This is a genomic window from Streptomyces sp. NPDC005722 (genome assembly GCF_040630935.1).
Taxonomy (GTDB): domain Bacteria; phylum Actinomycetota; class Actinomycetes; order Streptomycetales; family Streptomycetaceae; genus Actinacidiphila.
The window spans coordinates 170,129-223,969 of the sequence record NZ_JBEXYN010000003.1; the positions used below are offsets into that span (position 1 = coordinate 170,129).

The 53,841-nt window shown below is 72.3% G+C and carries 60 protein-coding genes and 2 pseudogenes (2 of these 62 only partly in view); 34 read left to right on the top strand and 28 right to left on the bottom strand.

Going from position 1 to position 53,841, the window contains the following annotated elements; translation table 11 throughout:
- Positions 1-15, bottom strand: partial view of a thiamine pyrophosphate-requiring protein gene (locus ABZ479_RS04810; RefSeq protein WP_500459911.1) — the beginning only. It extends 1,794 nt beyond the left edge of the window; 15 of the gene's 1,809 nt are visible here — the first part of the coding sequence; its start codon is at positions 13-15; its stop codon lies beyond the left edge, outside the window.
- Positions 16-51: 36 nt separating this feature from the next.
- A complete protein-coding gene (locus ABZ479_RS04815) occupies positions 52-234 on the bottom strand; it encodes a hypothetical protein (RefSeq protein ID WP_500459913.1) in 183 nt (60 codons plus the stop codon).
- A gap of 188 nt (positions 235-422) precedes the next feature.
- Between ABZ479_RS04815 and ABZ479_RS04820 the strand changes: the two genes are divergently transcribed.
- Entirely contained in the window at positions 423-1,613 is a 1,191-nt protein-coding gene (locus tag ABZ479_RS04820) for a zinc-dependent alcohol dehydrogenase (protein WP_500459914.1), read from the top strand.
- Between the two features lie 91 nt (positions 1,614-1,704).
- On the opposite strand, the gene ABZ479_RS04825 is transcribed toward ABZ479_RS04820, so the two are convergent.
- Positions 1,705-2,163 carry a hypothetical protein gene (locus ABZ479_RS04825; protein WP_500459915.1) on the bottom strand — a complete coding sequence of 153 codons (459 nt, stop codon included), beginning with the start codon at positions 2,161-2,163 and terminating at the stop codon, positions 1,705-1,707.
- A 195-nt stretch (positions 2,164-2,358) separates the two neighbouring features.
- Here ABZ479_RS04825 and ABZ479_RS04830 point away from each other — a divergent pair, with 195 nt between their 5' ends.
- From ABZ479_RS04830 to ABZ479_RS04840, 3 genes are all read left to right on the top strand, one after another.
- Positions 2,359-3,342 carry a helix-turn-helix domain-containing protein gene (locus tag ABZ479_RS04830; RefSeq protein WP_500459916.1) on the top strand — a complete coding sequence of 328 codons (984 nt, stop codon included), beginning with the start codon at positions 2,359-2,361 and terminating at the stop codon, positions 3,340-3,342.
- Between the two features lie 252 nt (positions 3,343-3,594).
- Positions 3,595-3,744, top strand: a complete 150-nt coding sequence (locus tag ABZ479_RS04835) for a hypothetical protein (RefSeq protein ID WP_500459917.1) — start codon at positions 3,595-3,597, stop codon at positions 3,742-3,744.
- A 158-nt stretch (positions 3,745-3,902) separates the two neighbouring features.
- Complete coding sequence (locus tag ABZ479_RS04840; protein ID WP_500459918.1) at positions 3,903-4,649, top strand: phosphotransferase family protein; 747 nt, start codon at positions 3,903-3,905, stop codon at positions 4,647-4,649.
- Between the two features lie 26 nt (positions 4,650-4,675).
- Here the strand turns inward: ABZ479_RS04840 and ABZ479_RS04845 are convergent, their stop codons facing one another.
- Entirely contained in the window at positions 4,676-4,900 is a 225-nt protein-coding gene (locus ABZ479_RS04845; protein ID WP_500459920.1) for a CDGSH iron-sulfur domain-containing protein, read from the bottom strand.
- On the bottom strand, positions 4,881-5,537 hold the full coding sequence (locus ABZ479_RS04850; protein ID WP_500459922.1) for a HemK2/MTQ2 family protein methyltransferase: 657 nt from the start codon (positions 5,535-5,537) through the stop codon (positions 4,881-4,883). The genes ABZ479_RS04845 and ABZ479_RS04850 overlap by 20 nt, the downstream gene beginning before the upstream one ends.
- A gap of 176 nt (positions 5,538-5,713) precedes the next feature.
- Here ABZ479_RS04850 and ABZ479_RS04855 point away from each other — a divergent pair, with 176 nt between their 5' ends.
- The 6 genes from ABZ479_RS04855 to ABZ479_RS04880 all read left to right on the top strand — a co-directional run bounded on the left by ABZ479_RS04855 (position 5,714) and on the right by ABZ479_RS04880 (position 10,787).
- Complete coding sequence (locus ABZ479_RS04855; RefSeq protein WP_500459923.1) at positions 5,714-7,444, top strand: PP2C family protein-serine/threonine phosphatase; 1,731 nt, start codon at positions 5,714-5,716, stop codon at positions 7,442-7,444.
- A gap of 74 nt (positions 7,445-7,518) precedes the next feature.
- Positions 7,519-8,676 carry a PP2C family protein-serine/threonine phosphatase gene (locus ABZ479_RS04860; RefSeq protein ID WP_500459925.1) on the top strand — a complete coding sequence of 386 codons (1,158 nt, stop codon included), beginning with the start codon at positions 7,519-7,521 and terminating at the stop codon, positions 8,674-8,676.
- 86 nt (positions 8,677-8,762) lie between these two features.
- Positions 8,763-9,653 (top strand): Rieske (2Fe-2S) protein, encoded by an 891-nt coding sequence (locus ABZ479_RS04865; protein WP_500459927.1) that lies wholly within the window; start codon positions 8,763-8,765, stop codon positions 9,651-9,653.
- Between the two features lie 19 nt (positions 9,654-9,672).
- Complete coding sequence (locus tag ABZ479_RS04870) at positions 9,673-10,149, top strand: hypothetical protein (protein ID WP_500459929.1); 477 nt, start codon at positions 9,673-9,675, stop codon at positions 10,147-10,149.
- Positions 10,150-10,241: 92 nt separating this feature from the next.
- A complete protein-coding gene (locus ABZ479_RS04875) occupies positions 10,242-10,568 on the top strand; it encodes a plasmid stabilization protein (RefSeq protein WP_500459931.1) in 327 nt (108 codons plus the stop codon).
- 63 nt (positions 10,569-10,631) lie between these two features.
- Entirely contained in the window at positions 10,632-10,787 is a 156-nt protein-coding gene (locus tag ABZ479_RS04880; RefSeq protein ID WP_499600307.1) for a DUF6131 family protein, read from the top strand.
- Positions 10,788-10,980: 193 nt separating this feature from the next.
- Here ABZ479_RS04880 and ABZ479_RS04885 read toward each other — a convergent pair whose 3' ends face one another.
- Together ABZ479_RS04885 and ABZ479_RS04890 are read right to left on the bottom strand one after the other, a co-directional pair.
- Complete coding sequence (locus tag ABZ479_RS04885; protein ID WP_500459933.1) at positions 10,981-11,706, bottom strand: cation efflux transmembrane domain-containing protein; 726 nt, start codon at positions 11,704-11,706, stop codon at positions 10,981-10,983.
- A 2-nt stretch (positions 11,707-11,708) separates the two neighbouring features.
- On the bottom strand, positions 11,709-12,044 hold the full coding sequence (locus tag ABZ479_RS04890) for an ArsR/SmtB family transcription factor (RefSeq protein ID WP_500459935.1): 336 nt from the start codon (positions 12,042-12,044) through the stop codon (positions 11,709-11,711).
- A 387-nt stretch (positions 12,045-12,431) separates the two neighbouring features.
- On the opposite strand from ABZ479_RS04890, the gene ABZ479_RS04895 reads away from it, so the two are divergent.
- Positions 12,432-13,904 carry an MFS transporter gene (locus ABZ479_RS04895; protein ID WP_500459937.1) on the top strand — a complete coding sequence of 491 codons (1,473 nt, stop codon included), beginning with the start codon at positions 12,432-12,434 and terminating at the stop codon, positions 13,902-13,904.
- A gap of 288 nt (positions 13,905-14,192) precedes the next feature.
- Here ABZ479_RS04895 and ABZ479_RS04900 read toward each other — a convergent pair whose 3' ends face one another.
- Positions 14,193-14,798, bottom strand: coding sequence for a TetR/AcrR family transcriptional regulator (locus tag ABZ479_RS04900; RefSeq protein ID WP_500459939.1), 606 nt, complete (start codon positions 14,796-14,798; stop codon positions 14,193-14,195).
- 337 nt (positions 14,799-15,135) lie between these two features.
- Here ABZ479_RS04900 and ABZ479_RS04905 point away from each other — a divergent pair, with 337 nt between their 5' ends.
- The 3 genes from ABZ479_RS04905 to ABZ479_RS04915 all read left to right on the top strand — a co-directional run bounded on the left by ABZ479_RS04905 (position 15,136) and on the right by ABZ479_RS04915 (position 18,763).
- Positions 15,136-16,542 carry an amidase gene (locus ABZ479_RS04905; protein ID WP_500459941.1) on the top strand — a complete coding sequence of 469 codons (1,407 nt, stop codon included), beginning with the start codon at positions 15,136-15,138 and terminating at the stop codon, positions 16,540-16,542.
- Between the two features lie 140 nt (positions 16,543-16,682).
- Entirely contained in the window at positions 16,683-17,387 is a 705-nt protein-coding gene (locus ABZ479_RS04910; RefSeq protein WP_500459943.1) for a GNAT family N-acetyltransferase, read from the top strand.
- Positions 17,388-17,797: 410 nt separating this feature from the next.
- Positions 17,798-18,763 (top strand): LLM class F420-dependent oxidoreductase, encoded by a 966-nt coding sequence (locus tag ABZ479_RS04915; RefSeq protein WP_500459944.1) that lies wholly within the window; start codon positions 17,798-17,800, stop codon positions 18,761-18,763.
- Positions 18,764-18,944: 181 nt separating this feature from the next.
- Here ABZ479_RS04915 and ABZ479_RS04920 read toward each other — a convergent pair whose 3' ends face one another.
- The 4 genes from ABZ479_RS04920 to ABZ479_RS04935 form a co-directional block, all read right to left on the bottom strand.
- Positions 18,945-19,610: a response regulator transcription factor gene (locus ABZ479_RS04920; protein ID WP_500459945.1), complete on the bottom strand. Its 666-nt coding sequence runs from the start codon at positions 19,608-19,610 to the stop codon at positions 18,945-18,947.
- A complete protein-coding gene (locus ABZ479_RS04925) occupies positions 19,603-20,796 on the bottom strand; it encodes a sensor histidine kinase (protein ID WP_500459946.1) in 1,194 nt (397 codons plus the stop codon). Before ABZ479_RS04925 ends, ABZ479_RS04920 begins: the two co-directional genes overlap by 8 nt.
- 41 nt (positions 20,797-20,837) lie before the next feature.
- Positions 20,838-21,374 (bottom strand): hypothetical protein, encoded by a 537-nt coding sequence (locus ABZ479_RS04930; protein ID WP_500459948.1) that lies wholly within the window; start codon positions 21,372-21,374, stop codon positions 20,838-20,840.
- 215 nt (positions 21,375-21,589) lie between these two features.
- The gene (locus ABZ479_RS04935; RefSeq protein ID WP_500459950.1) at positions 21,590-22,060 is read right to left on the bottom strand and encodes a VOC family protein; all 471 of its coding nucleotides are present in this window, start codon (positions 22,058-22,060) and stop codon (positions 21,590-21,592) included.
- A gap of 297 nt (positions 22,061-22,357) precedes the next feature.
- Between ABZ479_RS04935 and ABZ479_RS04940 the strand changes: the two genes are divergently transcribed.
- The gene (locus ABZ479_RS04940) at positions 22,358-22,846 is read left to right on the top strand and encodes a transposase (RefSeq protein ID WP_500459951.1); all 489 of its coding nucleotides are present in this window, start codon (positions 22,358-22,360) and stop codon (positions 22,844-22,846) included.
- Positions 22,847-23,179: 333 nt separating this feature from the next.
- Complete coding sequence (locus tag ABZ479_RS04945) at positions 23,180-23,854, top strand: endonuclease (RefSeq protein ID WP_500459952.1); 675 nt, start codon at positions 23,180-23,182, stop codon at positions 23,852-23,854.
- 73 nt (positions 23,855-23,927) lie between these two features.
- Here the strand turns inward: ABZ479_RS04945 and ABZ479_RS04950 are convergent, their stop codons facing one another.
- Both ABZ479_RS04950 and ABZ479_RS04955 read right to left on the bottom strand, forming a co-directional pair.
- On the bottom strand, positions 23,928-24,266 hold the full coding sequence (locus ABZ479_RS04950; protein ID WP_500459953.1) for a DUF3040 domain-containing protein: 339 nt from the start codon (positions 24,264-24,266) through the stop codon (positions 23,928-23,930).
- A gap of 190 nt (positions 24,267-24,456) precedes the next feature.
- Positions 24,457-24,624 (bottom strand): hydrophobic protein, encoded by a 168-nt coding sequence (locus tag ABZ479_RS04955; protein ID WP_245939318.1) that lies wholly within the window; start codon positions 24,622-24,624, stop codon positions 24,457-24,459.
- Between the two features lie 109 nt (positions 24,625-24,733).
- On the opposite strand from ABZ479_RS04955, the gene ABZ479_RS04960 reads away from it, so the two are divergent.
- Complete coding sequence (locus tag ABZ479_RS04960; protein WP_500459954.1) at positions 24,734-25,873, top strand: winged helix DNA-binding domain-containing protein; 1,140 nt, start codon at positions 24,734-24,736, stop codon at positions 25,871-25,873.
- A gap of 211 nt (positions 25,874-26,084) precedes the next feature.
- Here the strand turns inward: ABZ479_RS04960 and ABZ479_RS04965 are convergent, their stop codons facing one another.
- The 4 genes from ABZ479_RS04965 to ABZ479_RS04980 form a co-directional block, all read right to left on the bottom strand.
- On the bottom strand, positions 26,085-26,558 hold the full coding sequence (locus tag ABZ479_RS04965) for a hypothetical protein (protein ID WP_500459956.1): 474 nt from the start codon (positions 26,556-26,558) through the stop codon (positions 26,085-26,087).
- Between the two features lie 53 nt (positions 26,559-26,611).
- Complete coding sequence (locus tag ABZ479_RS04970) at positions 26,612-27,169, bottom strand: hypothetical protein (RefSeq protein WP_500459957.1); 558 nt, start codon at positions 27,167-27,169, stop codon at positions 26,612-26,614.
- Positions 27,170-27,289: 120 nt separating this feature from the next.
- Entirely contained in the window at positions 27,290-27,766 is a 477-nt protein-coding gene (locus tag ABZ479_RS04975) for a MarR family winged helix-turn-helix transcriptional regulator (protein WP_500459958.1), read from the bottom strand.
- Between the two features lie 99 nt (positions 27,767-27,865).
- Complete coding sequence (locus ABZ479_RS04980; protein WP_416876589.1) at positions 27,866-28,027, bottom strand: hypothetical protein; 162 nt, start codon at positions 28,025-28,027, stop codon at positions 27,866-27,868.
- 520 nt (positions 28,028-28,547) lie between these two features.
- Between ABZ479_RS04980 and ABZ479_RS04985 the strand changes: the two genes are divergently transcribed.
- The 4 genes from ABZ479_RS04985 to ABZ479_RS05000 all read left to right on the top strand — a co-directional run bounded on the left by ABZ479_RS04985 (position 28,548) and on the right by ABZ479_RS05000 (position 31,208).
- Positions 28,548-28,814, top strand: a complete 267-nt coding sequence (locus ABZ479_RS04985) for a WhiB family transcriptional regulator (RefSeq protein WP_500459959.1) — start codon at positions 28,548-28,550, stop codon at positions 28,812-28,814.
- A 303-nt stretch (positions 28,815-29,117) separates the two neighbouring features.
- A complete protein-coding gene (locus tag ABZ479_RS04990; RefSeq protein WP_500459960.1) occupies positions 29,118-29,507 on the top strand; it encodes a hypothetical protein in 390 nt (129 codons plus the stop codon).
- A 41-nt stretch (positions 29,508-29,548) separates the two neighbouring features.
- The gene (locus ABZ479_RS04995) at positions 29,549-30,280 is read left to right on the top strand and encodes an SDR family oxidoreductase (protein WP_499610383.1); all 732 of its coding nucleotides are present in this window, start codon (positions 29,549-29,551) and stop codon (positions 30,278-30,280) included.
- Between the two features lie 52 nt (positions 30,281-30,332).
- Complete coding sequence (locus ABZ479_RS05000) at positions 30,333-31,208, top strand: RNA polymerase sigma-70 factor (protein WP_500459961.1); 876 nt, start codon at positions 30,333-30,335, stop codon at positions 31,206-31,208.
- Between the two features lie 87 nt (positions 31,209-31,295).
- Here ABZ479_RS05000 and ABZ479_RS05005 read toward each other — a convergent pair whose 3' ends face one another.
- Entirely contained in the window at positions 31,296-31,775 is a 480-nt protein-coding gene (locus ABZ479_RS05005; RefSeq protein ID WP_500459962.1) for a cupin domain-containing protein, read from the bottom strand.
- A gap of 187 nt (positions 31,776-31,962) precedes the next feature.
- Complete coding sequence (locus ABZ479_RS05010; RefSeq protein WP_500459963.1) at positions 31,963-32,427, bottom strand: hypothetical protein; 465 nt, start codon at positions 32,425-32,427, stop codon at positions 31,963-31,965.
- A gap of 331 nt (positions 32,428-32,758) precedes the next feature.
- On the opposite strand from ABZ479_RS05010, the gene ABZ479_RS05015 reads away from it, so the two are divergent.
- The 3 genes and pseudogenes from ABZ479_RS05015 to ABZ479_RS05025 all read left to right on the top strand — a co-directional run.
- Positions 32,759-34,114: an NAD(P)/FAD-dependent oxidoreductase gene (locus ABZ479_RS05015; protein WP_500459964.1), complete on the top strand. Its 1,356-nt coding sequence runs from the start codon at positions 32,759-32,761 to the stop codon at positions 34,112-34,114.
- Positions 34,111-34,545: a MarR family winged helix-turn-helix transcriptional regulator gene (locus ABZ479_RS05020; RefSeq protein ID WP_500459966.1), complete on the top strand. Its 435-nt coding sequence runs from the start codon at positions 34,111-34,113 to the stop codon at positions 34,543-34,545. The genes ABZ479_RS05015 and ABZ479_RS05020 overlap by 4 nt, the downstream gene beginning before the upstream one ends.
- Positions 34,546-35,099: 554 nt before the next feature.
- Positions 35,100-35,711, top strand: a pseudogene (locus ABZ479_RS05025) (sigma-70 family RNA polymerase sigma factor); the annotation flags it as partial.
- Positions 35,712-35,763: 52 nt separating this feature from the next.
- Here the strand turns inward: ABZ479_RS05025 and ABZ479_RS05030 are convergent.
- Positions 35,764-36,660 carry a sigma-70 family RNA polymerase sigma factor family protein gene (locus tag ABZ479_RS05030; RefSeq protein ID WP_500459967.1) on the bottom strand — a complete coding sequence of 299 codons (897 nt, stop codon included), beginning with the start codon at positions 36,658-36,660 and terminating at the stop codon, positions 35,764-35,766.
- A 237-nt stretch (positions 36,661-36,897) separates the two neighbouring features.
- On the opposite strand from ABZ479_RS05030, the gene qcrB reads away from it, so the two are divergent.
- The 6 genes from qcrB to ABZ479_RS05060 all read left to right on the top strand — a co-directional run bounded on the left by qcrB (position 36,898) and on the right by ABZ479_RS05060 (position 44,412).
- The gene (gene qcrB, locus ABZ479_RS05035; protein WP_500459969.1) at positions 36,898-38,523 is read left to right on the top strand and encodes a cytochrome bc1 complex cytochrome b subunit; all 1,626 of its coding nucleotides are present in this window, start codon (positions 36,898-36,900) and stop codon (positions 38,521-38,523) included.
- A gap of 79 nt (positions 38,524-38,602) precedes the next feature.
- Positions 38,603-39,553 (top strand): alpha/beta hydrolase, encoded by a 951-nt coding sequence (locus tag ABZ479_RS05040; RefSeq protein ID WP_500459970.1) that lies wholly within the window; start codon positions 38,603-38,605, stop codon positions 39,551-39,553.
- A 206-nt stretch (positions 39,554-39,759) separates the two neighbouring features.
- Entirely contained in the window at positions 39,760-40,608 is an 849-nt protein-coding gene (locus ABZ479_RS05045) for an alpha/beta fold hydrolase (RefSeq protein WP_500459972.1), read from the top strand.
- Positions 40,609-40,712: 104 nt separating this feature from the next.
- Positions 40,713-41,345, top strand: a complete 633-nt coding sequence (locus ABZ479_RS05050) for a GNAT family N-acetyltransferase (protein WP_500459973.1) — start codon at positions 40,713-40,715, stop codon at positions 41,343-41,345.
- Between the two features lie 5 nt (positions 41,346-41,350).
- Positions 41,351-41,761, top strand: coding sequence for a VOC family protein (locus ABZ479_RS05055; RefSeq protein ID WP_500459975.1), 411 nt, complete (start codon positions 41,351-41,353; stop codon positions 41,759-41,761).
- Between the two features lie 269 nt (positions 41,762-42,030).
- Positions 42,031-44,412, top strand: coding sequence for an ATP-binding cassette domain-containing protein (locus ABZ479_RS05060; protein ID WP_500459977.1), 2,382 nt, complete (start codon positions 42,031-42,033; stop codon positions 44,410-44,412).
- A 60-nt stretch (positions 44,413-44,472) separates the two neighbouring features.
- Here ABZ479_RS05060 and ABZ479_RS05065 read toward each other — a convergent pair whose 3' ends face one another.
- Positions 44,473-45,555: an aldo/keto reductase gene (locus ABZ479_RS05065; protein ID WP_500459978.1), complete on the bottom strand. Its 1,083-nt coding sequence runs from the start codon at positions 45,553-45,555 to the stop codon at positions 44,473-44,475.
- A gap of 184 nt (positions 45,556-45,739) precedes the next feature.
- On the opposite strand from ABZ479_RS05065, the gene ABZ479_RS05070 reads away from it, so the two are divergent.
- Positions 45,740-46,630, top strand: coding sequence for an AraC family transcriptional regulator (locus ABZ479_RS05070; protein ID WP_500459979.1), 891 nt, complete (start codon positions 45,740-45,742; stop codon positions 46,628-46,630).
- 18 nt (positions 46,631-46,648) lie between these two features.
- On the opposite strand, the gene ABZ479_RS05075 is transcribed toward ABZ479_RS05070, so the two are convergent.
- A complete protein-coding gene (locus ABZ479_RS05075; protein ID WP_500459980.1) occupies positions 46,649-47,047 on the bottom strand; it encodes a nuclear transport factor 2 family protein in 399 nt (132 codons plus the stop codon).
- Between the two features lie 198 nt (positions 47,048-47,245).
- Here ABZ479_RS05075 and ABZ479_RS05080 point away from each other — a divergent pair, with 198 nt between their 5' ends.
- Positions 47,246-47,599 (top strand): VOC family protein, encoded by a 354-nt coding sequence (locus tag ABZ479_RS05080; RefSeq protein ID WP_500459981.1) that lies wholly within the window; start codon positions 47,246-47,248, stop codon positions 47,597-47,599.
- A 12-nt stretch (positions 47,600-47,611) separates the two neighbouring features.
- On the opposite strand, the gene ABZ479_RS05085 is transcribed toward ABZ479_RS05080, so the two are convergent.
- The 5 genes from ABZ479_RS05085 to ABZ479_RS05105 all read right to left on the bottom strand — a co-directional run bounded on the left by ABZ479_RS05085 (position 47,612) and on the right by ABZ479_RS05105 (position 52,567).
- A complete protein-coding gene (locus ABZ479_RS05085; protein WP_500459983.1) occupies positions 47,612-47,818 on the bottom strand; it encodes a hypothetical protein in 207 nt (68 codons plus the stop codon).
- Positions 47,818-48,414: a YceI family protein gene (locus ABZ479_RS05090; protein WP_500459984.1), complete on the bottom strand. Its 597-nt coding sequence runs from the start codon at positions 48,412-48,414 to the stop codon at positions 47,818-47,820. The genes ABZ479_RS05085 and ABZ479_RS05090 overlap by 1 nt, the downstream gene beginning before the upstream one ends.
- A 79-nt stretch (positions 48,415-48,493) precedes the next feature.
- Positions 48,494-49,243 (bottom strand): SDR family oxidoreductase, encoded by a 750-nt coding sequence (locus ABZ479_RS05095; RefSeq protein WP_500459985.1) that lies wholly within the window; start codon positions 49,241-49,243, stop codon positions 48,494-48,496.
- Positions 49,244-49,415: 172 nt separating this feature from the next.
- Entirely contained in the window at positions 49,416-51,116 is a 1,701-nt protein-coding gene (locus ABZ479_RS05100) for an L-aspartate oxidase (protein ID WP_500459987.1), read from the bottom strand.
- Between the two features lie 218 nt (positions 51,117-51,334).
- On the bottom strand, positions 51,335-52,567 hold the full coding sequence (locus ABZ479_RS05105) for an NAD(P)/FAD-dependent oxidoreductase (protein ID WP_500459988.1): 1,233 nt from the start codon (positions 52,565-52,567) through the stop codon (positions 51,335-51,337).
- 225 nt (positions 52,568-52,792) lie between these two features.
- On the opposite strand from ABZ479_RS05105, the pseudogene fdxA reads away from it, so the two are divergent.
- Together fdxA and ABZ479_RS05115 are read left to right on the top strand one after the other, a co-directional pair.
- Positions 52,793-53,107: pseudogene (gene fdxA, locus ABZ479_RS05110) on the top strand (ferredoxin); the annotation flags it as partial.
- A gap of 264 nt (positions 53,108-53,371) precedes the next feature.
- Positions 53,372-53,841 carry the 5' portion of a SpoIIE family protein phosphatase gene (locus ABZ479_RS05115; protein WP_500459990.1) on the top strand. The gene runs 1,972 nt beyond the window's last position, so the window shows 470 of its 2,442 coding nt (coding positions 1-470); the start codon lies at positions 53,372-53,374; its stop codon lies off the right edge, out of view.

Consider the following 53,841-nt stretch of genomic DNA (forward strand, 5'->3'; position numbering starts at 1 on the left):
GACCTTGAGGGACACGGGGGACTCACCTTCCTTGTTCGGCTTGGTTCGGCTTCAACGGTGTTGTCGTCGGTGACGGCGCAGTACGGCGGCGGCCACCGGCTGCGATCCGGCGGCGGACGGGAGGGCGCACGCTGCGGCGAACGACCGTCCGTCCAGCGGGTCGGCCGTGTGCAGGTCTGCCGCCCCGTCCGGCCCGGTGGCCCGGGCCTCGGGGATGTCCGCGTCGCGAGCCATGTGCGTCGTCCGCCCTTCGCTCGTCGGTGGACCGCTTCGGCGCCCCACCCACGCGTGCCCGGACCGTCCCGTCCCTAACGCCTCCGGCGGCGCGGATCGGCGGGATCACCGGCGCGCGGTTCACCCCCTGCCCCTCGGGTACCCGATGGTCCTGCCGTGAAAAGACAACCGCGAGGAAGTGATCGGTCATGCGGGCCACCGTGTGGCACGGCAAGCACGACGTCAGGGTCGACACCGTGTCCGACCCCCGGATCGAGGAGCCCACCGACGCGCTGGTGCGCATGACCTCCACCGGCCTGTGCGGCTCCGACCTGCACTTGTACGAGGTCCTCGCCCCGTTCATGACGCCCGGCGACATCCTCGGGCACGAACCCATGGGCATCGTCGAGGAAGTCGGCCCGGAGGCCGGCGGCCTCGCACCGGGAGACCGCGTCGTGGTGCCGTTCCAGATCGCCTGCGGCACCTGTTACATGTGCCGCGAGGGGCTGCCGACGCAGTGCGAGACGACCCAGGTCACCGAGTACGGCAGCGGGGCGGAGCTCTTCGGCTACACCAAGCTGTACGGACGCGTCCCCGGCGCCCAGGCCGAGTACCTGCGCGTGCCGCAGGCCCAGTTCGGGCCGATCAAGGTCCCGGACGGCCCGCCCGACGACCGGTTCGTCTACCTCTCCGATGTCCTGCCCACGGCCTGGCAGGCGGTGCAGTACGCCGACGTCCCCCGGGGCGGCAGCGTGGCCGTCCTGGGCCTGGGGCCGATCGGCGACATGTGCTGCCGGGTCGCCCGGCACCTGGGCGCGGGCAAGGTCATCGGCATCGACCACGTGCCGGAGCGGCTGACCCGCGCCCGTCACGACGGCGCCCAGGTCCTCAGCCTCGACGAGTACGAGGACCAGGACGAACTCGTGCAGGCCGTCCGGGACGCCACCGACGGCCGCGGCCCCGACGCCGTCATCGACGCCGTGGGCACCGAGACGCACGGCAGCACGCTCGGCAAGCTGGTCCAGCAGACCGCCGGCCTGCTGCCACGGGCCTGGGCGGCCAAACTGATGCAGACCGCCGGCGTCGACCGCCTCGGAGCCCTGCACCTGGCGATCGAGATGGTCCGGCGCGGCGGCACGATCTCGGTCACCGGCGTGTACGGCGGCATGACCGACCCGATGCCGATGCTCAGGCTCTTCGACAAGCAGATCCAGCTGCGCATGGGCCAGGCCAACGTCCGCACCTGGAGCGATGAGATCCTCCCGCTCCTGACCGACGAGGACCCCCTCGGCGTGGACGGGTTCGCCACCCACCACGTCCCCCTGGAGGAGGCGCCGCAGGCCTACGAGATGTTCCAGAAGAAGGTGGACGGCGCCATCAAGGTGCTCATGGTCCCGTGACGCCCGCGCTCACCCGGGCGCCGTCCTGTGGACTGGTGGTACTGCTGTGCGAGGCCGTCGGTTCGGGAGCGTGTGGAGGGCTGGGGTACGGCTACAGGTCCCGTTCTCGTGCTTCCCTGAGCGCCGCGCGCAATTCCTCGCGGTGGCGACGTGACTCGATCACGGTCCCCACCTCGTCCCGCAGGCGCGGTGGCACGAGGAAGCGTGGCGGGTTGAACCAACGGACGGTCGCGTGCGAAGCGGCACCCAGCACGAGGACCGGTCCTCCCAGGGCCAGGAGGACGAGAGCCGGCACCGCCACCGCGACGCCGAAGCGGGTGGCCAGGAACGCCCCGGTGAGGCAGCACGCCAGTCCCAGGTGACCACCTGCCCGGGGTACCAGTCCCCGGCGGCGGCCACGTGCGTCCGCCGGGTCGTAGGCGTGGAAGCGGCCCGCCGGCACGGCTGCCGAGGCCGGGCGCTCGTGCCACACCAGCCATGCCGTGCGGGCCGAGACCCCAGCCGCCGTCCAGCTGAGGAGGATCAGACACACGAATCCGAACTCACCCACCACGCACCCCCCCGCGGCACGCCTTCGGCCCGGGTCGGGCTCCGACGGCACCTGCGATTTTCGCGGGCGCATCGAAAAGCCTCCGGAACGTGGGCTCAAAAACTCGCTAAAACTTCCGAAACGAGAGCATTTGCCGCAGTACGGTGAAAATCTCTCCCCGGAACGCCGTCCCGCGACCGGTTCAGGAGGCCTCGCATGGCTGACCGACTCGACGTGGCGTCGCTCGCCCCCGGAGACCGCGCGGAGGCGATCCGCGAATTCTCGCGGTCCATCAACGGCCGGATAGAAGTGGACCTTCCACCGGACGTGAACGACCTGAGGGCCAGTGTGAGCAGCAACGCGATGGGGCCTGTGAAGATCACGGAAATCGGTTGGAACGTGGCCCGCCTCCGCCGTCTCGCCGCCCCGGTCGACGAGGACTTGGTGCCGCACTTTCACGTCCATCTCCAGGAGGCGGGGGTCGCCCGGTACCGCCAGGGGGGCAGGCAAGGCGTGATACGGGCGGGGGATCTCGTGCTGCTGCAGAACGCGAAACCCTACGAGGTCGTCTTCCACGGCGCGGTGCGCACGGTCCTCGTGCGCGTCCCCACGCATGTCCTGGGGCTGCGACCCTCCCTGCTCGACCAGGTCACGGCCGTGCGGCTGAGTTCGGAGCCCACGGCCCTGGGTGCCACAGCGGCGTTCTTCACCCGGCTCGTCCATGACCGGACCCCTCTCAGTGAGGCCGAGACCGGCCTGTTCGCGGAGCCCGGTGTCGATCTGATCAGGGCCGTGGTCACTTTGGTCCTGGGTCGCGACGACCTGGCCGGAGCGTATCTGAACAGCACGCTTCTCCAGCGTGTTCAGGAATACGTCCGTCTCCATCTCGCGGAACCCGACCTGAGCGCCGCACGCATCGCCGCCGAGCATGAAATCTCCGTGCGCCAGCTCTACCTGATTCTGTCCCGCGCGGGAATCTCCCTGGGCGAGTGGATAAGGGCGCTGCGTCTCGAAGAGTGCAAGAAGGAACTGACGTCCCCGGTGCACCAACTGATGACGATCGAGGCGATCGCCCACCGGTGGGGATTCGCCAGCGCTCCCCACTTCAGCCGCGTTTTCAAGGCGGCGTACGGTGTGAGTCCCAGCGAGTTGCGGTTGAGCGGGAGCGGGGTTTCACCGGGCTCGGCGAGTTGCCGGTGAACCGGTGGGCAGGGCCGGCCCGGTGCAGGACCGCTTGACGTTTCACTTCGCGGTGATCCTCGCCTGGTGCTTGCTGTGCTGGTTCGTGCTGTCCGTGTGGGCCCGGCTCCGCCCCACCGAGGACTGGACGGTCCGGCCGCGTCACCCGGATGCCGCATCAAGACGGATGCCGCGGTGCCGATATCGCGGAAGTGCGCTGAGGATCTCCGTGACCAGACGGCCCGTGTCCCGCGGCCGCGGGACGTGTCCCCCGTGGAAGCCCTGCCGCCCCTGCCGCCGCCGGGGGATCACGACCTGGACGGAGGCAACGTGTTGCTGCTCGTCGTCCGGGAACTCTGCGCCCGCGGGCTGCTCGCGCTGAGACCCGCGGACGCCGGGAAGGTGGCCGACCGTCGCATCTGAGGCGTGCTCATGACCGGTCGGCGGGAGCGGGGCGGGTTCACTCGGCGGGCTCGCCATACAGGTTCCCTCCCGGCGCACGAGGCGGGTCCGAGCCGGTACGGCTCGGCACGCGGCAAACCCGGCGACGTCGGCGGTCGCCGCCGGGATACTGGGCGCCCATGGATGAGGTCGAAGTCGTCGTCGCCCATTCCGAGCGTGCGACCCTGCGCGTCGGCGATGTGTTCCTGAAGGTGGACGCCGATCAGGAGCGCGTCGACGTCGAGGTCGGCGCGATGGCCCTGGCGCCCGTCCCGACTCCGGAAGTCCTGTGGCGCAGGCCGCCCGTGCTCGCGATCGCCGCGGTCAAGGGGACGGTGCTCGGCCGGCTCGGTGAGCCGTCGACCGCTTCCCCGTCGGCGTGGGCCGCGGTGGGTGCCGCCCTCCGGACCCTGCACGAGGCGCCGTTGCCGCCCTGGCCCGGCCGGCGCCGCCGGAGTCCCGAGGAGTTGGCGGCGGAACTCGACGCCGAGTGCGGGTTGCTGGTCACGAACGGCGTCCTGCCCGCCGACCTGGTCGCCCGCAACCACCAGGTCGCCGAGGCCGCGCTCCGGCCGTGGACTCCGGTGTTCACGCACGGCGAGCTGCAGATCGAGCACGTCTTCGTCGACGGCGGCGAGGTCACCGGCATCATCGACTGGTCCGAGGCGGGCCGGGGTGACGCCCTGTTCGACCTCGCCACCCTGACGCTCGGGCACGAGGAGCACCTCGCCGACGTCCTCTCCGGCTACGGCACCGACGTCGACCGCGAGGTGATCCGCGCGTGGTGGTCCTTGCGAAGCCTGCTGGGGGTCCGTTGGCTCGCCGAGCACGGCTTCGACCCGTTCGCCCCGGGCTGTGAGGTCGACGTGCTGAGGTCCCGGATGTGAGAGCGGCTCGCACGCGTTTCGAACCGTCAGTCCTCGCGGGCCGCGGACGGGCGGGCGCGCCGGCGGTGACTGGTGTCGCACCACGGGTACTTCCGGCTGCGGCGGCAGGCGCACAGGGCCACGACGAAGCGGTCGGAACGCACCACGCGGCCGTCGTCGAGGACGACCTCGACGGGGCCCTCGATCAGGATCGGGCCGTCCCGGGTGAGCGTCACGCGGGTCCGCGACGGTTCATCGTCCACGTTCGGCACGGATCACCACCAGCTCTTCCTTCTCCTCGCCCGGGGCTATCAGCCCCCGCGCCTCCAGCCATGCCGACCGGTCGCGCAGCACCGGCCCGAACGGGATGTAACGCCGCTCGGTGACCACCGCGCGCAGCCCGGCGCGGCGCAGCCGGCCGAGGGTGTGGTCGGCACCGCAGAGGCCGGAGTGGACCAGCAGCAGGACGCCACCCGGCGTGAGCAGGGGCGGGGCGTCGGAGCAGATCCGGTCCAGCAGCACACGGCCGTCGGTCCCGGCGTCCCACGCCACGGCGCGGCCCCGGGTGGGAGGGCGGGCCCGCGGTGACGGCACGTACGGCGGATTGGCCATGATCAGGTCGAAGCGCCGGTCCGTCACGGGTGCGGTGAGGTCGCCGCGCAGCACCTTGACGCGCAGGCCGTTGAGCCGGGCGTTGAGCCAGGCCGTGAGCACCGCGCCGACGGAGGCGTCGACGGCCGTCACCTGTGCGGCGCCGCGTTCCGCGGCGGTCAGGGCCAGCGTGCCGGTGCCCGTCCCCAGGTCGAGGACGTCGGCGTCGCAGGTGAGGGGCTCACGCTTCAGTGCGTCTTCCAGCAGGAGCGTGTCGTCCTGGGGGTGGTAGACCCCTGGTGGGCACAAAAGCCACATAACGCGCGTCTACCCCGCGATGCGCGGGCTAACGTTCTTCGCCCGGACCGTGCGGCGTCCGCCGGACACCACGGTGCGGGCCCCGGCGCCACGACGGGTCGTCGCGGCGTGCCGCATGGGATCCTGGTGCCTGGGTAGGCCCAGGGACCGAGGGTCGCACCTGAGGACGGGAGAGCATGGACGCCGTCGTACCGGACACCGGACCGCCCTTTCCGGCCGGACACCGGGCCGTGGCAGTAGCCGCGCCCGGCGGGCTGCTGGAGGGTGTGACGGCGCCTGCCTACGTCGTGGACGGCGAGGGGTTGATCGTCGCGGTCAACAGCGCGGTCGAAGCCCTCGTGGGACGGTCCGCCGCGGAACTGCTCGGCCACGACGCCCATGACCTCCTGCACCGGGACAGCCACGGCCGCACCCTGCCGCGCTCCCGTTGCGAGATGCGCGACGCACTCCTCGCGGAGCGCACCGGCCACAGCGACGTGGGGTGGTTCGCCCGCGCCGACGGCACCCTGCTCGGGCTGTCCTGGTTCCTGACCCCCTACGTCCTCGGCCCGGGGAGGCGCGGCGCCCTCGTCATGCTCTACCAGCGGTGCGAGGCCCCGGAGCACCACGCGGAGGGCGATGAGCGCCCCAGGGCCCTGACGGAGCTCGACCGCCTCGCCCTGCTCGCGGAGACCACCACCCGGCTCACCTCGACCCTGGACGTGACCGAGGCGCTGCACCGCCTGGCCGCCCTGACCGTCCCGCTGCTCGCGGACTGGGCGGTCGTCGACCTGCTCACCGAGAACGACGAGGTGCGCCGCGCGCTGGTCGTGCAGGACAAGGACGGCGTCCTGATCGAGCGCGCCGACCTGCAGGGGCCGATGCCGCCGCTGCCGCGGGAGTCGCCGATGCCGCTCTCCCGCGCGCTGCGTGGCGCCGCGTCCACCATCGCGAGCGCCTCCACCTACCACGGCCCGCCGGACTCCGGCATCGCCGTCGAGCAGCACCGGCTCTTCGAGGAGACCGGCATGCACTCAGCGGCCATCGCGCCGATCCGCGGCCTGCGGGACGTGCTCGGAGCGCTCACGCTGGGCCGAGCCGCACGCCCGGACGCCTTCACCGCCTCCGACCTGCCGCTGCTGGAGGACCTGACCCGCCGGGCCGGCCTCGCGCTCGACAACGCCCGCCTGTACCAGCGGCAGCGCAAGGTCTCCGAGACGATGCAGCGCCACCTGCTGCCCCAGATGCCCACGATCCCGGGGCTGCAGATGACGGCCCGGTACGTGGCGGCGCCGCAGGCCTCGCAGGTCGGCGGCGACTGGTACGACGCCTTCCCGCTCGCCGACGGCGCGACCGCCCTCGCCATAGGCGACGTCGTGGGGCACGACCTCGACGCCGCCGGCGGCATGGCCCAGGTCCGCAACATGCTGCGGGCCTTCGCCTGGTCGCACCCGGAGTCGCCGAGCGACGTCGTCACCCAGCTCGACCAGGCCGTGATGCACATCGCCGAGGTGCCGATGGCCACGGTCCTCCTCGCGCGCCTCACCAGCGGGGACGACGGCCTGTGGCGACTGAGGTGGACGAACGCGGGCCATCCGCCGCCGCTGCTGGTGGACCACGACGGACGGACCCGCTTCCTCACCGACGGGCACGGAATCCTGCTGGGCACCGGCACCACGCGGCCGCGGGAGGACGCCGTCGTCACCCTGCCCCCGCGGTCCACGCTCGTGCTCTACACCGACGGTCTGGTCGAATCGATCCGGCACTCCATCGACGACGGCCTGGACCGCCTCCGCAAGCACGCAGCCTCCCTCGCCCGGCGCCCCCTCGACCCCTTCAGCGACGCGCTGCTGGAGCGGGCCCGGCCCACCGACAACGACGACGACGTCGCCTTCCTCGCCCTGCGCACGCCCGACCCCACGGTGTGAGACCGGCCGTGCCGTGGCGGCGGGTGATCGCGGGCGATCCGGGGAAGGCGCCGGGATGAGCGAGGGAGATCACCGTGTCGCACGACAAGCTCGGACTCGACGACGTCCTCGCCGCGGCGGAGGCCGCCGCGCCCGTGCAGTCCCTGGACGTCGTGGCGCACAACCTCCGGGAACGGTTCGGGGCCAGATCGGTGTCGTTCCTGTTCCCCGACATCGTCGGCCAGAAGATGGTGCGGGTGGGCGAGGACGTCGCGTCGCAGCAGGGCACCGGCGCCGATCAGGTGCCTCTGCACGGCAGCGTCTACCACGATGTGCTGCGCAGCCAGCGGCTGGCGCGGTTGCCGGCTGACGGACCGGGTCACCAGGTGGTCGCGCCGGTCACCAACCGCGGGGACACCGTCGGCGTGCTGGAGCTGACCCTGCCCGAGGTCACCGACGAGGTGCTGACCGAGGTGGCCGAGGCCGCGCACGCGCTGGCCTACATCGTCGTCACCGACCGCCGCTTCACGGACCTCTACCACTGGGGCAGGCGCACCACCCCGGTCACCCTGGCCGCCGAGATCCAGCGCCAGCTGCTGCCCTCGGCCCCCAGCTGCGAGGCGGACCCGTTCACCCTCGCCGCCGCACTGGTGCCCGCCGACTCCGTCGGCGGTGACACCTACGACTACACGCTCGACTACGACACCCTGCACCTGTCCATCACCGATGCCATGGGGCACGACGTGGCGTCCGCCCTGCTGGCCACCGTCCTGGTCAACGCCTCGCGCCGTGCCCGGCGCGCCGGGCAGGACCTCGCGGAGCAGGCCCTCGAGATGCACACCGCGCTCCGCACGTACGGGGGCGCCGGCCACGCCACGGGGCAGCTCGTACGGCTCGCCACGGACGGCTCCGGTTGCCGGCTGGTCAACGCCGGGCACCCGTGGCCGCTGCGCCTGCGGGACGGCACGGTGGAGGAGCTGCACCTCGGTGTCAACCTCCCCTTCGGAGTGCCCTCCGCGCCTCCCTTCCACGTCCAGGACATCGACCTGCGGGCCGGCGACCGGCTCGTGCTCTACACCGATGGCATGCAGGAACGCGAGGCCGCCGGCGTGGACCTGGCCGCCGTGCTCCGCGAGTCCGCCGCCGAGCATCCCCGCGAGGTGGTCCAGGTGATGACCGCCGCCGTCTCCGTGGCCTGCCACGGCCACCTGGAGGACGACGCCACGGTCATGTGCCTCGACTGGCGTGTGTAGGCGCGGGCGGGCGCGGGCGGCGCACGGAAGCGTCGTATGCCGGGTTTGTGCCGGTACGGGGCGGAAAGCCGCTCCACATGAGGCTTATGAGGCTTACGAGCGAAAAGCAGGGCTCCCCGAACGGCCCGGTCCCCGCCGTGATGGACGCCCTGGAAGGCCAGGAGTGGCTCGATGCGATCGCCGCGGGCGTCCGCCGGGCCGTGCGCGCCGTACCCCTGGGCGGCGGCCGCGACGTGCTGCGCGGACTGTGGCTGGGCCACCCGCTGCACCCGGTGCTCGTCCAGGTGCCGATCGGCGCCTGGACCTGCGCCGGGATACTCGACCTGCTCCCCGGTGAGGGCCGCGCCGCCCGCCGCCTGGTGGCGGTGGGCCTGGCGTCCGCCGGGCCCGCGGCCCTGGCCGGATGGGTGGACTGGGCGGAGCAACGTCCCCGGCAGGCCCGCGTGGGCCTGGTGCACGCGACCGCGAACCTCGCCGCCGTCACCGCGTACGCGGCCTCCCTCGTCTACCGGATCAAGGGCCGCCCCGTACTCGGGCGGGCCCTCGGCTTCGGCGGCATGGCGCTCGCCACCGCGGGCGGTGTGCTGGGCGGCCACCTCGCCTACCGGCAGGGCGCCGGCATGAACCACGCGGAGGCGGTTCCCGTCCTGGTGGAGCCGGGCTGGCACCGCGTCGGGGCTCCGGAGGAGTTCCCGTTCGGCGAACCCGTACAGCGCATGGCCGACGAGGTGGCGGTGGTCGTGGTCCGGGCGGACGACGGGCGGTTCCACGCCCTGGCCGGCCGCTGCAACCACGCGGACGGCCCCCTGCACGAGGGCAAGGTACTGGAGGGCTGCCTCGAATGCCCCTGGCACGGCAGCCAGTTCCGCCTCACGGACGGCGCCAACGTCCAGGGGCCGGCGACCGCGCCGCAGCCCCGCTTCGACTGCCGGATATCCCCGGACGGGCAGGTCGAGGTCCGGCTCGCCCGGGCCTGAGCGACGAGGAGGAGCCGCCATGAGTCAGGAAGCCCTCGAGATCTACCTGAACGACCATCTGGCCGGATCCACCACCGGGCAACTCATGTCACGTCACCTCGCCGAGCACCACAAGTCCTCGCCCCACGGCGACGAACTGCGGCGCGTGGCGGACGAGATCGAGGAGGACCGGCAGAGCCTCCTCGACCTGATGACGTCCCTCGACGTCCCGGCACACCGGCACAAGGTCTACGCGGGGTGGCTCGCCGAGAAGGCGCGTCTGCTCAAGCTCAACGGACGGGTCATCCGCCGCTCCGGCCTGAGCACGGTCATCGAACTCGAGGCGCTGCGCCTGGGCATCGAGGGCAAGAGCCTGCTGTGGCAGTCGCTGCTGTCGCTCACCCCGGAGAAGGACCTGGACGAGGACCGGCTCCACACCCTCCTGGACCGCGCGCGCGAGCAGATCGACACCGTCGAGACCGTACGCCGCGACGCCGTGGGCGCGGGTCTCGGCTGACGGGCGGAGGCGACGGAGTGGAACCGGTGATGATCCGCCCGGGACGGGGTAGCCGTTCCATAGGACCAAGCTGAGCAAATGGGGTGAAAGGGATGCCCGCAGGGTCGAACCGCAAGCGTGAGCGGCAGTACGAGCACATCAAGGAGAGCGCCAGGGAGCGCGGCGAGAGCGAGAAGCGGGCCGAGGAGATCGCCGCCCGCACGGTGAACAAGGAACGCGCCCGCGCGGGCGAGTCCAAGACGGCCAGTCGCAGTTCCACCGAGGACATGTCCTCGGGCAGGCGCGGCGGACAACGTTCCGGCAAGGGCCCGCAGGGACCGACCTACGACCAGCTCTACGCCGAGGCCAAGCGCCGCAACGTCGACGGCCGCTCTCACATGAACAAGGCCGAACTCCAGCGCACCCTGAACGGCGGCTGACGGAGCGAGGGCGGGGGCGGGGCAAGCAGACCAAGCGGAGCAACCGGACCAACGGAGGACACCATGCTCATCCTCGGCATCATCCTGCTGATCATCGGCTTCCTCACGGGGATCTCGATCCTGTGGACCATCGGGATCATCCTCGTGATCATCGGCCTCGTGCTCTGGGTGCTGGGCGCCGTGGGACACCAGGTCGGCGGACGCCGGCACTACTGGTAGGCGGCGCCTGCCACCCCGTCAGGCACCGCGCAGGCCGCGCGCGACCGCCGGCCAGGCGGCCGCGGCGGCCACCGCTGCGACTCCCGCAGCCCTGTGGTGACGTGACGCCACCTCCGGCGAGGGCGGGCAGTCACGCCATTGTCGTCCCCACCCGCGAGCCCCAGCACGGCAGTTCGCGGCACAGTGACCCACGTCAAGCGCAGCAGTCGCACCCGGGGCGGCACCCGCACGTGTCCGGCTCGACGGTGGCCGGCGACCCGAGGGGCGTGACGGCTGTGGGTGCGCAACAGCCCTTGCCCTGCCAGGCGTCGCGGCCTTCCTTCACGGCGATGACGGCGATCACCAGGGCCGCAACGGGGTCCGCCCACGACCAGCCGAGGGTGGCGTTGAGGACCAGGCCGGCCAGCAGCACGGCGGACAGGTAGGTGCAGAGCAGGGTCTGCTGCGAGTCGGCGACGGCCGAGGCGGAGCCGAGTTCACGTCCGGCGCGGCGCTGGGCGGCGGAGAGGAACGGCATGACGGCCAGGGACAGGGCGGCGATGACGATGCCGGGGAGGGAGCGTTCGGCGTCGCCGGCCCCGGTCAGCGCGCGGACGGCATCGACGGACACGTAGGCGGCGAGCGCGAAGAAGGAGACGGCGATGATCCGCAGCGCGGTCCTCTCGCGGGCTTCCCGTACGGCGTGGTCGCGGGCGGAGAACTGCCAGGCCACGGCGGCTGCGGAGGACACTTCGATGACCGAGTCCAGGCCGAAGCCGATCAGGGCGGTGGAGGAGGCCGTGGCGCCGGCGGTGAGGGCGACGACGGCCTCGATGACGTTGTACGTGATGGTCCCGGCGACCAGCAGGCGTATCCGGCGGGTGAGCGTGTCCCGGCGTGCCGGGCCGGGGCCTAGGGACACGGGCGTCTCGACCGTCATGGTCAGCAGCACCCCTTCGCGTCGGCGTCCGGGCAGGTGCGGTCGGTCTCGACGGCGACCACGGCGGTCCGCAGGTCGTCGAGCGCGTGGCCCAGGCGTTCGTCGGCGAGTTCGTACCGGGTGCGGCGCCCGTCGGGCACGGTGACGACCAGGCCGCAGTCGCGGAGGCACGCCAGGTGGTTCGACAGGCGGGTGCGCGAGACGCCGAGTGCGTCGGCGAGGTCGGCCGGGTAGGCCGGGGCCTGACGGAGGGTGAGCAGGATGCGGCAGCGGATCGGGTCGGCGAGCGCGCGGCCGAAGCGGGCCAGCACCTCGATGTCGGAGGCAGCAGTCAGCACATCCGTGAGAGTACACGGATTCCTGAATTCATGAAGTCGTGGACGCTCCGGCCGGTCGGCGGGCTGCCGTGCGGCCTTGGGGGTGAGGGCCCCGAGGTGCGGCACGGGCGCTGCATGTATGGCGCCAGGCATAGTACTGAGGGTGCGATGCGGCTGGGGGCGACCGCAGCGCGGTAAAGCTGGGGCCGCATTGACCCACCCCGCGATGCTATGTAGGTTGACATACCTACTGAGCGGAGCGGTCGGCTTCCTCGCACTGCGAGCAGCGGATCACTCCCACCGCCTGAGGGCGGCGGTGCTGCACCGACCGCGGCCCGGAGTGGGGGAGCGCAGTCCTTCCGCTGCGTCCATCCCCGGGCCACGGCCGGGCGACAGCTCCATGCGCAGATGCATCCTCCTAGCGAAGGCACGTCCTTGACCGAGCCCACCATCCGACGGCCGCGACGTCACCACCCGGCTGTCCTGCTTGCCGTGCTCTGCACGGCCACGTTCATGACCACGCTGGACGTGTTCATCGTCAACGTCGGCCTGCGCCCCATCGGCGCGGCCCTGCACCACAGTTCACTCGCGGACCTGAGCTGGGTCCTGAACGGCTACGCGATCGTGTTCGCAGCCCTGCTCGTCCCCGCGGGGAGGCTCGCCGACCGCTACGGAACGAGGGGAACGTTCCTGCTGGGGTTGGGTGTCTTCGGCGCCGGCAGCCTGGGTGCGGCCCTCTGCGGCAACGTGTGGCTGCTGGTGGCGATGCGCTGTGTCCAGGCGGTCGGCGCTGCCGCGATCGTGCCGACCAGCCTCGCCCTGATCATCAACGGCATGCCGAAAGAGCGCGTCAGCAGGTCGGTCCAGATCTGGGCGATCAGCGGGTCCCTCGGCGCGTCGGCAGGGCCGACTCTCGGCGGGCTCCTGGTCGAAGCGTCATGGCGTTTCATCTTCATCGTGAACATCCCGATCGCGCTGGCCGCGCTCGCCCTGGCGGTGCGGGTGGCACCAGACCCTCGGCACAGCATCGAGGCCCGCATACCGGACCTGCTGGGTGGCGCGCTCCTGATGGGCGGAATCGGCGCGTTGACCCTCGCACTGGTTCAGGGGCCCACCTGGGGCTGGGGCAGCGGCTCGATCATCGGTGCCCTCGCAGTGGCGGCCGTCGCGCTCGCCGCCACCGTACTGCGCTCAGCCCGCGCGGATTCACCGGTCATCGATCTCACGCTGTTCAGGGACCGGACCTTCACCTGGGCCAACGTCGGCATGTTCCTGCTCTCCCTCGCCTTCGGGCTGCAGCTCCTCGGGCTCGTGTTCTGGATGCAGGAAGGCTGGGGGTGGTCGGCCATCCGTACCGGCCTGGCCATCTCGCCGGGGCCGATCATGGTTTCGGCCACCTCGCTCGGACTGCGCCGCTACACCGCAAGGCTGCCGGCGGGTCTGGTCGCCGCACTGGGCGGAGTCGCGCTGGGCCTGGGGGCCCTGCTGATCGGAACGTCGTTGGGCGCGCAACCCGACTACTTCGAGGTGCTGCCCGGCTGGCTCCTGTGCGGGATCGGGACCGGCCTGTGGACACCCACCCTCGTCGGCGCGGCGACCACCGGCCTGGCCCGTCACCAGACCTCCACCGGCAGCGCCATCGTGCAGATGAACCGCCAGATCGGCCTGACCCTCGGCGTGGCGGTCCTGGTCGTCGTCGTCGGCTCCTCGCAGATCGACCTTGGTGCCCTCGACCACTTCACGCACGCCTGGTGGTGGTCGGCGGCCGTGTCGCTGGTGGGCGCTCTCGCCTGTCTCTTCCTGCTGCGGCGCGATGATCCGACCGCAGCGCCCTTCGAGGCCGCGGCAGGCGCCGAGGCTGTTGCCGCCGAGCACAACTGAGGCAGGCGACTCCGTAGTCGGCCTCCGCAGCCTGGACGCATCGGCGGCCGCGATCCGCATGATAGATAGGTCGGCCTGCATACCTCCGAAGGGCAGGGGCGACGCCGAGGCGAGCCGAACCGCTGCGCGCGAGGACGGAGCAAGGCATCGGTGCGGCGTCGCCGCCCTCCGGCCCGACGGCGGCCGGCCGGCGGTGCGGCGACGTGACGACCCACCCCTCCGCGGGAGGGGCGGCACATGACCCACACTCCGGCCGCCCCGGGGCCGAGCCGGTGACGCGTCCGACCGTCAGGTGCGGACGCGTCCGCCGCTCTTCGGTGAAACGCTCACGGCATGGCCGACCAGTACGGCGCGTACGGACTCGTACGGCGCGGGGCTGCGCAGGGCGCGCGAGGTGATCATCGCTCCCTCGATGCCCGCGATCACGGCCTCGGCGAGAACCCTCGCCGAGGCTCGCGGGACGTCGAAGGCGACGAGGTGGAAGGCGAGCCTGTCGGTCATCTCCGAGAAGGCCCGGCGCCCGGTCTCGGCGATCTCGGCCGACTCCTGTGTGGCGCCTTCGGTGATCAGCGGTGCGATCGCGCAGCCGCGCCCGTATTCGCCGGCGATCATGCCCTCGCGGCCCATGTCGATGTAGAGCCCGACCAACTGGGCCGCGGACGTGGCCTGGTGGGCGGCCTGGTCGATGATCTCCACCTGCTCGAAGGCGTGGGCTTCGGCGGCTTCGATGGCCAGTTGCGTCTTGCCGCCGGGGAAGTGGAAGTAGACCGAGCCGCGAGACGTACCGCTGAGTTCGAGCACGTCGGAGAAGGCCGTGCCGTTGTAGCCACGCTGCCGGATCAACTGTTTGGCGGCCTGCACCATCTTCTGCTTGGCGTCCGTCCGCTTCCCCATCCTGCGCCCTCTCCTTGTGCCATGTATGATGACCTGTATAGTATCTGGTCGTGGACGAAATCCCAAGAGCATGGCCGTCCTGGCCCTCTCGAGGAGGTCCTCCTCATGTCCCTCGTCGACAGTCCGCTGGTTGACGGCCGGCCTCCCGCTTGCCTCGAAGCCGCCTCACGAGCCGCCCACGAGGCGTTCGCCCGCGCATGAAGGACCTCCTGATCATCCACCGGGAAGGCCTCGGCGAAATGGCCCCGAGTGTCGATGGCCGTGCCCCACTCGCAAGCAGCAAGGCAACGGCAGACCGGTTCGGACGGAGAGCGGACCGGCCTGGAAAGGACGCATCATGACCACCGACCTGAACTACGCCGATGCGAACGAGCTCGCAGAGCTGATCCGTGCCGGGAAGGTCTCCTCGGTCGAGGTGGTGCAGGCGCATCTGGATCGCATCGAGGCCGTCAACCCGCGGCTCAATGCGATCGTCACGCTCGTCGACGGTGCGCTGGCGGCCGCGAAGGCGGCGGACGACGAGCTCGCCCGGGGCGGGGACCTAGGACCGCTCCACGGCGTGCCCTTCACGGCCAAGGACTCGTTCGACACCGCAGGGGTGCTCACCCAGCGCGGCTCGCCCATCTTCGCCGGGCGTGTCCCCGACACGGACGCCACCGCTGTCGCGCGCGTCAAGGAGGCCGGCGCGATCCTGCTGGCGAAGACCAATCTCCCGGAGTTCTCGTACTGGATCGAGTCCGACAACCTCCTGACGGGCAGGACGAACAACCCCTGGGACGTCGACCGTTCGCCCGGCGGTTCGAGCGGCGGTGAGTCCGCCGCGATCGCCGCCGGGATGTCGCCGCTCGGACTGGCCACCGACCTGTCCATCTCGGTACGCGGGCCGGCGGCGGACACCGGCGTCTCGTCCTTCAAACCGACGCACGGGCGCATCCCGATGACCGGGATCTGGCCGCGCGAGCCCCGCCGCAACTGGCACGTCGGCCCGATGGCCCGCAGCATCCGCGACCTCGCACTCGCCTACACCCTCCTGGCCGGCCCCGACGGCGCCGACGGATTCGCCACCGTCCCACCCGGGTTCGACACCGGCCTGGGCGACTCCCCGGACCGGCCCCTGCGGGTGGGCTGGCTCGTCGACTCGGGACTCGGCCCGACCGACCCGGAGGTCGCCGCGACCGTCCAGGCGGCCGCCGAAGCCCTGCAGGGGGTGGGAGCCCGGGTCGACGCCGTGGGTATCCCGGCCTTCGAGCAGGACAATCCGCTCGAACTGTGGACCAGGCTGAGCACCATGGAGGTGAAGCCGGCCTTCCGCCAGGTCACCGCGGGCCACGAGGACCAGATGTTCGGCTACTCCAAGTTCGTGGCCACCATGCCCGACACCTCGGTGGAGGACTTCGTCCTGGCCGAGCAGGCCGTCGAGCGCCTCCGGGACGCCATGGCGAACTTCTTCCAGCAGTACGACGTCCTCCTGCTCCCCGTGACGACGATCCCGGCCCACAAGCACCAGCTCGAGGAGTTCACCCTCGACGGCCGGACCATGGGCGCCTTCCACGTGAGCTCGACGACCGTCCCCTTCAACCTGACGGGGCATCCGGCCCTGTCGATGCGGTTCGGCACGAGCAGCGACGGCATGCCGATCGCGGTACAGCTGGCGGCCGCCCCGTACGCGGAATCGACTGTTCTCCACACCGCCTCGCTGCTGGAAACACTCAGCTCGGTGCACGACCGGCACCCCGCCCTCTAGCGGCGGGGGAGAGCGGAAGCCGAGCGGACGCACCGACTCCGACCCACCCCAACCGCGTGGCACGAGCCGCCCCGACCGACCGGATGGTCATGACCACCCCCTTGCATGACGCCTCAACGAGCCCTGACACGAGGGTGCTGGTGAACGTGGTGTTCGCGGCGCTGAACAGCCGGCACGCGCGGTTCGCGGACGGCGAGGGCCGGGCCGTGCGATATCTGGACTCGGTGGCCCCCTTCGCCGCGGTTCCGGACGAGGCCACCGAACAGGACTGGCGTGACCTCGCCGGACTCACCCGCCGGACGGGCGGCGCCCTCCTGCACCGGGAGCCAGGGGCGTTGCCCGAGTCCTGGGCGGCCGACCACCACATCGATCTCCACCGGCTGAACGTGGTTCAGTTCTCCGGAGCCGGACTGGCCGCGGGCCCCGAGGACGCGGAGGACCCGGAGATCAGCGAACTGACCACCGACGACGTTCCGGCCATGGCGGATCTGGCCGCACGGACCAAACCGGGCCCGTTCCTCACGCGCACCATCGAGTTGGGCGGCTACCTCGGAATCCGCCGGAACGGCGTCCTGGCCGCGATGGCCGGCGAACGCTTCTCCGCACCCACGGGCGACCCGCAAGGGTGGACCGAGGTCAGCGCGGTGTGCACGGACCCGGCCTTCCGCGGCCAGGGGCTGGCCACCCGTTTGATGCGGGCTGTCGCCGCCCGCATCCGTGCCCGGGGCGACGAGGTCTTCCTCCACGTCATCGATACCAACACGGGCGCCATGGCGCTCTACGAGCGCATCGGGTTCCGCCGACTGACCACGATCGAAGTCACCAGGCTCACGCCCCGCCCCTGACGGCAGGGCTGACCGGCACCGGCCGAGGCCACGGCGCCGACCCCGGAGGTCCACGACGTGGTGCGAACGCAGCCGACGGCAGGCGTGCCGCGCACGCCGGCCGTCGCTTCGGCCGCGACGGACGGCAGGCGCAGGCGTCCGATTGCGGTGGTACTGGCCAATTCGGCGGTGTCGCCACCGTGCTGGACGTGGGGGCGTCGCGCGACGTGCCGCGCGTACCCCCGCAGGAGCCGCCCGACGGGGACCCGGCAGGGCCCGTGGGTGTCCCGGACGCCGGAGGGGGGTCCGGCGTCCGGGGCGTTCACCCACCGTGCGGCTGCCTCACCGCACCTTCCGGGTGCCCCCGATCCGCCGGCGCACACACGCGTGCGCGGCCGTTTCCGCGGTGATCGACCGGGCAGCCGCCCCATATGACGCAATTCGGATACACGATGATGACCGAGCAGGCCGGCCCCAAGGACCTGGTGTCCCACGTAGTCCGGGCCGAGGAGGCCGGATTCGACTTCTCGGTGACCTCCGACCACTACTTCCCCTGGCTGGACGAGCAGGGCCACGCACCCTACGCCTGGAGCGTGCTGGGAGCGGCGGCGCAGGCCACCTCGCGGATTCCGCTGATGACGTACGTGACCTGCCCGACCGTGCGCTACCACCCCGCCGTGGTCGCTCAGAAGGCGGCGACGGTGCAGTTGCTCTCCGACGGCCGCTTCCGGCTCGGGCTGGGATCGGGCGAGAACCTCAACGAGCACGTGGTGGGCGGCGGTTGGCCCGCCGTGGACGTCCGCCAGGCGATGCTCGCCGAGGCCGTGGAGATCATCCGGGCGCTCTTCGGCGGAGGGTACGTCAACCACCGCGGCGAGCACTTCGACGTGGAGTCGGCGAAGCTGTGGGACCTGCCCGACCGGCCGCCGCCGATCGGGGTCGCGGTGTCGGGGGCGCAGTCCTGCGAACTGGCGGGCCGGCTGGCCGATCTGATGATCGCCACGGAGCCGGACGCGGATCTGGTGGCCGCCTTCGACGGGTCCGGCGGCGCGGGCAAGCCGCGCGTCGGGCAGCTGCCGGTGTCCTACGACCCCGACCGGGACACGGCCGTACGGCGGGCGCACGAGCAGTTCCGCTGGTTCGGCGGCGGGTGGAAGGTCAACTCCGAACTGCCCGGCACGGCGGCCTTCGCGTCGGCGAGCGAGAACGTACGTCCGGAGGACGTCGCGGAGTCCATTCCCTGCGGGGACGACCCGCAGGCCTTCGTGGAGGCCGTCCGGCCCTACGCGGAGGCGGGGTTCACCGAGATCGCCCTCGTCCAGGTCGGCGGCGACGCACAGCCGGCCTTCCTGGACTGGGCCGAGAAGACCCTCCTGCCCGCGCTCCGTGAACTCTGACGCGGGTCGCTTCCGGCGGCCGAGGGCCGACGTGGGCGGCGGTACCCGACATGGCGGGCGGCGTCAGGACGTGCCGCGGCCGGTGACGACGTCGCAGGCGCGGCATTTTGCCGGCCGACCGACCAACCGACCGACCGAACGGCCGGACGGCGGTGCCCGGCCCGGGCCCGCGGCGCGGGGGTCAGGCCAGGCCCGCGGCGATGGCGCGGCGCACGGCGTCGGCCCGGTCCCGGATCCCCGCCTTGGCGAAGAGGTTGTTGATGTGCGTCTTGACCGTGGCCTCGCTGATGAACAGGTGCTCGGCGATGGCCCGGTTCGGCAGGCCCTTCCCGATGAGGGCCAGTACCTCGCGCTCGCGGGGGGTGATGTCCCCGGGCAGCGGTCGCGCCGGCTCCGGCGGTCCGGTGCGGGCGGTGGCGAGGAGCCGGTCCTGGACCTCGCGGTCGAGCACGGACTGACCGGCGGCGGCCGCCCTGATCGCGCGGAGGATGTCCTGCCGGCCGGCGTTCTTGGTGAGGTACCCGCGGGCCCCGGCGCTCAGCGCGGCCAGGATGGAGTCGTCGTCGGCGAAGGTGGTCAGCACGACCACGGCCACCTCCGGGTGCTCCGCGCCGAGCCGGCGGGTCGCCTCGGTCCCGTCCATCACGGGCATGCGCAGGTCCATCAGCACCACGTCGACCGGCCCGGTGGCGACGGCCGCCAGGACCTCGGCCCCGTTCGCGGCGGCCGCGACGACCTCGATGTCCTCGGACAGCGCGAGGACGTCCGCGAGCGGCTCGCGGACGGCGGCCTGGTCGTCGGCGACGACCACCCGCAACGGCTCGTGGTTCTCGTCCTGGTCACTCATCGGGGATCACTGCCTCCACCTGCCAGCCGCCCTCGTCCGGTCCCTCGGTGACCGGGCCCGCGGTGATGGTGCCGCCCAGCAGGGCGACGCGTTCCCGCATGCCGATCAGTCCCATTCCGCTCCCGCCACCAGGGGCCACCGTACGGGTCCCGGCACGGTTGCGGATCGTCAGTGCGGTCGAGGAGGCGGCGAACGCCAGCTTCACGCGGACCTCGCCGCCGGGTGCGTGCCGGGCGGCGTTGGTGAGGGACTCCTGGGCGATCCGCAGCAGGTTCTGGGTCACCGGGGCGGGCATCTCACGGACGGCGCCGGTGACGGTGAGTGCGTCGCGGTGGCCGGACGATTCGAGCATCGCGGTCAGGCTCTCGACCAGCGGCAGGGCGTCCTCGCGCAGCGCGTGCACGGTCCACTGCGCCTGCTTCAGGCTGTCCCTGACCATGGCGTGCGCCTTGGCGTTGGCCTCGCGGACCTTGTCCAGGTCCCCGGTGTCGAGGAGCGCGTCGGCCAGTTCCAGCTGCATGTTGATGCCCGCCAGCGAGTGCGCCAGCACGTCGTGGACGTCCCGGGCGATCCGGCCGCGCTCGGTCAGCACGGCGGTCCGCGCCTCGGCCCGGGCGGCGCGTTCCGCCGACTCGGCCGCCGAGAGCGCCGCCTGCACGGCCTGGTGCCGGCTGCGGTTGAGTATCCCCGCAAGGACCGGGGCGCCGGTGGCGAGACCGAGCGCCCAGGGCAGTACGTCGTGCCCCTGCCCGAGACGGAGGTACAGCACGCCGCCGCACAGCAGGCTGCACAGCAGCGCGAGGGCCAGCGCGGGCCGGGTCTCCAGCCGGTATCCGATGTGACCGCTCATGAAGAAGGCGAAGAGGTAGGTCGTCCCGGTGGCGCCGACGCCGATCAGTGCCGCCGCCGCGACGATGCCGAGCGTGAACCACACCAGGGCGGCCCGCGGGGGCAGCTTCGCCTCGGGCAGCGCCCGGACCAGCAGAGCGGCGCAGTTGACCACGAAGAGCGCGAGCACGAGCAGGCCGTGGCCGCTGAGGCCCATGGGCCGGATGGTCAGCGCCCCCGCGACGACGACCGCTGCCGGGATGATCCATCGCGTCCGGGGGTCCCGTCCGGGAACCGGCCGTGGGCCGCTCCCCGCGGACGGGGCCGCCCCCGGCGACGGGGTCGTGGCTGCGGGCATGGCCCGACCATAGCCCACCGCCGTCCCGCGCGAGCCCGTCGTCACACCAGGTGGTCGAGGGCGGGCGCGGCGGGCGCGGTCCGGGGGGAGCGGCCCACCGTCCGGCTCCGGAGGAAGATCGTGGCCAGCCGCGTCACGACCTCGGTGAGGGCCATGAGGACGAAGGCCGCGACCCATGCCTGACTGCCGGTGATGTCGTGGGCCACGCTGAACCGGGCGACGTCGTCCCCACCGCCGCCGTGCTCCACCCACAGCTGGAAACCCATCCGCGCGCCCATGCCGAGCACCCACAGGACCGCCGAGACCACGCCGGCCTTGATCAGGACGTCCTCACCGCAGACCCGGACCCGGGTGTACGCACCGCCGGCGACACCCAGCACGGCACCGACGCCCATCAGGGAGCCGATCAGCACCAGGTCGTTGCCGGCGGTGGGTATCGAGTCGAGGTACGTGTGGGCCACGAAGGCCACGATCCCCAGGGGGAGGAGGAACGACAGGGGGCGCAGCCGGCCCTCCCGCAGCTGCCGGAAGACGACGAGGATGAGGGCGATGTCGGTGATCCACTCGGTTGCTGTCATGCCCGCAAGCTTGCTGCGACACGGCCCACGGCACCTGGACCCACGGGTGGAGTCCCGGGTGGAGATCGGAGGGCGCCGGTGGGGGACCTGGTCAGGCGTGGCCACGCCGCGCGCGGAACGCTGAGCGCGCTGTCACCCTCCGCATCTGTTTGGGCGCCGGGGGTGACCGTCGTCCAAGGGGTTCCCCCGGGGCTGACGGCGCACGCGGTCGTGGGTCAGGCCGGGGCGTCGGCGTCCGGCACGGAGGCCGCGAACGCCTCGGGGCCCTGCTCCGCCGCCGCCGGGTCCATCCACATGACCTGCCAGCCGTGGCCGTCGAGGTCGAAGAAGCTGCGCGCGTACATGAAGCCGTGGTCCTCGGCGCCGTCCGCCTCGGTGCCGCCCGCCGCGAGCGCGGCGCCGCCGACCCTGTCGACCTCGTCGCGGGACGACACGCTGAAGCAGTACAGCGCCAGCGCGTGCGTGCGGGGATCGGCCATCGGCAGTTTCGAGAACTCCGCGAACTTCTCGCGGCCGAGCAGCATGACGAAGGCGTGCTCGCCGACCAGCATGCAGGCGCTGCTCTCGTCGGCGAACACCGGGTTGAAGGCGAACCCGAGCCCGGCGAAGAACGCCTTGCTGCGCTCGAGGTCCGCCACGGGGAGGTTCACGAACAGCATGCGGCCGGGGTGTGCGGGATAGGTCATGGCGGGTCTCCAGTGTGCGGCTCGATGGCGTACGTCGTGGTGGACCGGCCCAGTCGGCGAAACTCATCGGTGGGCCTCGGCCACGGCTACGGCTACCTCGCGGTCGTGTCGACCGTCCATCGCGGCTTCAACAGGCCCGCGCGTCGGGCCGGTTGCCCGAGGGCGTACCCTGCTGCTCCCGTTGCGCGTCGGTGAGCACGCCCGAGTGGTCCGGACGCACGACGCGGGTGATCGCGCGTCGGCGTCGTCCGGGGGCGCGTGACGGCAATGGATCTTGCTATGGGATGATCTTGATTCGTGGCTCGTGGAGATCTGACGGACGAGCAGTGGGCGGTGCTGGAGCCGCTGCTGCCCGTGCGCAAGAAGGTCGGCCGGCCGGCGACATGGACCCGGCGGCAGTTGATCGACGGCATACGGTTCCGGGTCCGCACCGGGGTGCCCTGGCGCGAGGTGCCGGAACGGTACGGGCCGTGGGGCCGGGTGTACGACCTGTTCCGCCGCTGGCAGAGGGACGGCACCTGGCAACGGGTCGTCACCCAGCTCCAGGTCGGGGCGGGGGCGGCGGACGTGATCACCTGGGATCCCGCCGCCGTCGACCCCGGCGTCAGCCGGGCCCACCGGCACGCGGCGGGCGTGCGGAGAAGGGCGAGTTTCGCGAGGAGCCGCATGGCGGCGCCGGCACAGAGCCGGACGGCAGCGGCCGGACGCGGCCGTCCCGGTGCGCCGGCTCCCGCCTGGCCACCCGTTGCGGAGGCACCGCGTCGAGGTGACGGGATACGGTTGTGACCAGCGCATTCGGCAGCGGCCCCGGCGCCCGCGTGCGCCGGTGCCGAGGGGGAAGGCGTGGCGCGGGACCGCGTGCCGATTCGACCCGAGGAGACACGTGTCCCCGCCGGACAGCGCCCGTCGCCGAGGCGTGCGACCGCCGGTGAGTTCGGGGAACCGGGGACGAAGGCCCTCGGGGCCCTGACGCGCCGCTGCGCGACAGGCCTGGGACGGCGGCGTACGCGTCCGCGACGTCGCCCGGCCAGTGATCGACGCCGGCTTCGCCGTCTACCGGCCGCACACCGGGTAGCAGACCCGACGAGGACCCTGCGCTTCCCGAGAAGGTGATGCGAGATGACCGGGACGACCCGGGACCGGGACACCACGAAGGACAGGGCGACCGTCAAGGCCCTGCTGGACCACGAAGGCCACACCTACGCCGAGGACGCCGGCGTCAAGCTGAGGAACACCCCGCAGCCGCTGTACCAGGTGCTGGTGGCCGCGTGCCTGCTCAGCGCCCGCATCAAGGCGTCCGTGGCCACCGCCGCGGCGCACGAGCTGTTCGCCGCCGGGATGCGCGACCCCCGCAGGATGCGCGACGCCACCTGGCAGCAGCGCGTCGACGCCCTCGGCCGGGGCCACTACCGGCGCTACGACGAGCGCACGGCGACGCAGCTCGGGGACGGCGCACAGCTGCTCCTGGACCGCTACGGAGGCGATCTGCGCCGCTTGCGGGACGCGGCGGACAGCGACCCGGACGCGATCCGCCGCGCCCTGCGCGAGGTTCCCGGGCTGGGACCCGTCGGTGTGGACATCTTCCTGCGCGAGGTGCAGGCCGTCTGGCCGGAGACCGGCCCGCTCTTCGACGACAAGGCGCTCAAGGGCGCGGAACGACTGGGACTGCCCGCACGGCCGGAGGCACTGGCCGACCTGGTGCCGAAGACCGCGTACGCGGTCTTCGCGGCCGCCCTGGTGCGGGCCGCGCTGGACCGCCACGTGGCCGAGGAGGTCGCCGGGGCGCGCCCCTGAGCGAGTCGCCACCGTGCCCCGCGGCCGCCCGCGCGTCGCGGCCACCGGCCACCGTCCGGCAGCCGGAGGCACGTCACGCAACTTGCCGCCCGCGCCGTAGACGCCTGCCGCCCCTCACCGGCCAGGCGGCGGTGAGCAGGGTGACGATCCACGAGGCGGTGCCCGCCCACATCAGGGGCGGGGACGTGGTCAGCGTGGCCGACAGCAGCAGGGCGAGGGTGGTGCCGGCCAGGAAGGTCACCAGCAGGGCACGCGGCCATCGGGCGAACCGGGCGGCGGCCTCCCGGAGGGGTGTGTGGAGGCGCATCGTGCGCAGTCGCCGGGCGAGGGCCCGGTCGTCATGGCGGAGCAGGCGCTCGATCCCGTCGAGCGCCGTGCGTTCCCGGACGGTGAGGCGGCAGTCCTCCCGCATCGGCGTCTCCTGGCAGGCATGGGCCGGGCTGCTCCGGCCTTCTGTGCCCCGTGTACCCCGCCGGACGGCAAGGACCGCTGCCGCAAGGGGATTGACCGGATGACGCCGCCACGACGAAGTGGCCACGACGAACGGGGTGCCGGCCGCGAACCGCGGCCGGCACCCCGGCGTGCTGCGTGCGTGCGTCAGGTCACCATCGGTACCAGCGGCGCCGCCCGCCACCCTCCGCGGCCCGGAACACGAAGCCGAGCAGCCACACCACCAGCACGACCAACGCGATCCACCACAGGGCCTTGAGGGCGAATCCCGCCCCGAAGAGGATCAGGGCCAGCAGCAGGACAAGCAGCAAAGGAACCATGTCCACAACCTCCTGACCCCGCGTGTGCCCCGCCGTCGCACCGGCATGCACGGCGCGTTCGGGGCGGCGGGCCGGACGCGCTGTCCGACCCGGGTGGCATGATCCGGCCATGAGTCTGACCACGCGGCAACTCGCCCTCGCCACCCTGGACCGTCAGCTCCTGCTCGAACGCCGGCGCCTCGACGTGGCCGAGGCGGTGCGCCGGGTCTGCGCGCTGCAGGCGCAGAGCCCGGCCTCGCCGTACCTGGCGCTGTGGAACCGCGTGCGGGACTTCGCCCCGGAGGACCTGGACGCGGCGTTCGCGGACGGCCGGATAGTGAAGTCGACCCTGATGCGGATCACGCTGCACGCCGTCCACGCCGAGGACCACGCCGGCCACCACGCCGCCATGGTGCACACGTTGCGGGCGTCCCGGCTGTACGACCGGCGCTACGGCTCGACCGGGCTGCGCCCCGAGGACGCCGACGCGGTCCTCCCCGAACTCGCCGGTTTCCTCGCGCAGCCCCGCACCGGCCCCGAGGTCGAGGCCGAGGTCACGGCGCGGTTCGGCGAGCACGCCCACCGGGTGTGGTGGGCGCTGCGCACGTACGCGCCGACGCACCATGTGCCGGCCGGCGGCCCCTGGTCGTTCGCGCAGCCGAACACCTACCGCGCCGCCGCGGCCGTCCCCGCGCCGACGCAGGAGGAGACGGACGCCGGGGTGCGGCAACTCCTGCTCTCCTACCTGCGCGCGTTCGGTCCCGGCTCCGCCCAGGACTTCGCACGGTTCACGCTGCTCCAGCGTTCCGTCGTCACCCGGGCGCTGCAGGGCCTCGGCGACCAGGTGGTGCCGGTGGCGGGCCCCGGCCGCACGCCGCTGTACGACCTCGCGGGCGCCACCGTCCCGGACGAGGACACGCCGGCGCCTCCGCGGCTGCTCCCCATGTGGGACAGCGTCCTGTTCGCCCACACCGGCGCCGGCCGGGTCGTGCCGGAGGAGTACCGGCCGGTGGTCGTGCGGCGCAACGGCGACACGCTGCCCTGTCTGCTTGTCGACGGGCAGGTCGCCGGGGTGTGGCGGGCGACCGGCGGCGGACTGGAACTGACCGCCTTCCGCACGCTGGGCAAGGCCGCGTGGGACGGCCTCTGCACGGAGGCAGTGAAGCTCCGCGCGCTGCTCGCCGATCGCGATCCGGCCGTCTACCGGCGCTACGGGCACTGGTGGGACAAGGGGCTCCCGGGCGTGGAGCGCCGCGTCGTCACGGGGTGACCGCGCATCCGGCCGCGGCGCCCGCGGCTTCCGACTCGCTGAGGCGTCCGGCCCCGTTCCCCTGCGTCCCACCTGTCACAGGACCCACCTCGGCCCCACGTCCCCCTCAGGACGCGTGCGTTGCCCGAACCCGCGGACCCTGTGTGCCCGGCCCGTCGCATGGGGGAGCGGGGCGCCGCCCCCGTGGGGGTGAGGCCCCGCTCGGCCGGACTCAGGTCGACAGCAGGCGGTTGAAGAAGGAGCGGTAGCGCCGGAGCGCCGTGCGCAGCTCCTCCGTGTTCACCTCTTCCCCGCGGGTCCACTGGCCCTCCAGGCCCTGCTTGTGCTGGGCGAAGGTCGACGCCAGCTTCTGCATCACGTCGGCGACCAACTCGTCGGCGGCGTGCACGGCGTCGCGCGGGTCGTCGACGAACTCGCTCTGGATCCGCTGCCAGCGGTCGCGGAAGCCCTCCTCGTCGTCGGAGCCCAGCAGTTGCGGGGCCTCGTCCGCGGCGCCGTCCCGGGCCGGGGCGCCGACCGCGTCGTCCGGGGGCGGTCCGCCCCGTGTCCCGGTGCTCTCGCCCGGGTACTCCGGTGCCCTGGGGGCCGCCTCGGGGCTGTCCTGCGGGGTGCCGGGGGGCGCATGGGTCCCTGCGAGGTCTTCGGTGGCCAGACCGCTTCCGCGGGAGACACGCTCGCGTTCCATCGTTTCTCCGCCTTTCCGGTGGGTCGTGCGGGTTGTGCGTGCCGGGCGCTACGTCAGGCCCGGGCGTGGCGCCGCCCACCGCCGTCGGTGAGCAGGTCGTCGAACAGGGCGCGGTAGTGCACCATCGCGCCGCGCAGCTGTTCGGTGGTGGCCTCGTGCCGGGTGCTGAGGTCGTTGACCTCATGGGCCGCGCGGTAGTGGTCCAGGGTCCGGCCGTGCTCCACCGAGAGGTCCTTGACCTGCTGGTCGAAGCCCTCGGTCGGGTAGCCGCGGTCGCGCATCAGGGAGGCCACGAGGCTGTCGGCGTCGTGGACGGCGTCCTCGGGCCGGTCCACGAACTCCTCCTGGACGCTCGTCCACTCCCGCGCGTAGCGGTCGCGGACGCCGCTCGGCAGCGGCTTGATGTCCAGCGAGTCGTGACGCCTGGCGCGGGCGGCCAGGTCGCGCTCCGCGTCCTTGCGGCTGCCGGCGTCCTCCACCGTCCGGTCGTACTCCGGGCCGAAGCGGCCCTTCAGGCGCCGGTGCCGGATGAAGAGGGTGGACGCGACCGCGATCAGGGCGAGTACCACCACCACGGGGATGATGATCGCCAGAAGTGTCCCTGTTGACATGGGGTCGACTCCCTAGCACTCACGGGAACGGAAACCCCCCTCATCCGTTCGCCTGCCCCGGGCCGTGCCCGTAAAACGCCACATGCGTGGACATTCGTCACGTGCGGCGTCAGGGGCCCCTCAGGTCGTGCCGCGTTCCGCGCGCAGGTGCTCGGCGACCGGGGTGAGGGCCCTGCGGAGGGCCGCCTGGTCCTCGGCGGGGAGCAGGTCGATGAAGTGCTCGCGCACGGCGGCGACGTGGTGCGGGGCGACGTCCCGCATCGTCTGCCAGCCGTCCTCGGTGAGGACGGCGAACAGCCCGCGCCGGTCCGACTCGCAGTTCTCGCGGCGGACCAGGCCCGCGGTCTCCATGCGGCTGATCTGGTGGGACAGCCGGCTCTTGGACTGCAGGGTGGCGCGGGCCAGGTCGCTCATCCGCATGCGGTGGCCGGGCGACTCCGAGAGGTTCACCAGGATCTCGTAGTCGTTGATGGTCAGGCCGAACGGCTCCAGGTCGCGTCCGAGTTGGTTGAGCAGCAGTGTGCCGACGTCCAGGTAGGTCCGCCAGGCGCGCTGCTCGTCATCGGTGAGCCATTCCTCGTTCTTGGCCTTCTCCATGCCGCCAGCATATCCAGCACATCAATTGCGCTGGAAAGCTCCACATTTCGGCCCCCGGTGTCCTGAACGCCACGCCGCCTGGCGTCGCCCCGCCGGCGCTCAGAGGTTCCGGTCCTGGTGGATGTGGCCCAGCCCGAACCTCTCGGGCGTGCCGGACTCGCCGGGGATCACCCGGGCGGAGGAGTTGCCGCGGCGGTTCAGGACGACCAGGAGCGCCACGATGACCGCGACGACGAACAGGGCAGCCAGAAGGTAGAACATGTCGGTCCCCCATGAGCGTTCGCCGCCGCCGTGGCGGCGGCAGTGGAAGGCCATTGTGCACCCGGCAGCGGCCCGGGTCACGAGGTCGTTCCGCCGGGACGCGGCGCGGGGACGCGGTGCCGGGAAGGCGCGTCGCGGTCGCGGGCCACGTGCCCGGGCGGCCGCCACCTCGGCGCGCGCGAGGTCCGCGGCCGCCCCGCTCGCCCACCGCGGTGCCTGCCTACGGACGGGCTCCGTGCGCCCCCGGGGGGAGAGGTCCGGACCCGATCACCGACTTCGACCGACCGACCGACCCGCCGGTCCGCGCGCGACGCGCCGGGCGGACGGGCCGACCGCGCAACTCGCCCGGTGGTTCAGGAGCTTGGCCCCGCCGCGCCCGCCGGGTGCCCGTACCGGGCAAATCCGGGCGTCACACACCCGTCGGTCCACTGGTCTCCCTGAGGAGTCCCCGTCACGGACGCACGGCCTGCGGGTCCGCCGGGCGGGCCCAGAGCCGGGGTGTCCCGTACGAGGAGGTTCCATGAACTGGAGATACGAGGCCGCGTGCCAGGAGGAGGATCCGGAGCTGTTCTTCCCCATCAGCGACAGGGGCCCGGGTCTGGCGCAGATCGCCGAGGCCAAGGCCGTGTGCCTGCGGTGCCCTGTGACGGCGCGGTGCCTGCAGTGGGCGCTGGCGGCCGGCCGCCTCGAAGGGATCTGGGGCGGGACCACGGAGGAGGAGCGCCGCACGATCCAGCGGCGCGACTACGTCGAGCGCTGGCAGAAGGCGCGGCAGGCCGGCGCCTGACCCCGATCGGACGGTCATGTGCGTGCGGACCGGCTCGGCGACGCGCAGGATCCACTCCGCGACGTCCCCGGGCTCTGCGAGGCGCCGCATCGGGATGCGGTCGCGGCCGGGCACGCGCGGCGACCCTGACGTCCGTGTCGGTCGGCCCGGGGGCGGCCGTGTGCCCCGCACCCCTTCGGGCGCGAGCTCCGGCGCGCTCTCGGTCGCGGGCGTAGTGCCCGCCGCCGGGCAGCGGGCAGTGGCCGTAGGTGCCGACACGTTGACGAGGAAGCCCGAGGTCTCCCGCCGGTGCGGCAGGGCGGTGTGGGCGAGCAGGCTCGGCGCGGTCACGTTGAGCGCGAACAGTCTCCGCGCCCCTCGTCGCCGGCCGGGCCCCGGCTCAAGCCCCGCCGCGGCGGCCCGCCCCTCGGCTTCGGTGCCTTCCACCCCCTGCGCGACCGCCTCGCCCGCTGGACGGGCACGGATCCCGTCGGCCTCGTACGGCACGTCCGGGAGGACCTGTGCCGGCACCTGCGGGGCGCGCTGCGCGACGACGTCGCCATCGTCGCGCTCCAGCGGGCGGCCGTCCCCGCGCGGGCGGGCAAGGCCGGAACGGCGTCTGCTGAGGGCACGGGCGGAGCGGTCCTGCGCACCCCCGGCCGCCCCGTGGCAGCCCAGGCGCGGCGACTGCCGCGCAGGTACGTTAAGCAGTAGAGGCATGCACCGGTCATCAGCATCGGGAGATGGGCAAAGCCATGAAAATCGCAGTCATCGGCGGAACCGGGCTCATCGGCTCCCAGGTCGTGAAGAACCTCGAAGCAGCCGGACACGAGGCCGTGCCGCACTCCCTGTCCACCGGCGTGGACCTCCTGAGCGGCGAGGGCGTCGTGGAGGCCGTCGCGGGCGCCGACGTCGTCGTGAACCTCACGAACTCGCCGACCTTCGACGAGGCCTCGCCCGCCTTCTTCCAGACGTCCATGGACAACCTGGTCGCGGCGAGCGAGAAGGGCGGCGTCGGCCACATGGTCATCCTCTCGATCGTGGGCGTCGACGAGGTGCCGGAACTCGACTACTACCGGGCGAAGGTGCTCCAGGAGGACATCCTCAAGGCGAGTTCCCTCCCGTACTCCATCGTCCGCGCCACCCAGTTCATGGAGTTCATGGAAGCGACCATGTCCTGGACCACCGACGGCGACACCGTACGGCTGCCGCGGACCAGGCTCCAGCCGATCGCCGCGGCCGACGTCGCGCGGATGGTCGCCGAGGTCGCCTCGGGCCCCCCGCTCAACGGGACCGTGGACATCGCCGGGCCCGACGTCTTCCCCCTCGAGGAGATCGGCCGAATCACCATCGCCGCCAAGGGCGACGGGCGCGGCGTCGTCGTCGACGACACCGCGGGCATGTTCGCCGTCGCGCGGGGGGACGTCCTCGTCGGCGGCAGCGACGCCCGCATCGCCCCCACCCACTACAGGGACTGGCTGTCCTGAACCACCGGCGCGCCCTTCCCGGACGCGGCCGACGCCGACCGAGGACGAAGCAGTGGATGACGCCGAGGACCTCCGGGCAGCGCAGGAGGAGTTCCAGGCCGCCCGCGGAAGCCTGTTCGGCATCGCCTACCGGATGCTCGGCAGCGTGAGCGAGGCCGAGGACATCCTGCAGGACGCCTGGATCCGCTGGCAGACCTACGACCGTGCCAAGGTGGAGAACCCCCGGGCGTTCCTCGCGACGACGGTGACGAGGCTCGCCATCAACGTGCTCCAGTCGGCCAGGGCCCGCCGTGAGACCTACGTCGGGCCGTGGCTGCCGGAGCCGGTGGACACCGAGAGCGATCCCGCCCTCGGCGCCGTGAACGGCGAGGCGCTCGAGGTCGCGGTGCTGATGCTGCTGGAGAAGCTCACACCGGCCGAGCGTGCCGCCTACGTCCTGCGGGAGGCGTTCGAGTACCCGTACGCGCAGATCGCGGAGATCCTCGGCCAGTCGAACGCCAACGCCCGCCAACTGGTGAGCCGGGCGCGCAAGCACCTGGCGAGGGAGAAGCGGGTGGGCGTCGTGGCCGCCGACCACCAGCGCTTCCTGACGGCCTTCGTGGCCGCCGCCAAGGCGGGGAACGTGGGTGTGCTGGAGGAGATGTTCGCCGAGGACGTCGTGTCGTACTCCGACGGCGGCGGCGAGGTGCGGGCGTCGAAGTTCCCCGTCGTCGGACGGCAGCGCGTGGCCAAGTACATCCACGCCTTCGCCGACCGGTTCTGGGTGGGCGCCGTCGTCGAGCCCGTGCACGTCAACGGCCGCCCCGCCGCGAAGCTGTCCCGCGACGGCACCGTCTTCGCCGTCCTCACGGTGAGCGTCACCCCGGAGGGCATCGACCGCGTGATGTGGATGATGAGCCCGACGAAACTCGCCGTCCTCGCCGCATGACGCCGTCCGCCCGTGACGCCGTCCGCCCGTGAGGCCGTCCGTCCCGTGGTGCCCCGTCCGCGGCGGGCACCACGGGACCGGCACCGGTCAGTCGACGAAGTAGGAGTCGTGCTCGTCCAGGAACGCGGCGCGCTCCTCCGGCGTCGCGTCGCCCATCTGCGCCACCTTCTCGAAGTACTCCTCGCGCGGTGCGCCCGGCGTGAAGAGCAGCAGCATCTCGGCCGGGGCGTCGGAGTCGTTGCGGAAGGCGTGCAGCCCGCCCTGCGGGACGTGCAGGAAGTCGCCCTCCCGCGCGTCGACCCACTTCTCGCCGTTGTAGAGGCGGACGGTCCCGTTGAGGATGAAGAAGGACTCGGAGATGGTCCGGTGGAAGTGGGTGCTGGGACCACCCGCGTTCGCCTTCATCATGACGCGGTAGAGCCCGTACTCGCCCCGCGTCATGTCCGTGGTCGCCAGGTAGTGGATGCCGTCTCCGGCCCGGCCGACGTTCGGCGGGGTGCTCGCCGGGCGGAAGTTCGCGTTGATCTCGCCCGTGTCCCCGAAGTACACCTGCTGTGGGTACGACATGCTTCCATCCCTTGCTCGCGTCGTGTGCGCCGCGGCGCACCGGCGGGGCGGGTGCCGGCCGCTCCTGCCGTCCGCGACCGCGCCCCTCCGAGGGGAGACCGCGGTCCCCGCGCACTTGTGACAGCGGGTGTGACGGTGCTTGCGACCGGCGCCTGTGACGGTGTGTGCGCGACGACGGCCTGCGGCCTCAGGACACGGCCGTGACGCCCACCGCCGCCACGCCGTCGTCCGCGCGCAGGAGGATGTCGTAGAGGTAGGTGTCGCCCGCCCGGGGCGTGAGGACCTGCACGGCCCCGGAGGGCAGGGTGCGGGAGACGGTCTCGTGCCTCTCCCCGGGCTCCGATCCGCTGACGGCCACGAGCCTGACCGGCGTTGTGCCGATGTTCTCCAGCGTAACGGAGCGGGTCCTCGGGCACGTACCGGTGGGCCCTCCGGCGCAGTGGTGGCGCACGTCGCCGAAGTGGGTCAGCCCGCACGAGACGTCGGTGGCGAAGCTGAAGCGCGCCGAGCAGACGGCCCCCACGCGCAGGTCCGTCGTGGCGGTCGGGGAGGCGTGGGCGTCCTCGGGGGGAGGGGCGTCCGCACACGCCGCGGCGAACGGCGCGAGCGCGACGGTGCTGACGAGAACGGTGGACAGGAGCGCTGAGCGCACGGGGGCTCCAGGGGAAGGGTGGGGGGCAGCCGGGTGCGGCACCGGTAGGGCGGTGCGGGCGGGTGTGGGGCGGGCGCGGGCGCGTGGGGTCGCCGTGGACGTCGGTCAGCCCGTGCCGGCCTGAGGTCGAGTCCTCCGGAACGTAGCAGACAGTGTTGATCCATTCGGCCGCCGGAGGGGGTGCACAGGGACCCACGGGCGACCGTTCTGGCATGTTACGCCCCGATATGCGTGCCCGGTCATCACAGTGTTCGCCACTCAGCGGGCATGCCCTGTCACATCGACGGGAGCTGTGCTGTCTACCTGGTGACGGAGAGAAACAGAGGGAATCATGCGCGAGATCCTGATCGTCGGCGGCGGCTACGCGGGCTTCTACACGGCCTGGGGGCTGGAGAAGACGCTTCGGCCCGGGGAAGCACGGGTCACCGTCGTCGACCCGCGTCCCTACATGACCTACCAGCCGTTCCTGCCCGAGGTCACCGCCGGCTCGGTGGAGGCCCGCCACGCCGCCGTGTCGCTCCGGCGCCACCTGCACAAGACCCGTCTCATCGCGGGAAGCGTGACCGACGTCCGCCACGCCGACCGGACGGTGACCGTCCGGCCCGTGAACGGCGAGGAGTACGACCTCCGTTACGACACCCTGGTCGTCACCGCCGGTGCCGTGACCCGCACCTTCCCCATCCCGGGCCTGGCCCACAGCGCCATCGGCCTCAAGCACGTCGAGGAGGCCGTCGCCATCCGCGACCGGCTGCTGACGGCGTTCGACCAGGCGGCCTCGCTGCCCCCCGGGCCCGAGCGGCGCAAGCTGCTCACGGTCACCTTCGTGGGCGGCGGGTTCTCCGGTGTCGAGGGTTTCGGCGAACTGCTGTCGCTGGCCACCGCGATGCTCAAGTCCTATCCCGAACTGAGCCTGGACGAGCTGTCGTTCCACCTGGTCGAGGCCCGCGGCCGCATCCTCCCCGAGGTGGGGGACAAGCCCGGGGCGTGGGTCGTGCGCCACCTGGAACGCAGGGGTGCGCACGTGCACCTGAACACCCAGCTCGTCTCCGCGGAGGACGGTCACGTCGTGCTGTCCAGCGGTGAGGAGTTCGACTCGGAACTCATCGTCTGGACCGCCGGCAACGCCTCGAACCCGGTGGTGCACAAGCACACCGACCTGCCCGTCGACGAGCGCGGACTGCTCGTCGTGCGCCCCGACCTGCGGGTGGGCACGGACGACGAGCCGGTGCCGGACGCGTGGGCGGCCGGGGACGACGCGGCCGTGCCCGACCTGGCCTCGCCCGTGCCGGGGGCGCACACGGTGCCGAACGCCCAGCACGCGGTGCGGCAGGGCAAGCGGCTGGCCAAGAACATCCTGGCGAGCCTGCGCGGCGGCCGGGTCAGGGACTACCGGCACAGCAGCCTCGGCGTGGTCGCCACGCTGGGCCTGGGCCGCGGGATCTTCCAGTACAAGGCCATCGTCATCAAGGGCTTCCCGGCCTGGCTGATGCACCGCGGCTACCACGTGCTGGCCGTGCCCACCTGGGAGCGCAAGGTCAGGGTGCTCACCGTGTGGGTCACCGCGGCCCTCTTCGGCCGCGACCTCGTCTCGCTCGCCTCGGTGCAGCACCCCCGGGACGCGTTCCTCACCAGCGCCGCCCCCGGGCGCCGCGCGGAGCGGCAGGCGGGCGACCGCGCGGCGGTATGAGTACGGGGACGACGGCGGGGCGGTGGAGCGCGCTCGACCGGCTCCACCGCCGCGTCGAGATCCGCGTCGAGCGGGTGTTGCACCGGGAACTGGGGGTCAGCGCCCGGGAGTTCCACGCGCTGACGGTGCTCAGGGACGGCGTCCGTGACGCCGGGGGCCCGCTCCACTTCGACGAACTGGCCGATGAGATCGGACTGTCCCAGTCGGCGACCAGCCGGCTGGTGACCCGGCTCCGCGACCGCGGACTGATCACCACGCGCACCTCGGCGCACGACCGGCGGAGCGTGGACGTGTGCCTGACCGCGGTCGCCTGCGACGTGCTGCGGCTGGGAGCGCCCCTGCTGGAGCGAGCCGTCCACGACGTCGTGGAAGCGCTCGGCGAGGGGGATGCCGACGGGACCCTCATCCGCTACCTCCAGGGGCGCGGGTAGCCGCCGCTCGTCACCTTCCGTGACGTCCGGCCTTCTGAGGGCACAGTGTCCACCCTGAGTGCGGAGCGTGTCACTGTGTCTCCGAACACGATGGCATGCCTTCTGTGCGTTTTTTGCTGAAGTGTCGCAATCACCGTCTGATTTACGGCTTTTGTCGAGCGTATGATGTGAACCAACGGTGGGTTCCGGATCCTCCAGAACACACCGCGCATTCGCCCGAGGCTTGTTGTTCCGGTGGTCGTCGACGACGCTCTCCCGCATTTCCTGGCACGTGATCGGGTGTCTGCCGGTCCATGCCGTGGATGCGAGGGGAGAAAACGTGACGTTCGGTGACCGGAGTCCCGGTGGTGGCCATCCAGGTGACGCATCGTGTGACACCTTCGTGTCGCGCGGCTGGGGGCTGCCCGTACATGACCTCTGACCGGATGGGTGACGTGTGCGCCCGCCGGCCGCCCGCCGACGGTGAGGGCGCGCGGGCGGACGGAGTCCCGGGGCGGGCGGACGCCGGGCCCGCCGCCGCACCGCGGGCCCTCGACGAGGCCGCCTGCGCCTTCATGGAACTCCAGCCTCGTCTGTTCGGGATCGCCTACCGCGTGCTCGGCAGCGCGGTCGAGGCCGAGGACGTCGTGCAGGAGGTCTGGCTGCGCTGGCAGCGGACCGACCGCTCCGCGGTGCTCAGTCCGGCCGCCTTCCTCTCCACCACGACGACCCGGCTGGCCATCAACGTCGCCCGGTCCGCCCGGGTGCGCAGGGAGACCTACATCGGTCCCTGGCTGCCCGAACCCGTCGACACGAGTGCGGACCCCGAGGCGGGCGTCCAGCGGGCCGAGGCCGTGGAACTCGCCCTCCTGCTGGTGCTGGAGCGGCTGGGCCCGACGGAACGCGCGGCCTACGTGCTGCGGGAGGCGTTCGACTACGCCTATCCGGAGATCGCCGAGATGTTGCAGCTCAGCCTGGTCAACGTACGCAAGATCGTGAGCCGGGCCCGGCAGCGCGTCACGGCCGGGGCCCCCGGGACGGCGGACGCCGCCGAGCACCAGCGCCTGCTGGAGGTCTTCGTCTCGGCGGCCAGGACCGGTGACCTCGCCCCGCTGGAGGCCGTGCTCGCCCCGGACGCTGCGGCCGCCCCGGACATCGCGGGCCGCCCGGGCGGCAGCGGCGGCCCGCCGGACACACCCTGAAGGGCCGGGTGGCCCGCCGCGTCGCGCGCCCGCCCCTTCAGGAGTCAAGGGCGGGCCGGGCGGGGCCGACGACGCGATCCGGGACGTTCCATGGCCGGAGCTTGTCGGGGTTGAGTACGACCCAGGCCTGCGAGACGCGCCGGTCGGCGACGTCCAGGCTCACGACCGCCACCACCCGGTCCTCGTAGCAGGCCACCAGACCGGTGCGGCCGTTGACCGGGTGGACGGACAGCGACACCCGCGGGTGGTGCGCGAGCAGGGTCAGCAGACTGCGCGCGACCGGCTCGGCACCGTGCACCGGCCGGACCAGCGCCCGCAGCTTCCCGCCCCCGTCGAAGAACGCCGCGGCGTCGGGACACAACAGTGCGGACAGCCGCGCGGGGTCACCACTCAGGCACGCCGCGCGCACCGCGCGCGCCACGGCGTCGTGCTCCTGCGGCGTCGCGGGACGCGACCGGCAGGCGCGGATCGTGCGGCGCGCGCGGTCCGCGAGCTCGGCGCACTCCGGTTCCGGCCGGCCCACCACGTCCGACACCTCGCTCAACGTCATCCCGAAGCAGCCGTTGAGCACGAAGGCCGCCCGCTCGGCGGGCGACAGCGCGTCCAGGGCCGTCAGCAGGACCTCACCGATCTCCTGCTCCAGTTCGGCCGCCAGGCGCGGACGCGCCGGATCGCCCGCGACCGGTCCGGTGGCCCCGGCGGACCGTGCCAGCCGGGACAGGCAGATCCCGCCCACCGCCCTCACCAGCCACGCGCCGGGCGACTCGATCGTCCCCCGTGCGGCCTCCGGCAGCTCGAACCACCGCCGGTAGGCCTCGTCGACGACCGCTTCGGCCTCCGCCGAACCGCCCACCATCCACAGTGCGACGTCCAGCAAGTGCCGGCGCTCGTCCAGCAGCTCCGTGATCGGCACCGCGTCATCGGAGAAATCCATGGCCCCTGGCCTCCCACCTCGCACACACGGACACGGCACCGCTCTTCCTGTCCTGCTGGTGAGACAGGGCGGGCACGGACCTTGTGACATTGCGCCCCGCCTCCGTCGCCGTTCCTGCGATGCGGCTCACACGGTGCGCGTCACAAATTCATCGTCTGATCAGTCATATATGCGGAAGGTGCACGAGAGTGCCGACCTGCGACCCGCCATGGGTGAAACATGAATGGTGACAGCAACATGGGAAGCGGTAGCCGGCCCGCCGAATCGCAACAGCCGGGCAGGGGCACGAGGGTCGCGGAATGGTTCAGAGTGCGCACGGGCGCCGAAACACGTTCCGGGCCGTCCCTCCGGCAGAAAGTGATCCCCAGCCACTGGTCCTTCATGCTGGGGGAGATATCCCTCTACAGCTTCTTCATCCTCGTCCTCACCGGGATCTACCTGTCGTTGTACTTCCACCCGTCCATGACACCCGTGGAATACCACGGCAGTTACGTGCCGCTGCAGGGCCTCACGGTCTCCGAGGCCTTCGACTCGACGATGCGCATCTCCTTCGAGGTGCGCGGCGGTCTGCTGATCCGCCAGGCCCACCACTGGGCGGCGCTGATCTTCGTCGCCAGCATGTTCGCCCACATGCTGCGGGTCTTCTTCACCGGCGCGTTCCGCAAGCCGCGCGAACTCAACTGGGTGCTCGGCTTCTCGCTCCTGGTCCTGGGCATGTTCGAGGGCCTGACGGGCTACGACCTCCCGGACGACCTGCTGTCGGGGACCGGGCTCGTGGTCGTGAACGGGACGATCCTCTCCATCCCGGTCGTCGGCACCTACCTGTCGATGTTCCTCTTCGGCGGCGAGTACCCGGGCAAGGAGCTGATCGCGCACTTCAACACGTTGCACGTCGTGGTGATCCCGGCCCTCATGGCGGGCATCGTCGTCGCCCACCTGGTCCTGGCGCGCCGGCACCGGCGCGCCCAGTACCCGGGCCCCGGGCGCACCGAGCGGAACATCGTCGGCCTGCCCTTCCGCGTGTACGCCGTGAAGTCGGGGGCGTACTTCCTCCTGGTCAGCGGCGTCATCCTCATCATCGCCTCGACCACGCAGATCAACCCCATCTGGATGTACGGCCCCTACCGGCCGGACCAGGTCACCGCGGGCTCGCAACCCGACTGGTACATGGGCGTCCTGGACGGACTGCTGCGCGTCATGCCGGGCTGGGAGCTGACCGCCTGGGGCCACACCCTCGCCCTGGACAACCTCGTGCCGCTGCTGGCCGGCGCCGGGCTCTTCCTCGCCCTGGGCGCCTACCCGTTCGTCGAGGCCTGGGTCACCAAGGACGGCGGGCGCGACCACCACCTCCTCGACCGGCCGCGCAACCGCCCGGTGCGCACCGCCCTGGGCGCGGCCTGGGTCAGCGTGTACGCGGTGGCACTGCTGGGGGCGGCCAACGACCTGATCGCCGTCCGGCTGCACATGTCGGTCAACGCCGTGACCTGGACCGTCCGGATCGGCCTGTTCGTCGTGCCCTTCGTCGTCTACGTCGTGACCAAGCGCTGGGCGCTGGCACTCCAGCGCAAGGACCGCGACGAGGTGCTGCACGGCCGGGAGACCGGGATCATCAAGCGGCTGCCGGACGGTGAGTACGTCGAGGTGCACCAGCCGCTCCGCCGGGAGAAGCTCCACCTCCTCACGCAGCACGAGCAGTACGCGCCCATCCGCCTGTCCCCGGACGGCAGGGCCGGGCGTGCCGAGAGATTGCGGGCGCTGCTCAGCCGGGGCCTGTACGGAAAGGGCACCCAGATTCCCAAGCCGACCGTGCGGGAATACCAGGAGATCACCCACGAACACGGCGACGACGGAATTCTCCGCTGAGGCGTCACAGATTCGTCCGCTCCCCGGTCGAATGTGCGAAGGAACAACGCACCGGAATGACGAACTTGGGAGTTCGACGATGATCAAGCCCGTTCTCGAGCCCGCGGCGCAGGAAATAGCGGTCGCCACCGCGAAGCCGCCCCTGCTCCACGAGCTCGGTCCGGAAGGCGCCCGCAAGGTCCTCGACGACATCCAGGCGGCGCCGGTCGATAAGTACGACGTCCAGGAGAAGTGGCTCACCGTGCCGGCCGAGGTGGGCGACGTACGGGTGCGCGTCGTCAAGCCCGAGGGCGCCGAGGAGGTCCTGCCCGTGGTGCTGTACGTGCACGGCGGGGGCTGGGTGCTCGGCAACGCCGGCACCCACGACCGGCTCGTGCGCGAACTGGCCTTCCTGGCGCACACCGCGGTGGTGTTCGTGGAGTACGACCGCTCGCCCGAGGCCCGTTACCCGGTCGCGATCGAGCAGGCGTACGCCACGGCCCGCTGGATCACCGCGAACGGCGCGGACGAGGGCCTGGACGCCTCCCGCATGGCCGTCGCCGGCGACTCCGTCGGCGGCAACATGACCGCGGCCCTGACCATCATGGCCAAGCAGCGCGGCGACGTGAGCTTCGTCCACCAGTCGCTCTACTACCCCGTGACCGACGCCGCCCAGGACACCGGCAGCTACCGGGAGTTCGCCGACGGACCGCACCTGACCGCGGCGGGCATGGCCTGGTTCTGGGACTGCTACACCACCGACCCCGCGGAGCGGGCCGAGATCACCGCCTCGCCGCTGCGGGCGAGCCTGGCCGACCTCGAGGGGCTGCCGCCGGCGCTGGTCATCACCGACGAGAACGACGTCCTGCGCGACGAGGGCGAGGCCTACGCCCGCAAGCTGACCCAGGCCGGCGTTCCCACGGTCAGCGTCCGCTACAACGGCACCCTGCACGACTTCATGATGCTCAACCCGGTGCGCTCCACGCAGGCGACCGCCGCAGCGATGGAGCAGGCGACCCGCACGCTGCACACCGTGCTGCACACCCACTGACCCCACCTCGCCCCCGGATCGCGGGGCGGCGGCGCAGCGCACCGCCGCCCGCGAGCACCGGTGCAACCCAGGTGGCCCGGAACCGCACGTCCTTCACCGGCCGCGGCCACCTCCTCCAGACGTACGGCAACGACGCCGTACCCACCGCCGGCCTCCGTCCCGAGGCCGGACGGCACCATCAACACCCGCCTCGAAAGGGCCAACCCGTGAACCGTCACGCCCGTTACCGGACCATCCGCACCCCGCTCGCCCTCATGGCGACCGTGACCGTCGCAGCGGGGCTGCTCGCCGCGACCGTCGGTCCCGCCAGCGCCGCCAAGGGCGGCGGCGCGTCCTCGCACCACCGCAAGCCGACCGTCGTCCTCGTGCACGGAGCGTTCGCCGACTCCTCCAGCTGGACCGACGTCGTCGCGAAGCTGAAGCGCGACGGCTACCCCGTGGTGGCCGCGTCCAACCCGCTGCGCGGGCTCAGCAGCGACGCCGCCTACGTCAGGGAGCTGGTGGACAGCATCAAGGGCCCCGTGGTCCTCGCGGGCCACTCCTACGGCGGTGCCGTGATCTCCAACGCGGCCCGCGGCGCCGGCAACGTCAAGGCCCTCGTCTACCTGGCCGCGTTCATGCCCGACAAGGGCGAGGACGCCTTCAACCTGTCGCTGAAGTTCGAGGGCAGCACGCTCGGCGGCGCGCTCAAGCAGGTGCCGGTCACGATGCCCGACGGCTCCAAGGGCGTCGACCTCTACATCGACCAGGCCAAGTTCCACCACCAGTTCGCCGCGGACGTCCCGGCGCACACCGCGGAGGTCATGGCCGCCACCCAGCGCCCCGTGTCCGGCGCCGCGCTCAACGAGCCCTCCGGCGAGCCCGCCTGGAAGACCATCCCCTCCTGGACCCTCGTGGCGTCCAAGGACCTCAACATCCCCCGCGAGCTGCAGGTCTTCATGGCCAAGCGCGCCAAGTCGCACGTGGAGGAGGTCCGCTCCTCCCACGCGGTGAGCGTCTCCCACCCGAAGGAGACCGCCCGCATCATCGAGGAAGCCGCACGTTCGGTCCGCTGACCGCCGGCCCGGCGACCCCACGGGCGGGGCGGCGCACGACGCGCCGCCCCGCCCGCGCGATATCGCGTTGCCGCCCGACCCACCGCCGCGAGAGCATCCCGGGCATGGACGAGCCCGCCGAGACCCTCCCCTCCGGCCCGGCCGAACTGCGCCGCTGGCGCACCGGCGACCTCGACGCCCTGGACCACGCCATCAGCGAGTCCTTGGATCACCTCCTCCCCTGGATGCCCTGGGCGGTCGGCCACAGCAGGCAGCGCGCCGCCGACTTCCTGGCCCGCGGTGAGGAGGAGTGGCGGAGTGGCGAGGCCTTCGCCTACGCGATCACCGCGGAGGGCACCGTGATCGGCGGCTGCGGCCTCCACCGCCGCATCGGCCCCGGCGGCCTGGAGATCGGGTACTGGCTCCACCCCCGGTGGACCGGCCGCGGCTTCGCCACGGCGGCCGTGGCCGCCCTCGTCGGCGAGGGCTTCTCGCTGCCCGGCGTCGAGCGGCTGGAGATCCACCACGACGCCGCCAACGCGCCCAGCGGGGCCGTCGCCCGGCGCCTCGGTTTCACCGAGGTCGCCCGCGGCCCCCGGCCGGAGGGGCCCTCCGCCCCCGGCGAGGCGGGGATCGAGGTCGTCCGGCGGCTGACCGCCGGCCAGTGGCGTCACCTGGCGCCGGGCCCCGCCCACGGAGCGGTACGGGGATCGGTCAGGAATGGAGAAGCCCCCGGGAGCGGGCCGCGGCTAGCGTGACGGCCATGGACATCACCATTCACTGGACCTTCCTCCCGCACACCGACCCCGAGGCCTCGCTGGCCTTCTACCGCGACACCCTCGGCTTCAAGGTCCGCAACGACGTCGGCTACGGCGGCATGCGGTGGATCACCGTCGGCCCCGCCGACCAGCCCGGTACGTCGATCGTGCTGGAGCCGCCGGCCGGCGACCCGGCGATCACGGAGGAGGAGCGCGCCACCATCACCGCGATGATGGGCAAGGGCACCTACGCCCGCCTCGTGCTGGTCACGCCCGACCTCGACGAGGTCTTCGAGCGGCTGGTGGCGGGCGGCGCCGAGGTCGTCCAGGAGCCGACCGAGCAGCCCTACGGCGTCCGGGACTGCGCCTTCCGCGACCCGGCGGGCAACATGATCCGCTTCAACGAGGTCCGCTGACCGCACCCCGCACCCCGCACCCCGCCTCCCGCAGACCCGGCGCCCGGGAACCCGGCCCGGACCCGGTCCGTTCGACGGGGACCGGTCCGAAGCGGGAGCGGGGCGGCCCGGTGGCCGGTTACCGTGGCCGACGTCCGCACCCTCGGCAAGCGCCGGACACAACGCTCCGCAGCGGGTCGGACCCGGTCGGACCGGGCCGGGCGACGACGGCGGATCGCGCGGGCGGCCGCCCCGCACACCCCGGACAGACAGATGGAGAGACGACGAACATGGCCAAGAAGGCGGACGCGCAGTCGCCTGCGCCGCACGTTGCCGACAGCCACGACATGATCCGCGTGCACGGCGCGCGCGAGAACAACCTCAAGGACGTCAGCATCGAGATCCCGAAGCGCCGGCTGACGGTCTTCACGGGGGTCTCCGGCTCGGGCAAGAGCTCGCTCGTCTTCAACACCATCGCCGCCGAGTCGCAGCGGCTGATCAACGAGACCTACAGCGCCTTCGTGCAGGGCTTCATGCCGACGCTGGCCCGCCCCGAGGTGGACGTCCTCGACGGGCTGACGACCGCGATCACTGTCGACCAGCAGCGGCTGGGAGCCGACCCCCGCTCCACGGTCGGCACCGTCACGGACGCCAACGCCATGCTGCGCATCCTCTTCAGCCGCCTCGGCACCCCGCACATCGGCCCGCCCAGCGCGTACGCCTTCAACGTCCCCTCCGTCCGCGCCAGCGGCGCGATCACCGTCGAGCGCGGCGCCGCCAAGGCCGAGAAGGTCGCCTTCACCCGCACCGGCGGCATGTGCCCGCGCTGCGAGGGCCGGGGCACCGTCTCCGACATCGACCTGAGCCGGCTCTTCGACGACTCCAAGTCGATCAACGAAGGCGCCATCACCGTCCCCGGCTTCAAGGGCGGCGGCTGGAACTCCCGGCTCTACGCCGAGTCCGGCTTCTTCGACCCCGACAAGCCGATCAGCACGTTCACCGAGCAGGAACGGCACGACTTCCTGCACCGCGAGCCGACCCGGATGAAGATCGCGGGCATCAACATGACCTACGAGGGCCTGATCCCGCGGGTCCAGAAGTCGATGCTCGCCAAGGACAAGGAGGCGATGCAGCCGCACATCCGCGAGTTCGTGGACCGCGCCGTGGCCTTCACCACCTGCCCCGATTGCGACGGCACCCGGCTCAGCGAGGGCGCCCGCGAGTCGCGCATCGGCGGGACCAGCATCGCCGACGCCTGCGCGATGCAGATCAGCGACCTGGTCGAGTGGGTGCGCGGGCTCGACGAGCCCTCGGTCGCGCCGCTGCTCACCAAGCTGCAGCACACCCTCGAGTCGTTCGTGGAGATCGGGCTCGGCTACCTGTCGCTGGAGCGGCCCTCGGGCACCCTCTCCGGCGGCGAGGCGCAGCGCGTCAAGATGATCCGCCACCTCGGCTCGTCCCTCACCGACACCACCTACGTCTTCGACGAGCCGACCACCGGTCTGCACCCGCACGACATCCAGCGGATGAACGGCCTGCTGCTGCGGCTGCGCGACAAGGGCAACACGGTGCTCGTCGTGGAGCACAAGCCGGAGACCATCGCGATCGCCGACCACGTCGTGGACCTCGGCCCCGGCGCCGGCACGGCGGGCGGCACGGTCTGCTTCGAGGGCGACATCGAAGGGCTGCGCGCCAGCGGCACCATCACCGGCCGGCACTTCGACGACCGCGCCTCCCTGAAGGAGACGGTGCGCAAGCCCACCGGGCACCTGGAGATCCGCGGCGCCTCGGCGCACAACCTGCGGGACGTGGACGTCGACGTCCCGCTCGGGGTGCTCACCGTCGTCACCGGCGTCGCGGGCTCCGGCAAGAGCTCCCTCGTGCACGGGTCCGTCCCCGCCGGCGCCGGGGTGGTGTCCGTCGACCAGAGCCCCATCCGCGGCTCACGGCGCAGCAACCCCGCGACGTACACCGGACTGCTCGACCCGATCCGCAAGGCCTTCGCCAAGGCCAACGACGTCAAGCCCGCCCTGTTCAGCGCCAACTCCGAGGGCGCCTGCCCCACCTGCAACGGCGCCGGCGTGGTCTACACCGACCTGGCGATGATGGCCGGCGTCGCCAGCACCTGCGAGGAGTGCGAGGGCAAGCGGTTCCAGGCGTCCGTGCTGGAGTACCACCTCGGCGGGCGGGACATCAGCGAGGTGCTCGCCATGTCGGTCACCGACGCCGAGGAGTTCTTCGGCGCGGGCGAGGCGCACACCCCCGCCGCGCACCGCATCCTGCGCCGGCTCGCCGACGTCGGACTCGGCTACCTCAGCCTCGGCCAGCCCCTCACCACGCTCTCCGGCGGTGAACGGCAGCGGCTGAAGCTGGCCACGCACATGGCCGACAAGGGCGGGGTCTACGTCCTCGACGAGCCCACCGCCGGCCTGCACCTCGCCGACGTCGAGCAGTTGCTCGGCCTGCTGGACCGCCTCGTCGACTCCGGGAAGTCCGTCATCGTCGTCGAGCACCACCAGGCGGTCATGGCGCACGCCGACTGGATCATCGACCTCGGCCCCGGCGCCGGCCACGACGGCGGCCGGATCGTCTTCGAGGGCACCCCCGCGGACCTGGTCGCCGACCGCACCACCCTGACCGGCCGGCACCTGTCCTCCTACGTCGGCGCCTGACGCGGGGCCGCTCGCCGGCACGGGGGCCGGGACGCGGTCGTCCCGGCCCCCGCGGGCCCTTCAGTAGCGGGCGTCACTGGCGCGCAGCAGCGGGGAGGGCACGGCGGGACGGCCGTCGACGACCGCCCCGGCGAACTGGAGCATCGGCGCCATCGTCGCGTTGTTGTGGGCGGGGAAGTTCAGCGCCGGCGCGGACACCTCGTCGAGCACGGCGAGCTGGTCCGGCGTGAGGGTGACGTCCAAGGCCCGCAGGTTGGCCTCGAACTGGTCCATGCGGCGTGCGCCGATCAGGGTGGACGTGACCCCGGGGCGGCCCTGCACCCAGGCCAGGGCGACGGCGGCGGGGTCCGCGCCCGCGTCGGCGGCGACGGCGCCCAGCGCGTCGATGACCTTGTAGTCGGCCTCGCCGGGGACGCCGACCAGGTGCGTGCGCGTGGTGTCCACCGGCCCGGTGGAGCCGCTGGAGTACTTGCCGGACAGGAAGCCGCTGCGCAGCGGCCCCCACGGCATCACGGCCATCCCGAGCGCCTGGGCCATCGGGATCAGCTCGCCCTCCGAGGTGCGTTCGAGCAGCGAGTACTCCAGTTGCAGCGCGACGATCGGGGTCCAGCCGCGGAACCGCGCGATGGTGGCGGCCTCGGCCGTCGCCCACGCCGGCACGTCGGAGAACCCGACGTAGCGGACCTTGCCGGCGCCGACCAGGTCGTCCAGCGCCCTCAGGGTCTCCTCGACGGGGGTGGACGGGTCGAAGTTGTGGAGCCAGTAGATGTCGACGTAGTCGGTGCGCAGGCGCCGCAGCGAGTTCTCCAGCTGTTGCACGATCGCCTTGCGGCCGGGCCCGCCGCCGTTGGGGTCGCCCTCGAAGAGGTTGCCGAAGAACTTGGTGCCGAGCACCACCCGGTCGCGCAGTGAGGACCGGCCGGCGAAGTAGTCGCCGATGATCTTCTCGGAGTGCCCGTTGGTGTAGATGTTCGCGGTGTCGACCGAGTTGCCGCCGCGGTCGAGGTAGGCGGCCAGGATGTTCGCGGACTCCTCGGGGCCGCAGCCCCAGCCGTGGTCCTCACCGAAGGTCATCGTGCCGAGGGTGAACGGGCTGACCCGCAGTCCCGAGCGGCCGAGCGTGACGTAGGAATCGAGCGGCATGACAGTGCTTCCTCACGGAGGACGGGGATCGGGGACGCCGTCCGGGCCGTCCCCCTGTGCTCCTCCATTCGATCCCGCCACCCGCCGGTCCCCTAGACCGATCGGCGCGCATCGTTGCACGATCCGCTCGACCTCGCCCTGATCATGCGTGCGCCCGGCGCCGTTCCTGTGGTCCACTGGAGGGATGGGGAGACTGGACGAGATCGGTGAGCGGATCACCCGACTGGCCGCGGGGAGCCCGCGGCCGCGGTGGATCGAGGACATGGTGGTCTTCGCGAGCGGCCGCGTCACCGAGCCGATGGGCACGGTCAACGCGCCGATGATGGCGCTGACCGTCCAGGGGGCGAAGCGTTCCGTCCTCGGCGACCGGATCTTCGACTACCGGGCGGGCCAGTACCTCGTCGCCACGGTGGAGCTGCCGTTGACCTCGCAGATCAGCCGCGCCTCGGCCGCGGAGCCGTTCATCGGGTTCGGGCTCCCGCTGCGGCCGGCGACCATCGCCCAGCTGCTGCTGGAGACCGCCACCCTCCCGGCCCTGCCGTACGAGGGCCCGGGCCTGGCCACCAGCGACGCCGACGACCGGCTGCTGGACGCGGTCCTGCGGCTGCTGCGCCTGCTGGACGAGCCCCGTGACGTGCCCGTGCTGGCCCCCGGGGTACGGCGTGAGATCCACTGGCGGCTGCTGACCGGGCCGCAGGGCGCGCTGATCCGGCAGATCGGGCGTGCCGACAGCCGCATGTCGCTCGTGGCCCGCGCGATCGAGTGGATCAAGGCCCACTACGACCAGGTCATCCGGATCGAGGAGGTCGCCCGCGAGGTGGGCATGAGCGTGTCCTCGCTGAACCGGCACTTCCGCGCCGTGACCGCCATGAGTCCGCTGCAGTTCCAGAAGCAGATCCGGTTGCAGAAGGCCCGCCTGCAGCTGATCGCGGCCCCGGACGACGTCGCCGCGGTCGGTCACGCCGTCGGGTACGACAGCCCCTCGCAGTTCAGCCGCGAGTACCGCCGCATGTTCGGGGCCCCGCCGGGCCAGGACGCGGTCCGCCTGCAGACCGCGGTGGTCGTCCAGGAGTAGGGACGCCCCCGTCGCCCCTCACACGGACCGGGACGCCCGCGCGTCGGCGAAGCGGTCCCTCGCGGAGCGGATCATGCCGTCCTGGAGACGGACGGTCGACACGACGTCGTACGACTCCATGGGCTCTCCCCGGTCGTCCAGCAGCGTGTCGGTCCTGCGCACGGAGACGGAGTCGCCGTCGGCCCGGATGTGACGCACCTCCGTACGGAGACCGCCGGCGCGGAAGGTCTCCAGGGCGCGGCGCAGATCCCCCAGGAGCGCGTCCGGGCCGTCCACGGGATGGTCGTTGAAGATGACGGAATGCCAGGTGACGTCGGGGTGGAGGAGCCGCAGGCAGGTGGCCGCGGCATCGTCGAAGCTGGGTCCGAAGTTCGCGTAGAACTCCCGGACGGTGTCGACGGGCGACGCATGGCTCATGTCCTGGGTTCCTTCGTGCGGTGCGGGATCACCGGGCGCGACGACTCTTCCAGAGGAGCGCCGGGCCGTTCCACGACGCGTTTCCTCCCAGCTGGTAGGCGCAGCCTCATGAACCGTCGTCCGCGACCCGGCCGCGATCCGCCCCGCGCCGCGGGGCTGGTCCGGCAGATCCCGGCACGGCCCTGACAGGATGGCGGCATGGAACATGTGCTTGGCATCGGCGGACACTTCCTGCGCGCCGCCGACCCGGCGGCCCTGGGCGCCTGGTACCGCGACTGCCTGGGCCTCGACGCCGACGAGAACGGACTGTGGCGTCAGGAAGCCGGGCCCACGGTGTTCGCGGCCTTCGAGTCCGGGACGGACTACTTCGGGTCCCCCACCCAGCAGACCATGCTCAACTTCCGGGTCCGCGACCTCGACGCGATGCTCGCGCAACTGCGTGCCAAGGGCGCCGACGTCGCCGGGGAGACCCAGGACATGGACGGCGTCGGCCGCTTCGGCTGGGTCACCGACCCCGAGGGCAACCGCGTCGAGCTGTGGCAGCCCGCCTGACGACGTGCCGCCTCAGTGGTCGTCGCCCGGGTCCTGCCCGGGCAGGAGACCGGAGCCGCGCAGGCCGCTCAGGGCCTCGGCGACGGCGAGCATGCGGTCTGTGACGTCCGCGAGTTGGCGGCGCAGTTCGACGACGCGCCGCTCCAGGGCGACGGCCTGGGCCGTCAGGGCCGCGGCCGTGGCCGCGGGATCGGGGCGCCGGCCGGGGGAGCGGGTCATCACGGGACCTCCGGGCCGAGCCGTAGCGCTGAGACGCCGAGTTCGAGCCGCACCGTGTCCCCGAGCAGGACACCCCCGGACGCGAGGGGCGCGCTCCAGGTGAGGCCCCAGTCGGAGCGGCGGAGGGTGGCCGCGCCCTCGAAGCCGGTCCGCCGCTGCCCGTCGGCGTCCCGGACGGTCCCGCCGTAGCCGAGGTCGAGGTGCAGCGGCAGTTCGACGTCCTTGATCCTCAGTTTCCCCGTCAGGCGGAAGGTGTCCCCGCCCAGGGGCACGACCGCGGTGGAGCGGAAGACCATCAGCGGGAAGGCCGCGGCGTCCAGGAAGTCGGGGCCGGTCAGGTGGGAGTCCCGCGCCGGGACGCCCGTGTCGAGGCTGCCGGTCTGCACGCTCACGTGGGCCTCGGAGCGGGCCGGCCGATGGGCGTCGAGCCGCAGGAAGCCCTCGAAGGCCGTGAACCTGCCCCGTACGGCGGCGACCACGGCGTGCCGGACGGAGAAGCCGACCGCGCTGTGGAGCGGGTCGATGACGTACGCACCGGTCACCCCCTCCCGCGGACGGGAGCGTGGGACGGTGGTTTCCGCGCGGTTCCTGGGCATGGCGGGTCGACCTCTTCGTACGGGGTGGGTCTCGGGGCCGCGGTGGCCCCCGCCGCCGGGCAGGGGCCACCCGCGGGGCTCACCGGTGCGCTTGCGCGAACCAGTCGGCGAAGCGGGTCGCGCCGAGCTGCGCGCCGGAGCCGGGGACGAGGGAGCCGTCCTGCAGCTCGGACCCGTAGTACGTGGCGTGCGGGTCCGCGACGACCGTGCGGGGGTCGTTCTGGGAGGTCAGCACGTCACGCACCAGCTCATCGAACTGGAACACGTCCGGGCCGGCGATCTCCACCACGCCGTTGAGGGGCTCGCCGGCCGCGGTGCGGGCGACGGCGGTGGCCACGTCGTCGGAGAAGATGGGCTGGAACTTGACGGGCGCGATGCGCACCGTGTCGCCCTCGGTGCCGGCGTCCGCGATGCCGTTCACGAACTCGAAGAACTGCGTGGCGTGGACGATGGAGTAGGGGATGCCCGACGCCTTGATCAGCTCCTCCTGGGCCAGCTTGGCGCGGAAGTAGCCGTTCTCCGGGAGCCGGTCGGTGCCGACGATGGAGAGCGCGACGTGGTGGGTGACGCCGGCCTCGGCGTTCGCCTTCATGAGGTTGCCGGTGCAGGTGCGGAAGAAGTTCATCACCGCGTCGTCCTCCCAGGAGGGCGAGTTGGAGACGTCGACCACGACCTGCGCGCCCTGCAAGACCTCGGCCAGGCCCTCACCCGTCAGGGTGTTCACGCCGGTGTTGGGGGAGGCCGCGACGGCCTCGTGCCCGTGCGCGTTGAGCTTGGCGACGACCTTCGAGCCGATGAGCCCGGTTCCGCCGATGACTACGACCTTCATGGAAATGGAGTCCTCTCGGATGGTGTCGTGCGCGGGGCGCACGCTGTGGTGACCCGCTCCACCGGCACCGGCAGGCAGGTGCACGCCGGTATAGACCGGGCGGCGGAGCGGTTTGTGACAGGGGCCCGGCGTGGGTGGGCCCCGGTGCCTCGTCCGGTGCGGCGGCCCGCCGCTACTCGACGAGCTTGCCCTCGGTGGAGACGTCCTGCATCAGGGCGGCGATCTCCTCGGGGACGGCCGGGATGGACTCGCGGGTGACGCCGGTCGTGGGGGACCAGACCAGGTTGACCCGCAGCGCGGGGTCCGTCTCGGGGTGGTCGCTGCGGTTGTGGCAGCCACGGGTCTCCCGCCGCTCCAGCGCCGACTCCAGCGTGGCGCGCGCCGCCAGGGCGGCCGACTTGAGGTCGAAGGCGTGCGCGAGGTCCTGGTAGCCGGCGATGTCGGGGTGGATCCCGACCGACTCCATGCGCTTCTCGATGGAGTCGAGTTCCGCCAGGCCGGCGCGCAGGCCCTGCTCGTCGCGTACGACGCCCGCGTGCTCGGTCATCGTGTTGCGGATGGCGCGCTGCAGGGCGCGGACGTTCTCCGGGCCGTCCGCCGCCAGCAGGTCGTCCACCTCGGCGCGGGCCCGTGCCACCGCCTCCGCCGAGCGCGGCAGCGAGGTCAGCCCCAGCGAGTAGGCGGCGGCCGCCCGGCCCGTGATGCGTCCGAAGACCAGCAGCTCGATGAGGCTGTTGCCGCCCAGGCGGTTCGCGCCGTGCAGGCCGCTGGACGCCTCGCCGATGGCGTACAGGCCGCGGACGTCGGTGCTGTGGTCCTCGGGCCGCACCCAGACGCCGCCCATCGAGTAGTGCGCGGTCGGCGCGATCTCGATCGGATCGCGGGTGATGTCCAGCATCTGCAGGTCCAGCAGCGTCTGGTACACCCGGGGGAGCCGGTTCATGATCGTCTGCCGCGGCAGGTGGGAGACGTCCAGCCACACGGCGCCCTTGGGCGTGCCGCGGCCCTCCTTGATCTCCGTGTACGAGGCGAGCGCGACGCGGTCGCGGGTGGACAGCTCCATGCGCTCGGGGTCGTAGCGGCTCATGAACCGCTCGCCGAGCGCGTTGCGCAGGATGCCGCCCTCGCCGCGGGCCGCCTCGCTGACGAGCGTGCCGGCCGCGTTCTCCGGCTCGATGATGCCGGAGGGGTGGAACTGGACGAGCTCGGCGTCGCGCAGCCGGGCGCCGGCCTCCACGGCCAGGCGGAACGAGTCGCCGGTGTTCTCGTCGCGCCGGGACGAGGTGCGCCGCCAGATGCGGGTGTGACCGCCCGCCGCGAGGATGACCGCGTCGGCGTGGATGAGGTAGCGCGTGCCGTCGGTGAGGTCGAAGCCGTACGCGCCGAACACGGCCCCGTCGTGCTCGAGGATGCGGGTGATGTACACGCCCTCGAGCACCGGGACGCCGAGCTGCTCGGCCCGCCGGACGAGGGTGCGCTGGATCTCCAGGCCGGTGTAGTCGCCGGCGAAGGCGGTACGGCGGTACTTGTGCGCGCCGAAGAAGCGCTGCGAGATCCGGCCGTCCTCCTCGCGGGCGAAGGCCATGCCGTACCGCTCCAGGTCGTCGATGCCCCGGGCCGCGCCCTGGGTGACGATCTCCACGGTGCGGGGGTCCGCCAGCAGGTAGCTCTCCTTGAGCGTGTCCGCGGCGTGCTGCTGCCAGCTGTCCTCGGGGTCCATGGTGGCCAGCGCGGCGTTGATGCCCCCGGCCGCCAGGGCGGTGTGGGCGTCGTCCTTGGGCCGCTTGCCGACGGCGAGGACGTCGATGCCGGCCTCCGCCAGTTCGATCGACGCGCGCAGTCCCGCGCCTCCCGTGCCGATCACCAGCACCATGGTGGAAATGTGTCGTTCTGTGGGGGCCACGGTCCGCTCCGATCACCTTGGTTGTCACTGAGTACGACCGGGCGGCCGGGCCGTCTGTGACACCGTCCCCGGCCGGCCGGGGACCCGGTACGGCGGCGCCGGGAGGGCGTGAAAAGGCGTGGGACAGGCATGGAGAAGGCGTGGGACGGCCGGGTCGTCCGGCCGTCCCACGCCCGTGGGCCGTGAGGTCAGGCGGTGACCTGGTCCAGCGGCACCTTCGGGTCGGCCAGGCGCGCGTCGTCGACCGCGGCGCGCGACGTGATCAGCTCGCGCACCGGCTCGACGACGTCCCACACATTGACGTTCATCCCGGCCAGGACGCGGTTCCCCGACATCCAGAAGGCCACGAACTCCCGCGCGGCCTTGTCCCCGCGGAAGACGACCCGGTCGTAGCCGCCGGGCTCCACGTAGCCGGTGTACTCCATGCCGAGGTCGTACTGGTCGGTGTAGAAGTACGGCAGCCGGTCGTAGACGGCGTCCTTGCCGAGCATGCCCTGCGCGGCCGTGGCCGGCTGGTTCAGCGCGTTGGCCCAGTGCTCGACGCGGATGTGGCGGTCCAGGAACGGGTGGTGGGCGTTGGCGACGTCGCCCGCCGCGAAGACGTCCGGCGCGGAGGTGCGCAGGTGCGCGTCGGTGACGACGCCGTTCCGCACCTCCAGCCCGGCCGCCTCGGCGAGCTGCACGTTGGGGGTGATGCCGACGCCCACGACCACGGCGTCCGCGGGGAGGTGGGTGCCGTCGGCGAGCCGCACCCCGTCGGCGCGGCCGTCGCTTCCGGTGATCTCCTCCACCCGTACGCCGTTGCGCAGCACGACGCCGTTGTCGGTGTGCAGGCCCGCGAAGACCTCGGCCGCCTCGCGCCCGAGGACCCGCAGCAGCGGCAGCTCCTCGGCCTCCAGCACCGTCACCTCCGCCCCGGCCTGCCGGGCGGCCGCGGCGGTCTCTAGGCCGATCCACCCGCCGCCGATGACGACGATCCGCGCGCCCGCGGTGAAGGCGTCCTTGAGCCGCTCGCTGTCGCCAACGCGGCGCAGGTAGAGCACGCCGTCCAGGTCCGCGCCGGGCACGGGCAGCCGGCGCGGCGTCGATCCGGTGGCCAGGAGCAGCTTCGTGTAGGGCAGGCGCTGCCCGTCGTCGAGCCGCACCTCCTTGGCCCCCGCGTCGAGCCCGGTGACGGTGGTGCCCAGCCGCAGGTCGACGTCGTGCTCGGCGTACCAGTCGGCGGGGTGGACGAAGATCGAGTCGCGGGTCTCCTTGCCGAGCAGGTAGCCCTTCGACAGCGGCGGGCGGATGTAGGGCCTGTCCGGTTCGTCGCCGATGAGGACGAGCCGGCCGTCGTAGCCGTTCTCCCGCAGCGCCTCCACCGCCTTGCCCGCGGCCAGACCGCCTCCGACGATCACGAAAGTGTTCTCAGGGGACACGATGCACCTCATCTCGGATGTCGCTTGCTGCGAACCACGTACGGAGAGTCAATCACCAGACCGCTCCGCACCCCGTCGTGTGACACAGCCGTCGTGTCGCCGGGCCGTCCGACGGGTGCCCTCGTCACAACGTCAGGGAGTTGCCGGTCATACGGCTGATCGAAGGACGCCCGGGGCACAGCCGGCCCGCCGGTGGTCGTCCCCGCCGCGACCGAGGAGCCGAAGGTGGCCTACGTCATCGCGCAGCCCTGCATCGACGTCAAGGACCGGGCGTGCGTCGCCGAGTGCCCGGTGGACTGCATCTACGAGGGCGGCAGGACGCTCTACATCAACCCCGTCGAATGCGTGAACTGCCGGGCCTGCGAGCCCGTCTGCCCGGTCGAGGCGGTCTTCCACGAGGACGACCTTCCGCAGGAGTGGGCACGGTACAGGGAGGTCAACGCCGAGTACTTCGGGTCCCTTCCGGGTCCCGGCGAGCACGGCAGGCCGCTGGTCGGCGACGGGGACCACCCGTACGTGGCGCAACTGCCGTCGCAGGACTCCCGGAAGAAGGACATCGCCGTCTTCGCCATCGGCAAGGAGGAGGCCGAGGAGGCCGACCTGTGGTTCCCGCTCTGACGGTTCGGCGGGACGCGGCCGCGGACGCGGGCGCGGGCGAACCCGCCCCCCAGGACCTCGACCCCGCCGTCGCCGTGCGCCTGCGGCGTTGTCACAGATCCGGCGGCCGGCCGGTCTGATCCCCGAAAGTGCAAATCAGGCATTCTGCCCAGCTGTCTGAGGACGAGACCCTGAGGACGAAACCCGATGACCTGCACCGACGTGGTGACGCATGGCAAGCATGTGAACGCGCCCGGGATATCCGACTCCGCCTTCGCGATCTTCGACGAGCGGGGGACGGTGGTCGCGTGGACGACCGCCGCCGAGCGTCTGGTCGGACACCCCGCCGCCGACGCGGTCGGCCGTTCCGCCGCTCTGGTGCTGCCGTCCTTCGGGGAGACCCCGTCGATGCCGGCCTTCACCGAACGGTGCCGTGCCGAGAACGGCTGGCCGGGTACGGCGGCGGTGACCCACCGGGACGGGCGGGCGATCGAGGTCAGCCTGCGGATCACGACGCTGCGGGGCCGGAACGGGGCGACCCGCTGGCTGGCCACCCTGACGGACGCCGGCGCGCTCTCCGGGGACGCGGCCGGCGGACCGGTGTGGGGGCCGCTGCTCGCCCGCGCGCCCATCGGAGCCGTCGTCCGCGACCCGCAACTGCGCTGCGTCCTCGTCAA

Excerpts from the sequence above, each read along its gene's own strand:
- ABZ479_RS04815 (WP_500459913.1), bottom strand. The coding sequence starts at position 234 with ATGGCTCGCGACGCGGACATCCCCGAGGCCCGGGCCACCGGGCCGGAC.
- ABZ479_RS04820 (WP_500459914.1), top strand. The coding sequence starts at position 423 with ATGCGGGCCACCGTGTGGCACGGCAAGCACGACGTCAGGGTCGACACC.
- ABZ479_RS04830 (WP_500459916.1), top strand. The coding sequence starts at position 2,359 with ATGGCTGACCGACTCGACGTGGCGTCGCTCGCCCCCGGAGACCGCGCG.
- ABZ479_RS04840 (WP_500459918.1), top strand. The coding sequence starts at position 3,903 with ATGGATGAGGTCGAAGTCGTCGTCGCCCATTCCGAGCGTGCGACCCTG.
- ABZ479_RS04850 (WP_500459922.1), bottom strand. The coding sequence starts at position 5,537 with ATGTGGCTTTTGTGCCCACCAGGGGTCTACCACCCCCAGGACGACACG.
- ABZ479_RS04855 (WP_500459923.1), top strand. The coding sequence starts at position 5,714 with ATGGACGCCGTCGTACCGGACACCGGACCGCCCTTTCCGGCCGGACAC.
- ABZ479_RS04865 (WP_500459927.1), top strand. The coding sequence starts at position 8,763 with ATGAGGCTTACGAGCGAAAAGCAGGGCTCCCCGAACGGCCCGGTCCCC.
- ABZ479_RS04870 (WP_500459929.1), top strand. The coding sequence starts at position 9,673 with ATGAGTCAGGAAGCCCTCGAGATCTACCTGAACGACCATCTGGCCGGA.
- ABZ479_RS04875 (WP_500459931.1), top strand. The coding sequence starts at position 10,242 with ATGCCCGCAGGGTCGAACCGCAAGCGTGAGCGGCAGTACGAGCACATC.
- ABZ479_RS04880 (WP_499600307.1), top strand. The coding sequence starts at position 10,632 with ATGCTCATCCTCGGCATCATCCTGCTGATCATCGGCTTCCTCACGGGG.
- ABZ479_RS04885 (WP_500459933.1), bottom strand. The coding sequence starts at position 11,706 with ATGACGGTCGAGACGCCCGTGTCCCTAGGCCCCGGCCCGGCACGCCGG.
- ABZ479_RS04895 (WP_500459937.1), top strand. The coding sequence starts at position 12,432 with ATGCATCCTCCTAGCGAAGGCACGTCCTTGACCGAGCCCACCATCCGA.
- ABZ479_RS04900 (WP_500459939.1), bottom strand. The coding sequence starts at position 14,798 with ATGGGGAAGCGGACGGACGCCAAGCAGAAGATGGTGCAGGCCGCCAAA.
- ABZ479_RS04905 (WP_500459941.1), top strand. The coding sequence starts at position 15,136 with ATGACCACCGACCTGAACTACGCCGATGCGAACGAGCTCGCAGAGCTG.
- ABZ479_RS04915 (WP_500459944.1), top strand. The coding sequence starts at position 17,798 with ATGACGCAATTCGGATACACGATGATGACCGAGCAGGCCGGCCCCAAG.
- ABZ479_RS04920 (WP_500459945.1), bottom strand. The coding sequence starts at position 19,610 with ATGAGTGACCAGGACGAGAACCACGAGCCGTTGCGGGTGGTCGTCGCC.
- ABZ479_RS04925 (WP_500459946.1), bottom strand. The coding sequence starts at position 20,796 with ATGCCCGCAGCCACGACCCCGTCGCCGGGGGCGGCCCCGTCCGCGGGG.
- ABZ479_RS04930 (WP_500459948.1), bottom strand. The coding sequence starts at position 21,374 with ATGACAGCAACCGAGTGGATCACCGACATCGCCCTCATCCTCGTCGTC.
- ABZ479_RS04935 (WP_500459950.1), bottom strand. The coding sequence starts at position 22,060 with ATGACCTATCCCGCACACCCCGGCCGCATGCTGTTCGTGAACCTCCCC.
- ABZ479_RS04945 (WP_500459952.1), top strand. The coding sequence starts at position 23,180 with ATGACCGGGACGACCCGGGACCGGGACACCACGAAGGACAGGGCGACC.
- ABZ479_RS04950 (WP_500459953.1), bottom strand. The coding sequence starts at position 24,266 with ATGCGGGAGGACTGCCGCCTCACCGTCCGGGAACGCACGGCGCTCGAC.
- ABZ479_RS04955 (WP_245939318.1), bottom strand. The coding sequence starts at position 24,624 with ATGGTTCCTTTGCTGCTTGTCCTGCTGCTGGCCCTGATCCTCTTCGGG.
- ABZ479_RS04960 (WP_500459954.1), top strand. The coding sequence starts at position 24,734 with ATGAGTCTGACCACGCGGCAACTCGCCCTCGCCACCCTGGACCGTCAG.
- ABZ479_RS04965 (WP_500459956.1), bottom strand. The coding sequence starts at position 26,558 with ATGGAACGCGAGCGTGTCTCCCGCGGAAGCGGTCTGGCCACCGAAGAC.
- ABZ479_RS04970 (WP_500459957.1), bottom strand. The coding sequence starts at position 27,169 with ATGTCAACAGGGACACTTCTGGCGATCATCATCCCCGTGGTGGTGGTA.
- ABZ479_RS04975 (WP_500459958.1), bottom strand. The coding sequence starts at position 27,766 with ATGGAGAAGGCCAAGAACGAGGAATGGCTCACCGATGACGAGCAGCGC.
- ABZ479_RS04980 (WP_416876589.1), bottom strand. The coding sequence starts at position 28,027 with ATGTTCTACCTTCTGGCTGCCCTGTTCGTCGTCGCGGTCATCGTGGCG.
- ABZ479_RS04985 (WP_500459959.1), top strand. The coding sequence starts at position 28,548 with ATGAACTGGAGATACGAGGCCGCGTGCCAGGAGGAGGATCCGGAGCTG.
- ABZ479_RS04995 (WP_499610383.1), top strand. The coding sequence starts at position 29,549 with ATGAAAATCGCAGTCATCGGCGGAACCGGGCTCATCGGCTCCCAGGTC.
- ABZ479_RS05005 (WP_500459962.1), bottom strand. The coding sequence starts at position 31,775 with ATGTCGTACCCACAGCAGGTGTACTTCGGGGACACGGGCGAGATCAAC.
- ABZ479_RS05015 (WP_500459964.1), top strand. The coding sequence starts at position 32,759 with ATGCGCGAGATCCTGATCGTCGGCGGCGGCTACGCGGGCTTCTACACG.
- ABZ479_RS05020 (WP_500459966.1), top strand. The coding sequence starts at position 34,111 with ATGAGTACGGGGACGACGGCGGGGCGGTGGAGCGCGCTCGACCGGCTC.
- ABZ479_RS05030 (WP_500459967.1), bottom strand. The coding sequence starts at position 36,660 with ATGGATTTCTCCGATGACGCGGTGCCGATCACGGAGCTGCTGGACGAG.
- qcrB (WP_500459969.1), top strand. The coding sequence starts at position 36,898 with ATGGGAAGCGGTAGCCGGCCCGCCGAATCGCAACAGCCGGGCAGGGGC.
- ABZ479_RS05040 (WP_500459970.1), top strand. The coding sequence starts at position 38,603 with ATGATCAAGCCCGTTCTCGAGCCCGCGGCGCAGGAAATAGCGGTCGCC.
- ABZ479_RS05050 (WP_500459973.1), top strand. The coding sequence starts at position 40,713 with ATGGACGAGCCCGCCGAGACCCTCCCCTCCGGCCCGGCCGAACTGCGC.
- ABZ479_RS05055 (WP_500459975.1), top strand. The coding sequence starts at position 41,351 with ATGGACATCACCATTCACTGGACCTTCCTCCCGCACACCGACCCCGAG.
- ABZ479_RS05060 (WP_500459977.1), top strand. The coding sequence starts at position 42,031 with ATGGCCAAGAAGGCGGACGCGCAGTCGCCTGCGCCGCACGTTGCCGAC.
- ABZ479_RS05065 (WP_500459978.1), bottom strand. The coding sequence starts at position 45,555 with ATGCCGCTCGATTCCTACGTCACGCTCGGCCGCTCGGGACTGCGGGTC.
- ABZ479_RS05070 (WP_500459979.1), top strand. The coding sequence starts at position 45,740 with ATGGGGAGACTGGACGAGATCGGTGAGCGGATCACCCGACTGGCCGCG.
- ABZ479_RS05075 (WP_500459980.1), bottom strand. The coding sequence starts at position 47,047 with ATGAGCCATGCGTCGCCCGTCGACACCGTCCGGGAGTTCTACGCGAAC.
- ABZ479_RS05080 (WP_500459981.1), top strand. The coding sequence starts at position 47,246 with ATGGAACATGTGCTTGGCATCGGCGGACACTTCCTGCGCGCCGCCGAC.
- ABZ479_RS05085 (WP_500459983.1), bottom strand. The coding sequence starts at position 47,818 with ATGACCCGCTCCCCCGGCCGGCGCCCCGATCCCGCGGCCACGGCCGCG.
- ABZ479_RS05090 (WP_500459984.1), bottom strand. The coding sequence starts at position 48,414 with ATGCCCAGGAACCGCGCGGAAACCACCGTCCCACGCTCCCGTCCGCGG.
- ABZ479_RS05095 (WP_500459985.1), bottom strand. The coding sequence starts at position 49,243 with ATGAAGGTCGTAGTCATCGGCGGAACCGGGCTCATCGGCTCGAAGGTC.
- ABZ479_RS05100 (WP_500459987.1), bottom strand. The coding sequence starts at position 51,116 with ATGGTGCTGGTGATCGGCACGGGAGGCGCGGGACTGCGCGCGTCGATC.